The sequence below is a fragment of the Corynebacterium sp. KPL2830 genome (assembly GCF_040225635.1).
Classification (GTDB): Bacteria; Actinomycetota; Actinomycetes; order Mycobacteriales; family Mycobacteriaceae; genus Corynebacterium.
The window spans coordinates 1-47,728 of record NZ_JBEHFR010000020.1; the positions used below are offsets into that span (position 1 = coordinate 1).

The 47,728-nt window shown below is 62.0% G+C and carries 41 protein-coding genes, 2 tRNA genes, 1 other RNA gene and 1 pseudogene; 29 read left to right on the forward strand and 16 right to left on the reverse strand.

Features of this window, described 5'->3' with window-relative positions; translation table 11 throughout:
* Positions 1–398: 398 nt before the first annotated feature.
* Positions 399–1,328: a DUF418 domain-containing protein gene (locus ABRP87_RS07940; RefSeq protein WP_349868271.1), complete on the forward strand. Its 930-nt coding sequence runs from the start codon at positions 399–401 to the stop codon at positions 1,326–1,328.
* Between the two features lies 1 nt (position 1,329).
* Positions 1,330–2,535, forward strand: a complete 1,206-nt coding sequence (locus ABRP87_RS07945; protein ID WP_349868272.1) for a trypsin-like serine protease — start codon at positions 1,330–1,332, stop codon at positions 2,533–2,535.
* Here ABRP87_RS07945 and ABRP87_RS07950 read toward each other — a convergent pair.
* Positions 2,532–3,560 carry a prephenate dehydrogenase gene (locus ABRP87_RS07950; protein WP_349868273.1) on the reverse strand — a complete coding sequence of 343 codons (1,029 nt, stop codon included), beginning with the start codon at positions 3,558–3,560 and terminating at the stop codon, positions 2,532–2,534. The two genes, ABRP87_RS07945 and ABRP87_RS07950, sit on opposite strands and share 4 nt — an antisense overlap.
* A gap of 39 nt (positions 3,561–3,599) precedes the next feature.
* Between ABRP87_RS07950 and ABRP87_RS07955 the strand changes: the two genes are divergently transcribed.
* The 4 genes from ABRP87_RS07955 (at position 3,600) to ABRP87_RS07970 (ending at position 4,971) form a co-directional block, all read left to right on the forward strand.
* Positions 3,600–4,079 carry a tRNA adenosine deaminase-associated protein gene (locus ABRP87_RS07955; protein WP_023024959.1) on the forward strand — a complete coding sequence of 160 codons (480 nt, stop codon included), beginning with the start codon at positions 3,600–3,602 and terminating at the stop codon, positions 4,077–4,079.
* Positions 4,066–4,542, forward strand: a complete 477-nt coding sequence (locus ABRP87_RS07960; protein ID WP_349868274.1) for a nucleoside deaminase — start codon at positions 4,066–4,068, stop codon at positions 4,540–4,542. The genes ABRP87_RS07955 and ABRP87_RS07960 overlap by 14 nt, the downstream gene beginning before the upstream one ends.
* Positions 4,543–4,589: 47 nt before the next feature.
* A complete protein-coding gene (locus ABRP87_RS07965) occupies positions 4,590–4,790 on the forward strand; it encodes a CsbD family protein (protein ID WP_349853486.1) in 201 nt (66 codons plus the stop codon).
* Positions 4,791–4,883: 93 nt separating this feature from the next.
* A tRNA-Ser gene (locus tag ABRP87_RS07970) sits at positions 4,884–4,971 on the forward strand.
* Between the two features lie 39 nt (positions 4,972–5,010).
* Here ABRP87_RS07970 and ABRP87_RS07975 read toward each other — a convergent pair.
* The gene (locus ABRP87_RS07975; RefSeq protein ID WP_349868275.1) at positions 5,011–5,514 is read right to left on the reverse strand and encodes a hypothetical protein; all 504 of its coding nucleotides are present in this window, start codon (positions 5,512–5,514) and stop codon (positions 5,011–5,013) included.
* 120 nt (positions 5,515–5,634) lie between these two features.
* On the opposite strand from ABRP87_RS07975, the gene ABRP87_RS07980 reads away from it, so the two are divergent.
* The 9 genes from ABRP87_RS07980 (at position 5,635) to tgt (ending at position 17,426) form a co-directional block, all read left to right on the forward strand.
* Positions 5,635–7,530, forward strand: a complete 1,896-nt coding sequence (locus ABRP87_RS07980; protein ID WP_349868276.1) for an HtaA domain-containing protein — start codon at positions 5,635–5,637, stop codon at positions 7,528–7,530.
* A 10-nt stretch (positions 7,531–7,540) separates the two neighbouring features.
* Positions 7,541–8,587 carry a heme/hemin ABC transporter substrate-binding protein gene (locus tag ABRP87_RS07985; RefSeq protein WP_349868277.1) on the forward strand — a complete coding sequence of 349 codons (1,047 nt, stop codon included), beginning with the start codon at positions 7,541–7,543 and terminating at the stop codon, positions 8,585–8,587.
* Positions 8,580–9,617, forward strand: a complete 1,038-nt coding sequence (locus tag ABRP87_RS07990) for a FecCD family ABC transporter permease (RefSeq protein ID WP_349868278.1) — start codon at positions 8,580–8,582, stop codon at positions 9,615–9,617. The genes ABRP87_RS07985 and ABRP87_RS07990 overlap by 8 nt, the downstream gene beginning before the upstream one ends.
* Entirely contained in the window at positions 9,617–10,411 is a 795-nt protein-coding gene (locus ABRP87_RS07995) for a heme ABC transporter ATP-binding protein (RefSeq protein WP_349868279.1), read from the forward strand. Before ABRP87_RS07990 ends, ABRP87_RS07995 begins: the two co-directional genes overlap by 1 nt.
* Entirely contained in the window at positions 10,404–11,462 is a 1,059-nt protein-coding gene (locus tag ABRP87_RS08000; protein WP_349868280.1) for an HtaA domain-containing protein, read from the forward strand. Before ABRP87_RS07995 ends, ABRP87_RS08000 begins: the two co-directional genes overlap by 8 nt.
* Before the next feature lie 232 nt (positions 11,463–11,694).
* The gene (locus ABRP87_RS08005; protein WP_349868281.1) at positions 11,695–12,336 is read left to right on the forward strand and encodes a biliverdin-producing heme oxygenase; all 642 of its coding nucleotides are present in this window, start codon (positions 11,695–11,697) and stop codon (positions 12,334–12,336) included.
* 87 nt (positions 12,337–12,423) lie between these two features.
* Positions 12,424–13,284, forward strand: a complete 861-nt coding sequence (locus ABRP87_RS08010; RefSeq protein ID WP_349868282.1) for an HtaA domain-containing protein — start codon at positions 12,424–12,426, stop codon at positions 13,282–13,284.
* Positions 13,285–13,512: 228 nt separating this feature from the next.
* Entirely contained in the window at positions 13,513–16,173 is a 2,661-nt protein-coding gene (locus ABRP87_RS08015; protein WP_349868283.1) for an MMPL family transporter, read from the forward strand.
* Positions 16,170–17,426, forward strand: coding sequence for a tRNA guanosine(34) transglycosylase Tgt (gene tgt / locus ABRP87_RS08020; RefSeq protein ID WP_349868284.1), 1,257 nt, complete (start codon positions 16,170–16,172; stop codon positions 17,424–17,426). The genes ABRP87_RS08015 and tgt overlap by 4 nt, the downstream gene beginning before the upstream one ends.
* On the opposite strand, the gene ABRP87_RS08025 is transcribed toward tgt, so the two are convergent.
* Positions 17,402–18,094 (reverse strand): queuosine precursor transporter, encoded by a 693-nt coding sequence (locus tag ABRP87_RS08025; RefSeq protein WP_349868285.1) that lies wholly within the window; start codon positions 18,092–18,094, stop codon positions 17,402–17,404. The genes tgt and ABRP87_RS08025 overlap by 25 nt on opposite strands.
* Positions 18,095–18,118: 24 nt before the next feature.
* Here ABRP87_RS08025 and gluQRS point away from each other — a divergent pair, with 24 nt between their 5' ends.
* The 3 genes from gluQRS to ABRP87_RS08040 are packed head-to-tail and all read left to right on the forward strand — an operon-like array spanning position 18,119 to position 20,957.
* Entirely contained in the window at positions 18,119–19,012 is an 894-nt protein-coding gene (gene gluQRS / locus ABRP87_RS08030; protein ID WP_502879291.1) for a tRNA glutamyl-Q(34) synthetase GluQRS, read from the forward strand.
* Between the two features lie 13 nt (positions 19,013–19,025).
* On the forward strand, positions 19,026–20,618 hold the full coding sequence (locus ABRP87_RS08035; RefSeq protein WP_349868286.1) for a cation:proton antiporter: 1,593 nt from the start codon (positions 19,026–19,028) through the stop codon (positions 20,616–20,618).
* A gap of 3 nt (positions 20,619–20,621) precedes the next feature.
* Positions 20,622–20,957, forward strand: coding sequence for a hypothetical protein (locus ABRP87_RS08040; protein ID WP_005276440.1), 336 nt, complete (start codon positions 20,622–20,624; stop codon positions 20,955–20,957).
* Here ABRP87_RS08040 and ABRP87_RS08045 read toward each other — a convergent pair.
* From ABRP87_RS08045 to ABRP87_RS08055, 3 genes are all read right to left on the reverse strand, one after another.
* Positions 20,954–21,202 (reverse strand): hypothetical protein, encoded by a 249-nt coding sequence (locus ABRP87_RS08045; protein WP_005276443.1) that lies wholly within the window; start codon positions 21,200–21,202, stop codon positions 20,954–20,956. The genes ABRP87_RS08040 and ABRP87_RS08045 overlap by 4 nt on opposite strands.
* Before the next feature lie 25 nt (positions 21,203–21,227).
* Positions 21,228–22,769, reverse strand: coding sequence for a molybdopterin-dependent oxidoreductase (locus ABRP87_RS08050; protein WP_349862140.1), 1,542 nt, complete (start codon positions 22,767–22,769; stop codon positions 21,228–21,230).
* Between the two features lie 129 nt (positions 22,770–22,898).
* Positions 22,899–22,987 (reverse strand) — tRNA-Ser (locus ABRP87_RS08055).
* 209 nt (positions 22,988–23,196) lie between these two features.
* Between ABRP87_RS08055 and ffs the strand changes: the two genes are divergently transcribed.
* From ffs to ABRP87_RS08085, 6 genes are all read left to right on the forward strand, one after another.
* Positions 23,197–23,293, forward strand: an RNA gene (gene ffs, locus ABRP87_RS08060) — signal recognition particle sRNA small type.
* Between the two features lie 64 nt (positions 23,294–23,357).
* Positions 23,358–24,629 (forward strand): aspartate aminotransferase type Ic, encoded by a 1,272-nt coding sequence (locus ABRP87_RS08065; protein ID WP_349868287.1) that lies wholly within the window; start codon positions 23,358–23,360, stop codon positions 24,627–24,629.
* 22 nt (positions 24,630–24,651) lie between these two features.
* Positions 24,652–25,176, forward strand: coding sequence for a hypothetical protein (locus ABRP87_RS08070; protein WP_349868288.1), 525 nt, complete (start codon positions 24,652–24,654; stop codon positions 25,174–25,176).
* Between the two features lie 18 nt (positions 25,177–25,194).
* A complete protein-coding gene (locus tag ABRP87_RS08075; protein WP_349868289.1) occupies positions 25,195–27,780 on the forward strand; it encodes a DNA polymerase III subunit gamma and tau in 2,586 nt (861 codons plus the stop codon).
* 67 nt (positions 27,781–27,847) lie between these two features.
* Positions 27,848–28,213 (forward strand): YbaB/EbfC family nucleoid-associated protein, encoded by a 366-nt coding sequence (locus ABRP87_RS08080; RefSeq protein WP_023024999.1) that lies wholly within the window; start codon positions 27,848–27,850, stop codon positions 28,211–28,213.
* A 72-nt stretch (positions 28,214–28,285) separates the two neighbouring features.
* Positions 28,286–28,942 (forward strand): recombination mediator RecR, encoded by a 657-nt coding sequence (locus tag ABRP87_RS08085; protein WP_023029977.1) that lies wholly within the window; start codon positions 28,286–28,288, stop codon positions 28,940–28,942.
* Positions 28,943–28,985: 43 nt separating this feature from the next.
* On the opposite strand, the gene ABRP87_RS08090 is transcribed toward ABRP87_RS08085, so the two are convergent.
* The 6 genes and pseudogenes from ABRP87_RS08090 to leuA form a co-directional block, all read right to left on the reverse strand.
* Entirely contained in the window at positions 28,986–30,083 is a 1,098-nt protein-coding gene (locus ABRP87_RS08090; protein ID WP_349868290.1) for an HNH endonuclease signature motif containing protein, read from the reverse strand.
* A 124-nt stretch (positions 30,084–30,207) separates the two neighbouring features.
* The gene (locus tag ABRP87_RS08095; protein ID WP_349868291.1) at positions 30,208–30,981 is read right to left on the reverse strand and encodes a type 1 glutamine amidotransferase; all 774 of its coding nucleotides are present in this window, start codon (positions 30,979–30,981) and stop codon (positions 30,208–30,210) included.
* Complete coding sequence (locus ABRP87_RS08100) at positions 30,974–32,251, reverse strand: Mur ligase family protein (protein WP_005280819.1); 1,278 nt, start codon at positions 32,249–32,251, stop codon at positions 30,974–30,976. The genes ABRP87_RS08095 and ABRP87_RS08100 overlap by 8 nt, the downstream gene beginning before the upstream one ends.
* Before the next feature lie 27 nt (positions 32,252–32,278).
* A complete protein-coding gene (locus tag ABRP87_RS08105) occupies positions 32,279–33,379 on the reverse strand; it encodes an exonuclease domain-containing protein (protein ID WP_502879293.1) in 1,101 nt (366 codons plus the stop codon).
* Between the two features lie 423 nt (positions 33,380–33,802).
* Positions 33,803–34,585 carry a hypothetical protein gene (locus ABRP87_RS08110; protein WP_023025012.1) on the reverse strand — a complete coding sequence of 261 codons (783 nt, stop codon included), beginning with the start codon at positions 34,583–34,585 and terminating at the stop codon, positions 33,803–33,805.
* A 34-nt stretch (positions 34,586–34,619) separates the two neighbouring features.
* A pseudogene (gene leuA, locus ABRP87_RS08115) lies at positions 34,620–36,436 on the reverse strand (2-isopropylmalate synthase).
* A 234-nt stretch (positions 36,437–36,670) separates the two neighbouring features.
* Here leuA and ABRP87_RS08120 point away from each other — a divergent pair.
* A complete protein-coding gene (locus ABRP87_RS08120; protein WP_349868293.1) occupies positions 36,671–37,756 on the forward strand; it encodes a mannosyltransferase family protein in 1,086 nt (361 codons plus the stop codon).
* Here ABRP87_RS08120 and ABRP87_RS08125 read toward each other — a convergent pair.
* Positions 37,753–38,631, reverse strand: a complete 879-nt coding sequence (locus ABRP87_RS08125) for a DMT family transporter (RefSeq protein WP_349868294.1) — start codon at positions 38,629–38,631, stop codon at positions 37,753–37,755. The two genes, ABRP87_RS08120 and ABRP87_RS08125, sit on opposite strands and share 4 nt — an antisense overlap.
* A 204-nt stretch (positions 38,632–38,835) precedes the next feature.
* On the opposite strand from ABRP87_RS08125, the gene ABRP87_RS08130 reads away from it, so the two are divergent.
* Both ABRP87_RS08130 and ABRP87_RS08135 read left to right on the forward strand, forming a co-directional pair.
* Positions 38,836–40,101, forward strand: a complete 1,266-nt coding sequence (locus tag ABRP87_RS08130; RefSeq protein WP_023029986.1) for an aspartate kinase — start codon at positions 38,836–38,838, stop codon at positions 40,099–40,101.
* 25 nt (positions 40,102–40,126) lie between these two features.
* On the forward strand, positions 40,127–41,158 hold the full coding sequence (locus ABRP87_RS08135; protein ID WP_349868295.1) for an aspartate-semialdehyde dehydrogenase: 1,032 nt from the start codon (positions 40,127–40,129) through the stop codon (positions 41,156–41,158).
* Between the two features lie 127 nt (positions 41,159–41,285).
* On the opposite strand, the gene ABRP87_RS08140 is transcribed toward ABRP87_RS08135, so the two are convergent.
* Complete coding sequence (locus ABRP87_RS08140) at positions 41,286–42,644, reverse strand: YkvI family membrane protein (RefSeq protein ID WP_034653345.1); 1,359 nt, start codon at positions 42,642–42,644, stop codon at positions 41,286–41,288.
* A gap of 260 nt (positions 42,645–42,904) precedes the next feature.
* The gene (locus ABRP87_RS08145) at positions 42,905–43,447 is read right to left on the reverse strand and encodes an RNA polymerase sigma factor (protein ID WP_284783226.1); all 543 of its coding nucleotides are present in this window, start codon (positions 43,445–43,447) and stop codon (positions 42,905–42,907) included.
* Positions 43,448–43,629: 182 nt separating this feature from the next.
* Between ABRP87_RS08145 and ABRP87_RS08150 the strand changes: the two genes are divergently transcribed.
* On the forward strand, positions 43,630–45,180 hold the full coding sequence (locus ABRP87_RS08150; RefSeq protein WP_349868296.1) for a catalase: 1,551 nt from the start codon (positions 43,630–43,632) through the stop codon (positions 45,178–45,180).
* Between the two features lie 144 nt (positions 45,181–45,324).
* Here the strand turns inward: ABRP87_RS08150 and ABRP87_RS08155 are convergent, their stop codons facing one another.
* Positions 45,325–45,882, reverse strand: coding sequence for a hypothetical protein (locus ABRP87_RS08155; RefSeq protein ID WP_349868297.1), 558 nt, complete (start codon positions 45,880–45,882; stop codon positions 45,325–45,327).
* Between the two features lie 84 nt (positions 45,883–45,966).
* Here ABRP87_RS08155 and ABRP87_RS08160 point away from each other — a divergent pair, with 84 nt between their 5' ends.
* A complete protein-coding gene (locus ABRP87_RS08160; RefSeq protein ID WP_349868298.1) occupies positions 45,967–47,430 on the forward strand; it encodes a hypothetical protein in 1,464 nt (487 codons plus the stop codon).
* Positions 47,431–47,728 lie beyond the last annotated feature (298 nt).

Genomic DNA, 47,728 nt, shown 5'->3' on the forward strand with positions numbered 1-47,728 from the left:
AACATAGCCCGCCCACTCGGGTGGACAGGCTATGAATCTTCGGTGCCCTGGGGTGGAACTGCTAACAACGTAATGGGTAATCGTTTATCTATAGCAAAATGCCAGTTAAATGCGGGTTTATAGGATGAATTAATTGCGCGTAGTTGGCAGTGATGTGCGCTGCGGTAGACCCTCCGGGGTGTGTTGCGTCTGGGAAGTTGGGTGAAATTGTGTGTGGCTGGCGGGAAAGTGGGGCTGCAGGATTGGCTAGTCCTATGACGGCATTTATAAGGTACAGGACATGTAAAGTGTTGATACAGCAACCTCCCAGACTCGCGTTGTAGAAAAAGAGAGTCGTTAAAAACATGGGCCGTGGTGGAGACCGCTGCGTCCCATCACATCGTGAAGGAGAGTGCTAGGTGAGTACATCATCGCGCATCGTTGGGCTGGATTTGGCTCGTTCGCTTGCCATTATTGGCATGATTATTTTGCACATGGCCTCGTTGGTATGGAGCACCAAGGTCATATTGTCGGGCCTTCCGGCCGCCCTATTTGCCATTGTCGCCGGCGTGACGATGATGCTCATTGGCAAGAACTACTCCGTACAGACGCTGCTGCGCCTGATTTCCCGTGGCGCCATCATTACGCTTATCGGACTGGCACTGCTTCCGGTCGGCGGGCAGATTCAGGTCGTGCTCGTTGCCATGGGTATCACCATGATGGTGGTCTCCTGGGTACCGCCGCTGAACGTGTGGTGGAAGCTGGCCCTGTTCTTCGTCGCCGCCATCGCCTCAACCGTGCACTACGCGCCGTTTACCCTGCCGCAGGTCTATCCGCTGCTGGCATGGATCGCGTATTTCATCGCCGGCATGCTGCTCTTTGAGGTCTACATCCGCCCAGGTAGCTTCCGCACGGCGTTGCAATGGATTGTTACTGCGGTCAGCGCGGTGATTGCCGCGGTTGGCACCTACTTCCGCTTCGAGCCGGATATTCCCAGCTGGCTGCGCTTTACCGGCCACACCGGTGTCGCGGGCGAAATCCTGCTCTCCGTTGCAGTGGCTGCCGTGGTGCTGCACCTGTGCCTGCTCATCGGCAGCGCGGTACCCAAGCTCGTCTACCCCTTGGCCGCAATGGGCACGATGTCCCTGACCGTGTATGTCTTGCACGTGCTCTCCGCTTATTACTGGCAAAGCCACATCTCACTGCACAACACCGCGTGGGCGTGGGCATTTATTGGCCTGTTCCTCGTGCTTGCCACCATCTGGCGGAAATTCCTGGGCCAAGGCCCGCTTGAAAAGGCCGTCTCCACCGCCGTTAAACTCGCCGTTCCTGCTGGAAAGAAGGACTAACATGTCGCGTAAATTTGCTACCGCTTTGACCACCGCTGGCATCATCGGGATGTTGGCGGCCCCCGCCAGCGCCCTTGAGCACGGCGAACCCGCCCCCGATAACGCCGAGTCCCAGACCGTCGCCGCGCTCAAAATGGGTCGGATAGGCAACTTCGGCGACTGCACCGGCACGCTGGTGGATAAGCAGTGGGTGCTTACCGCCCGCCACTGCCTGGAGTCCGTCAATAACGAAGGCACCCAGGCCCGCCTGGGAGGCAAGGTCTATGACGCGGATTCGTGGGCGCTATCCCCGCTTTCCGATGCCGGATTGCTCCACCTCACCGAGCCCGTTACCGATATCAAGCCGGCCAAGATCTCCACCGATATTCCAGAGACCGGCGACCTTGGCACCTTATATGGCTGGAGCAGCAGCTCCTCCATGGCGCGCAAGGGCCAGCTGCCGATGGCAGAGATGAAGGTCTCCGAAATCCTGGGCGGCGGGCCAAGCGATGACTCCGCACAGAAGCCAGGCGCCGACAAGGAAGCCCCAGAAGGCTACGAGTCCGTGCCCGCTGAGGAAGCCATGCCCGGCCTCAAGATGCCAAGCGGCTCCAAGCCGGATGCAGACATGAAGGTCCCTGAAGGCTACGAATCCGTGCCCGCCGAAGAGGCCATGCCCGGCCTTAAAATGCCGGGATCTGGTTCGGGATCGGATAAGCCCAAGCTGGTCTCGCCGGGTGCCACCAAGCCGGGAGCCGAGCAGCCGCAGGTTGTCAAGCCAGACGGCAACGGTGGGGAAGTAATGCAGCCTGGCCAAGGCGGCATGCCCCCGATGATCAGCAGCCCGATCCTCGATGTCCACTCCACCGGTAATGCCGGCATGCAGGGTGGCGATTCCGGCGGACCGTTCTTTGTTAACGGAAAGCTTGCGGGCCTCGCTACCGCGGGTACCTCCAATGCGGACCCGGATCTGCCCTCCCCAAGCGCGGCTATCACCACGCTCGCAGGCACCAAGGACTGGGTAGACGGCGTGATCAGCGGCAAGGATAAGGACGCCATCTTGACCGCAGAGACCACGCCTACTCCGCAGGCAACGCCGCAAACCAGCGGTGACCGCCCGTGGATCTACTTCACGGTAGCGGCCATTGGCCTAATCGGTGCCGCAGCGGCCGCGCGCACCTTCGCTAACGGTGCTGGCAACGGTGCCGCCCGCACGTCGCGCCGCTAAAAAATCTCGATGCGCCCACCCAAGGACTCGGTTTGGCGGAGCTGCGCCACCCACTTCGGGCCGCCGGGGTGCAGGCGCAACACCGGCCGGGAGGAAATCTTGACCGGGGAGACCGATTCCTTGCGCGCACCCGACCTGGCCTCGATGCGGGTGCGGGCGCGGTAGCCGGCATCGGCAAGCTCAGCGATGGAAGGCTCGGGGGCGGCGAGCTTCTCCCGGGCATCGTGAAGCAGCTCCAGCGCCTCATCCAGGGCCTCCACCAGGGCCGGGGCATTGGTCTCGCACATCTGCCGCACGAGATCCGGGCGGGTGCTTGCCACCCGGGTCGCATCCTTGAAGGAACCGGCGGCCAGGGACTGCGCCAAAATGCCGCCATTATCGCCCACCGTGGCGAGGGTCTCCGCAAAAATATGCGGCAAGTGGGAAATGCGGGCGACCGCGGCATCGTGGTTGGCCACGCGGATGGGCACGGCCTCTGCATGCACCATCTGGGTCATGCGCACGACGTCCGTAAAAGTCTCAATCCATTTCTTAGGAATCTTTTCCCCGCGCGCCTCATACTCGGCAGCGTAATCGTAGGTAATGCCCCACGCGGCGCGGCGGAAAAGCCCCGTCTGGGAGTGATCCCACCCAGATTTCGAGGTACCCGCCATGGGGTGCCCGCCCACGTAGTGATCCTCCATGCCGCGGTCACAAACCTGCTGGCGCACGGGAGTCTTTACGGAGACCACGTCCGTGATGCCGCAGCTAGGGGCGTGTTCCTGAATGGCATCCAAGACGCTGCCCACCGCGGTCATGGGAACGGCGATCACAATGAGCGCCTCTTCAATCTCGGCGCGGTTAAGCACCGCCGGCAAGTCATCATTGACGTCAAAGCCCTGCTTGACTGCGGTGCGGGCGGCGGACGTCGAGTGGTTGTATCCAAATACGTCGTGGTTATAGCCCGCGAGATCGCGCAGCAAGGAACCACCAATGAGGCCGAGGCCGATAATGCAGATGGGGCGTTGAACATCTTGAGAACTCACGGTGACAATTGTGGCACAACACGACTAATCTCACGAGGTATGAGCAACGAAAATTACTCTTTCGCGGTTACCGTCGCCCGCAACGAGGGACAATGGGTCGTGCGCAGCTTCGATGATGACTTTGAGGATCCGCAAACCTCCATCACCGCAGTGCGCTCCCTGCGCTCCGAAGGCGCAGCTTTCGCCCTTCTCTGCGTCGAAGACGCCTACTTCATTGCCGTGCGGCCCGTGCCCGGTGGGGTGAAAATGCTAATTTCAGACGCCACCTACGGCGTTGACGATGACTTTGCCGCGGACTTCATGGAGCTCAATGACTACGAGATTCCAGACGTGGACCCGGAAGAGGCTGACCCCTACGGTGAGGGCGATTTCGATATCTTCGCTGACCTGGGCCTATCCGAGGACCAGGTGGGCTACATCATCGACGATGAGGACGATTGGCCCTCCGACATGCTCCTGCGCATCGCCGGCGACCTGGGCTTTGGGGATGAGCTAGAAGACGTCATTGATAACGCCTAAGCCCCTGCAGCGCGCGCAGGAACGGATGCGGCGCGCCCTCGCGGTGGCGCGCCAGACCCCCGCCGGGGATGTGCCGGTTGGGGCGGTGCTTTATGATGCCGCCGGCCGCGAGCTCGCCACCGGCGTCAACCGCCGCGAGCAATTGCGCGATCCCACCGCCCACGCCGAGGTCGAGGCGATCCGCCAGGCGGTGCGCATCCATGGCGATGGCTGGCGCTTGACCGGCTGCGAGCTCGTGGTTACCTTGGAGCCCTGCGCCATGTGCGCCGGCGCCCTGCAAGCCGCGCGGATAAGCTCGCTGGTATTTGGCGCCTTTGAGCCAAAGACGGGTGCGTGCGGCTCGCTTATCGATGTCCTGCGTGCCCCCACCGCACCCTTCACCCCACAGGTCCGCGGTGGCGTCCTCGAAGAAGACTGCGTGGCGTTGCTAGAAAAATTCTTCACCACATTGCGCGAAAAGTGAGTATAGTTGCTGTCACACTGTAAGCGACTCATTTAAGGAGAGAGATAATGGGCGATTTGGAAAACAAGAAGGACGACCTCGCAGGCAAGGCAAAGGAAGCTGTCGGCGAGGCAACCGGTAACGAAGACGTAGCCAACGAAGGCAAGGCCGACCAGGTCGTTTCCGACGCTAAGGACAAGCTGTCCGATGCTGCTGACAACATCAAGGACAAGGCCAACGACATCATCGGTGGCCTGAAGAAGGACTAATTTTATAGTCCCTCCATAGCGAAATCGCTGCGCTGGCTTAATGCTGACGCGGCGATTTTGTTGCATCGGGGGTCCTCCCGTAATCTGGAACGCGGTGGCGTGTCCGAGCGGCCGAAGGTGATCGCCTCGAAAGCGATTGTTGGGTAACCCCCAACCGCGGGTTCAAATCCCGCCGCCACCGCGCAAGGCCCCGACCTGTTAATGCAGGTCGGGGCCTATTTTAGTTTTTCTCCGCCAGGGAGATATGGGGTGTTGGGGTAGCTAAAGCGTCCTGCTTTGCGCGTGCAGCCCGCGCGCGGCGGCGCTGCAGGGTGGGGAGGAACCACGTTGCGATGGCCGCGATGACAGCAATAATGCCCGCGCTCCACGCGAGGTATTTCACGGGGGTAAACCACCACGCCAGGGCCGCGATTATTGCGATGACGATCCATACGGCGGGCACGAGGAGGCTGGGTTGTTCGGCCCACGGTTCCCGGGGGAATCGGCTACGGGCCTCTGCGCGGATGCGGCGTGGCGTTTTACGGGCAAGTGCCAAGGAACAGGCAACCACAGAGGCCAAGCCGATACCGGCGATGAGCAGGTTGCCGCTTACGCCGCCGAACATAAATACGCCGACGGAAAGAGCTAAGGATAAGCGTTCACCAATCGTGAGTGGGAAGTTCTGCGTGGGATCCACATCTGGATAGATGCTGGTGAAGATGTCTTTGCGGGGGTCGTTTTGCATTCTTTGCTTCTTATAGGGGTGGTTTATTGACAATCGGAAGAAGTTAGGTCAGGATACACTTACTTCACTAAGGCAAGCTTAGCCTATATGATTTTTAGGCACGAAAACAAGGTTCTTAATATGATTGGAAAACTGTGTAAGTCGGCGTTCGGCATCATCGTCGCTGCTTTTCTCGTCGCGGCATTCGCCCCACTTCTGTCATCTGCCCCAGTTGCCCACGGAGATGAATCCTGCACATGGAAATGGGGCATCAAGCAGTCATTCCGCAGCTACGTCAAAGGCAATATCGCCCACGGTGGATGGGGCGCCAACGGCATTGGATTTACAGGCGACGAACAGGGCGATGGTGCGTTCGTCTTTACCCCAGGAAAGCCCGATGCGTCTGGTGGAAACGTCACGATACCGTTCAACGGAACGCTGAACTTTACCGGCCACGATGGGGTCCTGGACATGACGATGTCGGACTTCAAGGTCAAGGCCTCTGGTAAACAGGCGCAGATTTCCGTGGACTACGTCTCCTATGAGATGAACCGCCAAGACCTCAGCCGCGGTAAAAAGATCCAAGGCAATGATGAGGTAATCGCCACCATTGATCTGGCCAACCCCGTCGAAGATGGTGCCGGGAAGGTTGATTTGTCTGGATCTACCGCTCTGACCTCCGGCGGGGCCAAGCTATTTACCGGCTTCTACCAGCCGGGCGAAGCCTTAGATCCGTCCTCTGGCAGCATTGCGCTTGATGGCTCGTGCGCCGGATCTGGTTCCGGATCTGGCTCCGGTTCCGGTTCCGGTGAGAACCGCCCATTGACGTCTATTACGGGTTCCTTCACGGGCTTTAACAAGGAAGCCATGGACATCCTGTCTGAAACCAATGACACGATGAACGGGATTACTACGTTCATGGGCAATACCCAGGCGTTCCTGGATGAGTTGGAGTCTTTCAACAATCGGGGTGGATCGAACTCGAATTCGGGTGGTTCCACTTCGGGTACGTCGAACTCCACTGGAGGAAACTCAGCTTCTACTAACTCTGCAGCGGGAAATCCATCACCGAGCAACTTTGGTTCGGGCGGAGGCGGCGGTGCCTCAGGAACTGGCAAAGCAGCGGGATCTGGTCCTGCGCACTCTGGATCTGCGAACTCCGGTGCCCCTAGCTCAGGTAGTTCGGGCGAGGAAGGATCTGGCGGGGACGATGCCGTCTGTGAGGCCACTGGTGTAACTCAAGCCACCGCTCAGTGGGGGTTAAAGAAATCCTTCCAGTCCTATATCACCGGATCCATTGCTCAGGGCCGATGGGATCTCTCTGGTGTTGGCTATGACAATGGGCGCTTCCAATTCACTGGTAACTCCGGTGCCGTAAAAGATGGCGCGGGCTCCGTGCAATATGGCGGAAGCATGCAGTTCACCGGGCACCACGGCAAGTTGGACCTCAACATCGCCAACCTGGAAATCACCTTTAACGGCAATTCTGGCGAGCTCATCGCTGACGTGCGCTCTTCCAATATGGAAGGCAAAAAGAAAGACTTTGGACGCACTGTTATTGGCACCTTGAACTTCAATTCCCTCGACGTTGGCACGGACGCAGTGTCCGGTGAAGCTGCGGTATCGCTTTCTGAAGCCGGTTCCCAGGCACTCGCTGAGTTCTATGAACCAGGCACCCAGTTGGATCCGTTGAGCTTCCACGCCACCTTGGGCGGAAGCGCTGATTGCGGCGCCGTATCCGGTGGCGGCGGCTCTAGCTCCGGTTCTGGATCCGGCGGATCCGGCGGATCTGGCGCAGGCGGAAATGGAAAGGGAACCCCTGGTTCCAAAGGCGGCGCGCATGCCGCAGCCGGGGACCCAGTGCTAGCCGGTGACTCGGGGCAGGGATACGAGGACGGATCGAACAAATTCAAGGTCAAATCCGCGACGTCTCCCGGCGGGAGCCTAGAAAACCCGACCACCTATCTACTGCTCTTCATCGTCGGATTGATCATCGCCGGTGGCTCCACCAGCCGGCTTGTCATGAACAACTCTTAGAAAGATTGCCGTGAAACTCGTTCTTCGTTTCCTCGTACCATTCCTGTGCGTCTTCAGCCTTACCGCGTGCGGTGTGCAGGGAAGCTATACCGATCAGCTGCCGGATCCCGCCGATCTCTCGGACCCCAGGTCCTTTGAAGGCGTCAGTGACGTCAAGGACTTTGACGATATCGAGCCGGTTACTGATAAGGCAGAGCCGGCGCTTCCGGTGGAGCTTACCGATGCCGATGGTAATGACGTCACCGTCACCGATGCCTCCCGCATCCTGGCTTTGGATATCTATGGCACCTATACCAAGACCCTTAGCGGCTTGGGGCTTGCGGATAATATCGTCGGCCGCACAGTTTCTTCTACCGAACCTAACCTGGCGGATCTCCCGGTGGTGACCGAAGGCGGCCACAACATCAACGTGGAGGCGGTGCTGGAGCTCCAGCCGACGCTCGTCATTGTGGATCATTCCATTGGCCCGCGCGATGCCATCGATCAAATCCGCGCGGCGGGTGTCACCACCGTGGTGATGGAACCTGAGCGCACCATCGATTCTGTGGGCGAGGACATCACCGCGCTTGGCGATGCCCTCGGCTTGCCCGACGAAGCACGCGAGCTGGCGGATCGTTCCACCAAAGAAATCGACGAGGCAAAGGAAGCCATCAAGGAACTCGTTCCCGATGATCCGATGCGGATGGCGTTCCTCTATGCGCGCGGAAACGGCGGCGTCTTCTTCATCATGGGTGACGGCACCGGTGCACAAGACCTGATTGAAGGCATCGGCGGCGTGGATCTGGCGGCAGAAAACAACCTTTCTCATGCAGAACCCGCTAACGCGGAGGCATTGGCGCGCATCAACCCGGAGGTGATCATCATGATGACCAATGGCCTGGAATCCACCGGCGGAATTGATGGCTTGCTGGAGAGGCCTGGTGTTGCTCAGACCACCGCCGGCCAGAAGAAGCGCATCGTGACCATCCCGGACGGCCAGTCGTTGGCCTTTGGCCCTATGACCGGTCAGACGCTGGTGAAGCTAGCAAAGGCTGTGTATGACCCGGACAATGAGTAGGGACACGGATACCTTCGCGCGCCGCCGCACTCAGCGCGCCTGGGTATTCGTACTGCTGGGGATCCTCACCGTTCTCGCGGCGCTCATTTCCGTCGTGCTGGGGCAATACTATGTACCCCTGTCCGATCTCTTCCCCATTTTGGCAGCCGGGCACGGCGAGGATTCCTTGACCGCAAGCGTGGTGTGGGACATCCGCCTACCGCGTTTGGTATTAGGGCTTGTGGTGGGCGCGGCCTTGGGGGTGGCCGGCACGCTGATGCAGGCGGTATTTGCCAACCCCCTTGCAGAACCTTCCATCATCGGCGTTACCTCTGGTGCGGGCGTTGGTGCGGCCGTGGTTATTGTCTTCAATATCGAGTTCTTCGGTACCTTTACTGTTCCCGCGGCAGCCTTCCTGACCGCGTTGCTGGTTACCTTCATCATTTATCAGCTGGCGCGCTACAACGGGCGCGTGGCCGTGGTACACCTGATTCTCACCGGCATCGCCATCAATGCGGTATGCAACGCCATCATCTCCTTCATGGTGTACCTGGCGCCGACGGCCAACCGCGAAGCGATCGTCTTCTGGCAGATGGGCTCCCTCAACGGCTCGCAGTGGAAACACGTGTGGGCGGTACTTCCCATCGTGGTGGTAGGCCTCGCAGTGGCCCTGCGCCTGGGCAAGCAGCTAGACGTCCTCGCGCTCGGCGAGCGCGCCGCCGCGCATACCGGCGTGAACGTGCCGCGTCTGCGCATCGTGGCGATCGTGGCATCGGCAGTGCTGACCGCAGCGGCCGTTTCCTTCGCCGGCCTCATTGGCTTTGTGGGGCTCATCGTTCCCCACCTGCTGCGCAGCATCATCGGGCCAGAAAACCGCATCCTACTGCCCGCCTCCGCCCTGGGCGGCGCTGTGCTTATTGGTTTCGCCGACGTGGCAGCGCGCACGATGATTCCTTTTGCGGATCTTCCCATCGGCATTTTCACCGCTCTGGTGGGAGGTCCAACGTTCTTCATCTTGCTGCGCCGCATGATGCGCAAAGGAGTGCACTGATGATAAACGTCAAAGACTTAACCGTTCGGGTGGGGGAGCATACCCTTGTGGATCAAATGTCCTTTGCTGCCCAAGCGGGCGAAGTTACCGGGCTTATCGGTCCGAACGGTGCCGGTAAATCCACAGTACTTGCCGCCGTGGCTGGAGACATTGATTATTCCGGCGAGATCACCGTGGGTGGGCTATCGCCCAAGGCGCCAGCGCGAGAGCTCGCGCGCACGCGTGCGGTGATGCTCCAGGATGTCTCGGTGTCCTTTGAATTCCTCGTCCGGGATGTCGTGGCGATGGGGCGCCGCCCATGGGAAGGAACTGCCTATGCAGACCTTGACGATGACTTTATTGACGCCGCCCTCGATGCCGCCGGCGTTGCGCACCTAGCTGGCCGAGACATCAGCACGTTGTCTGGCGGTGAGCGCGCCCGCGCGGCCTTCGCACGCGTGCTTGCCCAAAATACCCCGGTTATCTTGCTCGATGAGCCAACGGCCGCGCTCGATATTCGGCACCAAGAACAACTGCTGGGTTCAGTCAAAGCCCTCGCCCGCGAGGCCGGTGTTGCCGTCCTCGTGGTGCTCCATGACCTCAACGCTGCAGCTGCATATTGCGATCGCGTCGTATGCCTGTCGTGCGGGGGATTAGCAGCCCAAGGGCGCGTAGATGAGGTCTTTACCAGTCCCACATTGTCTCAAGTGTATGGCTGGCCAATATCCGTCGATGGACTGCGGGTACATCCACAGCGTGCCACGCCCACCATCAACCCACTCTTTTCACATAAATTGGAGGATTTCCATGTTTAAGAAAGTAGTGGTCACCGCTCTCGCGGCGACCGCCCTTACCGTGCCACACGCTTCTGCGGAAGAAACCTGCACCATCGAATCCGGTTCCTTGAATTGGGGCATTAAGCACTCGTGGCGTTCCTACCTCAAATCCGGTTTCGCTGCTGGTGATTGGTCCACTAGTGGTCCAGTGACGCAAACCGGTGATCCTAAGGGGGAGGATTTCTCTTTCGGCTTCGACGTCGATCCTGCAACCTCTACGGTAACGGTAGATGAGGACGGCAATGTGGTGTCGTCCAACATCGAGAGCAAAGACTCTTCGATCACGTTCACCGGTCACCACGGCGCTCTACATTCCACGGTAGTGGCACCTTTCATCAAGACCTCCGGAAATCAAGCCCAGCTCGGTTCCGGCTACGAGGTCTATCACGTAGAGGGCAAGAATATGTTTCAATACACCGAGGACGACCGCATCGACGCCAATAAGCGCACCGGGGACGGGATCTTTGGCCACGGCACGGCGCAATGGACCAAGGAGGGCGATACACTCACCCTTTCCGCCAGCGATGTGCGGTACAAGGAGCAGCAGGGAACAAAAGATGGAAAAATCGAGGGCGTAGACCAACTTTTCATGGGCATGTATAGCTCAGAGAGCAAGCCTGAGCTTGATGATGCCCACTTAATCCTCAAGGTTTCCCCAGGCTGTGGCCAGAAGAAGGAAGAAACTCCGCAGAACGAACCTGCTCCGCAGCCGCCGGTAGCTTCGCCGGAAAAGGAAGAGAAGCCACAGAGTCAGCCACCGAAGGGTAATCCAGCGCCGCAATCACCAGCTACCTCGCAGATCCCGGCACCGCCGAAGAAGCCGGAGACCCCAAAGAGCCCCGAGACTTCGGAGTCTAAGAAGCCGGGAACCCAGAAACCAGAGGAGGACGCTCCCTCCGGTTCTAGCTTTGCCAAGGTGTGGAACTACATCTTGGGCGTGGTAACCATTGGCAGCATGTTTGCCATCCTTGGGCAGGCGTTTATAAAGTCGGGCGCCCTTGATAGCGTGCGTGCCCTTCTCCACCGATAAAAGCACCGCTGATCCAGGAATAGGGGGTCAGCTAAGCACGTTGTGCCGGCAGCCATCTCAACGCCACGCGCAAAACCCTTTTAAGGACGGTGCCGCGCCGTGCGCACCGCAGGCGGTGGGGTAGGGAGTTAGTCCTTTTGGTTGATTTCTCCCCACATGTCTTGTAAATAAGGGTTGCCTAACCTTAAATTTATATTTAGAAGTTAGGTAAGCGTTACTTTGGAGGAAGTCAGTGACTGTGACACTCAAGAAACCATTATCCGTCGCATTGCGCGAGGAGACCGCTCACGCCCACGAGAACGCGGAGGGCTCGGCGTTTATGCAGCGACTTATGTCAGGTCGGCTGAGTGCCGAGGCCGCTGCCGATCTGAGCGGCCAATTGTGGTTTGTCTATGAGTCTTTGGAGCGCGCCGTCCGCGGCGTGGCGCAAACTCCAATCGCCGGTGCGGTGGCCGATCCACGCTTGGAGCGGCGCTTCGCTCTAGAGGCGGATTTGGCGGCGCTCGTCGGCAGCGACTGGCGCGAAAAGATCCGGATCCTGCCGGCCACAGCATCCTACGTTGCCCGCCTAGAAGAAGTATCCGGCAGTGCGGTAGAAGTGGTGGCCCATCACTATGTCCGGTATCTCGGTGATGTCTCCGGCGGCCAGGTGATTGCCGCGCGCCTCGGCGCCCTCTATGACATCGAACCGGATGCGCTGAACTTTTATGACTTCAGCGCCATTGGCAAGATTCCGCCGTACCGCAAGGGTTACCGCGAACGCCTTGACGGCCTCATGCTAACCGCGGAACAGCGCGAGGCTTTGCTCTCGGAGGCGCAGCGCGCATTCGCCTTCAACTCGGGGATATTCGCCGAGCTTGATAAGCGCCACTGATTTACTTTTTCCAGTTTATTAATTAAGGTAAGGCTTGCCTAAAACCCTAAGGCAAAGCTTTACCACTGCTCTCAAGAGGAGAAATTCATGAAAACAACATCCGTCATCGCCGTTGGAGCGGTTGCACTCGGCGCCGTCACCGCACCGGTAGCCACTGCCGATGAGGCTCCAGCCGATGTCCCCGCCGTGGAATCCGGCCAACTGAACTGGCCCATCAAGGAATCCTTCATTCACCACGTGGACACCAACCCGCTTGCCAAAGGCATAATCAATACCACCGAAGGCGCGGAGAAGGTAGGAAAGGACTTCACCTTCCCCGTTGATGCGGCCCACACCACGCTGGATGCTGAGGGAAACGGCACTATTGGCACTCAGGGATCCGTGCAGATTCAAGGCTATCCAGGCCTCGGCCCTAATGGTTCCTACGGCGTCGATCTCACGTTCTCGGATATCAAGGTAGAAGTAGCAGGCCAAAACGCCACCATTACTGCGGATTATAAACTTACGGGCGCCTCCGGCCCGCTTAAGAACAAACCGGTTGAATTGTCTGGCGATGACGCCGCAATCTCTACCTTCACGCTTACTGAGCCCTTGGTGCCGGAAACCGGCAAGTCCTACGCCACAACTGATGCCCCCACCTCGCTGACCCAGACGGGCTCCGACATTTTCTTGGGCAAGTACCCGGTGGGGCAGCCGCTTGACGATGCCAACTCGGATCTCACCGTGGCCTTCGACGGTGCCTCCGAAAATGCTAAACCATCTGACCAGGTAACCCCAGGAAAGAAGCCTTCGGGCGACAACGCTGCAGCCGATGGCTCTTCTTTCCACGGTTCTTCCTTCGGCACACTAGGCGAGACCGTCGCTGCTGTTATCGAGCGGGTAAAGAAAATTAGCGCCTTCTTCTCTGACCTCGTTCTTCCTGGCCTGAGCTTGTCAAAGTACGTTTAAACAGCGAGCGCTCTCTCGCGGCCGTATTGCCTACGCCGCTCCGCCGTGGCCACCCGATCTAGTCCTTGACTGCATCGAATGGCCACGGTTCTTTTGGGCCCGCCGCCTTGGCATCGTCTGTGAATAAGGGCCGCACGGTGGCTAGGTAATAGGGAATAAGGGGCACGGCAACTACACTAGGGCGAAGTTAAATCCGTCCGACTACGCGAATGCGAAGGTACATTTTCCGTGGCTAAACTCCTCTACCGGCTCGGGCGCTGGTCTTTCCTCAATAAATGGAAGGTCATCGTCACCTGGGTGGTCCTGCTTGCCGCCGCCGGCGGCGCTACCGCCTTGTTGATGAAACCGATGACGAGCGAGTTCGCTATCAAAGGCACCCCGTCCATCGATGCCACCTACAAGACGATGGACCTCTTCCCAGAAGGCGGCAATCCCGCTAACTCACCGTCAGTGAACCTGGTGTTCCAGGCCCCGGAAGGCCAAAAGCTCTCGGATCCCGCCAATGAAAAGGCCATCGGTGAGGTCATCGCCCATCTCGAGGACAACCTGGAGATGGGCGATACCATGCGCTTTGGCAATCCCCTCGAGGTCTCGCCGCGGCTACAAGATCAGGTCATCCACCAGTTCACGGAGATAGGACTGCCGGAATCGTCCGCGCGTGCCGATGCCGATAACCTCGCGATGGTCAATGAGGATGAGACCATTGCCTATACCACCTTCAACTTCGATGCCGAATCGCCCTATAGCGTGGACCAGGCCGATAAGGACATCGTGACGGAAGCGATGGACATCGGCAGGCAGCAGGGGCTTACCGTTGAGGCCGGCGGCGCCGGGTTTGGCGATGAGATTCGGGTCAATTCCACCTCCGAGATCATCGGTCTTGGCGTGGCCTTCCTCGTGCTCATCTTTACCTTCGGCTCCCTGGTCGCTTCTGGAATGCCGCTGATTTCGGCCGTCATCGGGGTCGGCCTGGGCGCTTGCGGCATGCTGATTACCACGCACTGGATAGAGCTCAACAACATGACGCCGGTGCTGGCCATCATGATTGGCCTGGCGGTGGGCATCGACTATGCGCTGTTTATCCTGTCCCGCTACCGCGCCGAGCGCGCCCGCATGTCTGCCCCAGAAGCCGCCGGTATGGCGGCAGGAACGGCGGGCTCGTCCGTGGTCTTTGCCGGCACCACCGTCTTTACCGCGCTGTTTGCCCTGCTCATTGCGCGCATCGAATTCCTTACCGCCATGGGGCTTTCCGCCGCCGCAACCGTGGCCATCGCCGTCCTCGTCTCCCTCACGCTCATCCCCGCGATGCTCGGGTTTTTGGGGGATAAGGCGTTTAGCGGCCGCATCCCCGGCGTGGCCGGCAACCCTTCCCGCAAGGGAAAGGTGCGCCGCGGCCAGACCATGGGCAATCGCTGGGTACGGCTGGTACACAAGGTGCCTGGCTTGGCGATGGCCCTCGTCGTCCTCTCCCTCGGCGCCATGACCGCCCCCGTGCTCCACATGGAGTTGGCGCTGCCTGCCGATACCACCTCGAATCCCGATACCACTCAGCGCAAGGCCGCCGACCTGATGGCCGAGGGCTTCGGCCCCGGCGTCAACGGGCCATTCCTCGCGGTTGTCGATGCCCACACCATCAACGCCAATTCCGCCGCGCTCGCCCCATTGGTGGCGGCCCAGGGCGGAGATGGCGGACCCGAAGAAGGCGCCGGCGAGCCGCCCGCCGATAACCCGGAGGATCATGCGCCTGACAACGCGCCTGAGCCCGCGCCCAACGAGGCGCCCGACCAGCCGGCGGACCAGCCAGCCGACCAGCCCGGCGAACACCCCGCCGAGCCGCCAGCAGAACAACCGGCAGAACAGCCCGGCGAGCAACCTGCTGAGCCGGATATCGCCCCCGTCGCAGAGGTCGAGGACAAGGAAGAGGCCGCTGCGCCGAAGAGCGCCGAGGACAAGGCGGCACTGGCGTCCTTCCTCTACACCGCGGACCAACTGAAGACGCTCGGCGGAGTAAAGCACGCGCAAATTGTTTCGGTCAGCGAAGACCAGCGCGCGGCACAAATTATGGTGACCCCGGAAACCTCGCCAACGGAAGCCGCAACCATTAATGCCGCGCACGCCCTGCGCTCTGCCACAAAGCAGATCGAAGGCACCACCGGCACCGAGATCGGCCTGACGGGCCTGACCGCCGTGCAGCTGGACATCACCGAGCGCCTCCGCGATGCCATGGCACCGTACCTCAGCATCGTTGTGGGGCTGGCGATCGTGCTGCTGCTCGTTGTATTCCGGTCCCTCCTGGTGCCGCTGGTGGCGGGCTTGGGCTTCCTGCTTTCGGTTGGCGGCGCCTTCGGACTGACGGTACTGGTATGGCAAGACGGCCTGTGGGGCCTCGTCCCGGGCCCCGGCCCGCTGCTGTCGTTCATGCCGATCTTCCTCATCGGCGTGACCTTTGGCCTGGCCATGGACTACCAGGTCTTCCTGGTCACCCGCATGCGCGAGCACATCGCGCGGCACCCGCAGGGCACGTCGGGGCCCTATAATGCCGTCGACGAGGCCACCATCACCGGCTTTACCCAGGGCGCGCGCGTGGTGACGGCCGCGGCCATCATCATGATTTCGGTCTTCGTGGCCTTTATCAACCAGCCGCTGCCGTTCATCCAGATCTTCGGCTTTGCCTTGGCGGCGGGCGTGCTTTTCGATGCCTTCTTTGTCCGCATGACCCTCGTCCCCGCCTCCATGTTCCTCATGGGCCGCGCTACGTGGTGGATGCCCAAGTGGCTGGATAAGATCCTGCCCACCGTAGACATCGAAGGCACCGCGCTTGAGGAAGAATGGGAAGCACAACACGCGGATGACAGCCAGAAGACCAGGGAAGAGGAAGATAAGGAATGAAGGACTTAAGTTTCGACATCGATAAGCGCCTGCCCGAAGGCCCCGGCAAGCATGGCCGCAGCGGTGCTATCCACACCCCGCACGGCGATATCGCCACCCCGGCCTTTATCCCAGTGGCGACCAAGGCCACGGTGAAGACGCTGACGCCGGAGCAGATTCGCGCCACCGGAACGCAGGCGATTTTGTCCAATGCCTATCACCTCTACCTGCAGCCGGGCCACGACATCGTGGACGAGGCCGGCGGCGTGGCGAAATTCGAGAACTGGCACGGGCCGACCTATACCGATTCCGGCGGATTCCAGGTGATGTCTTTGGGCGTGGGCTTTAAAAAGGTCATCGCCATGGACTTGGCGGATCTCACCGAAAAGGATATTCGGGCCGCGAAAAGGGAGCGCATGGCCAAGGTGGATGAGGAAGGCGTGGACTTCCGCTCGATTATCGATGGCTCCAAGCACCGCTTTACGCCCGAAAAGTCCATGCAGATTCAGCACGGGCTGGGCGCGGATATCATGTTCGCCTTCGACGAGCTGACCACGCTCATTGATTCGCGCACCTACCAGGAAGAATCCGTCGCCCGCACGCACCGGTGGGCGCAGCGGTGCCTGGAAGAACACGACCGCCTTACCCGCGAGCGCTACCACCGCCCGAAGCAATCGCTGTGGGGCGTGGTGCAGGGCGCGCAATACGAGGACCTGCGCCGCCAAGCCACCCGCGGCCTCTTGGACCTGGACCGCGCCGCGCGGGAGAAGGGCCAGCGCGGTTTCGGCGGCTTCGGCATCGGCGGCGCGCTGGAAAAGCAGAACCTCGGCACCATCGTGGGCTGGGTCTGCGATGAACTGCCGGACGATAAACCGCGCCACTTGCTCGGCATCTCCGAGCCCGATGACATCTTCACCGCGGTCGAAGCCGGCGCCGATACCTTCGATTGCGTCGCGCCAACCCGCCTAGCCCGCCGCGGCGGCGTCTACACACTCGATGGCCGCCTCAACCTCACCAATGCGCGGTTCAAGCGGGACTTTTCGGGCATTGACGAGGAGTTCGGCGGCTACGTCACGGAGAACTACTCGCGCGCCTACTTGCACCACCTGCTCAAGGCGAAGGAATTTTTGGCCGGCACGCTGTGCACTATCCACAACGTGGAATTCATGGTGCGGTTAGTGGACAATATCCGCGCAGCGATCAACGGCGGCTACTACGAGGACTACCGCGATGAATTCCTGGGCCGCTACTACGCGGCGTCGAAGGCGCGGTAATCCTCGCGCTTTTTCACCAGCTTGATAACCGTGGAGGTAATGGGCAAGAGGACGACCTCAATCAGCGTCTTCCACACAAAGCCCACCACCACGTAGTTGATGAACCCGCTCGTGGTGTCGATGCCGATGACGGGCGCGGCGATGGCGCAAAACAGCAAGGTATCGCCAAACTCGCCCACCACGGTGGAGGCGATCAGCCGGGAGAAAAGGCCCTTTTCGCCGCTGCGCTTCTTCATCGCAGTCAGCGTCCACGCGTTGAGCAGCTGGCCCACCAGGTAGCCGGCCAGGGAGGCCAAAACGATGCGCGGCACCAAGCCCAGCGTGGCGGCGAAGGCCTCCTGGCCCTCATAGAAATCCGCTGCGGGCAGCCAGATGGCGATGTAGAAACACACGACGGTGAGCAGGGCCATCGCAAAGCCGATGTAGATGGCGCGCCGGGTGGATTTGAAGCCGTAGCACTCGGATAAAACGTCGCCCACGATATAGGCCAGCGGAAAGAGGAAGAAGGCGCCGTCGGTCACGAGCGGGCCGAGCTGGACGCCCTTGGTGGCGTTGATATTAGAAATCAAAAACGTCACGACGAAAATGGTGACGAGCCAGGGATAAAGAGTGGAATGAACGGGGATAAAGCGCACTTGAGAGGAGGGGGATTTTTCCATGCCCACCATTGTGCCAAACCGTATGCTGGGAATATGAATTCCGCGACCACCGGGGCGGGCCGCTACGCCCCGAGCCCTTCTGGCGATCTGCACTTTGGCAACCTCCGCACGGCGCTTCTCGCGTGGCTCTACGCGCGCTCGACGGGGCGCAGGTTTGTGGTGCGGGTGGAGGACATCGACAAGCAGCGCTCCTCCCGCGCGGCGGCCGAGCGCCAGCTCGCGGACCTTGCGGCCCTGGGGCTGGACTGGGATGGCGAGGTCATCTACCAGCAGGATCGCGAGGCCGCCTATGCCGCGGCGCTCCAGAAGCTGCCGGTCTACGAGTGCTACTGCTCGCGCAAGGATATCCGCGAGGCCTCCCGCGCCCCGCATGCCATCCCCGGCCAGTACCCGGGCACCTGCCGTGCGCTTTCCGATGCCCAACGTGCCACCAAACGCGCCCAGCTCGCCGCCGACAACCGCCAGCCGGCGCTGCGCCTGCGCGCCGATGTCTCCAGCTTCACCATCCACGACGCCCTGCACGGCGATTACACCGGCGACGTCGATGATTTCATTCTGCGCCGCGGCGGGCAGGACGGCGGCTGGGCCTATAACCTCGCGGTAGTTGTGGATGATGCCTACCAGGGCATCGACCAGGTAGTCCGCGGCGACGATCTCTTATCCTCCGCCCCGCGCCAGGCCTACCTGGCCTCGCTATTGGGGATTACACCGCCGAGCTACGTGCACGTGCCGCTGGTCCTGAATTCCGCGGGCAAACGCCTGGCCAAGCGCGATGGCGCGGTGACGATGCGGGATATGGGGGAGCAGAGGGGCATCGTCAAGCAGCTGGCGCAGTCTTTGGGCTATGAGGCGGAGACCGCCGCCGAGCTCCTGGCGCAATTCCGGCCGGAGGAATTGAGCCGCGAGCCGTATATTTGGCGCGCGTAATACTATCGAGCCCATGGAAGTTTTACTGGTTCTCATCGGGCTCATGCTGCTGACCGTCTTCGTCGTTGCGATCGGCGAGAGGGTCGGGCTGCCGTGGCCCGCGCTGCTGACGATTATTACCGCCTGCGCCGTTTTCGTACCGGGGCTGCCGCAATTCGACATCCCCACCGAGCTCATCCTTCCCATCTTCTTGCCGCCGCTGCTGTGGGCTCTGGCGCGGCGCACGTCCTGGGGCGTGATTCGCGGGCAATGGGTGACCATCCTGAGTCTGTCCGTGCTGCTTGTCGTCGCCACCACCCTCGCCGTGGGCGCGACCGCCTACGCATTCCTGCCGGGAATTAGCATCGCCGCCGCCATCCTCATCGGCGCGGCCATCGCCCCGCCGGACCCCGTGGCCGTGGATGCGGTGGCCGAGCCCGCCGGCATCCCGCGCCGCATCATCACCACCTTGCAAACGGAGGGGCTATTTAACGATGCCGCCTCCATCGTCGCCTTCCACCTCGCGCTCGCCGCCGTGACCCAGGGCGACGATATTTCCTTTGGTAGCGGCGTGCTGAGCTTCCTCTATTCGTCCGTCGTCGCGCTTGCCATTGGCTGGCTCATCGGGCGGCTGACGGCGCTGTTTATTACCCACGTCCACGATGTGGTCGCGCGCAACGCTTTGACCTGGGTGGTTCCTTTCGCCACCTTCCTCGTGGCCGAGGAATTGAAAGCCTCCGGGGTTATCGCCGTGGTCATCGCCGCCGTCGAGCTCAACTCGCGCGCCGATATCCAGGCCGAGGACCGGCTTTCCGGCCAGTCATTCTGGGAGACCATGGAGCTGCTGTTTACCGGCGTCGCGTTCGGCCTTATCGGGCTGACGGTTAATACGGCCATCGCGGAGGTCGGCTCGGATTTGTGGCACTCGGTTATGGTCGGCGTAATCCTCTCGCTGGTGGCCTTCGTGGTGCGTTTTGTGTGGATGTTCTTCTACTACCGCCTCAACGTCTCGCGCGGGCGCCCGCACGTTGCCCCGCTGCGGATGCAGGAGGTGCTGCTGATGACCTGGTCCGGCATGCGCGGCCTGGTGACCTTGGCGCTGGTTTTGTCCATTCCCACCGGCGTCTTCGCCTTCCACCACGAGCTGGCCGTTATCGCCCTGACCGTCCTGCTGGTCACCATGGTGCTGCCCGGCCTGCTGCTGCCGTGGTTGATGCGGCAGCTCGATCTCACCGAGGCCTCGCAGGCCGCCAACGATAAGATGCGCGCCGCGGTGGTTTCGCGGGCGCGCGCCGCCAGCATCGATGCGCTATCGCAATTCCGCCCGGAAGACGATGCCACCGGCGAGGCCGAAACGGTCGATCCGGAGATTTCCGCCAACGTCATTCAGTGGTTCGAGGACCGCCTGGGCGATGGCGAAAACCCCGCCGAGAATAACGATATGCGCAAGCAGCGCGCCGAGGAGGCCCGCCGCGTCGCCCTGGAGGCCCGCCGCACCGCGCTGAACGCCGCGCAGAGCGAGCTCTTAGTCCTGCGCAAGGATCGGGCCTTCAATCCGGCCATCGTGGATGAGATACTGGAAGAGATCGACCGCATGGTCATCGGCACTAATCACCGGGAGATCTAGCCCATGGATCCACAACACTATGCCGAGCTCGAGGACGCGATGGACTACCTCTACGATTTCCTCGATGAGGACTTGGCGGACCGCGTGCGCGCCGAGCGCGAGTTCGTTCCGGCGGGCTTAGAAAGCTTGCTTGCCGATGACTCCCTCGACGACTACGTCTGGCTCTGGATCAAGGATTCCGGGCCGAATGGCTTCCGGCAGTACCTGCGCGATGGCGGTTATTCCGAGGCCGAGGTGCGCCAGACCTTTGCCTGGGCGCGCAGCGAGTGGGGCATGAATACCCCGCCGCATATCGCGTGGCTTAAAGAGGACGGCTACGAGCCACCGCGCATCGACTAGGCGAGGCGGTACGGCCCCGCCTTGCGCACCGCCGCATCGATGACCTCTGGGTCCACCGTGACGGACTCGGAGTGCTTGATGACGACATCCGCGGTGGCCTCCCCGGTCATCTCGAAGGTGGCTTGGCCCATTCCCGTATCGGCAAAGATGCCGTAGAGCTTTTGCAGGCACTTGCGCACGTCATTGTCGTTGCGGACGCCTTCGATGGCGATGCGGGTTTCGGTGACGGAAGATTTATCAGTCATAGAAACAGATTCTAATCCTTCGGTGTTAGATGCGGCCGTTGAAGGCCTGGAGCGCGGAATCCTCGCGGGTGCCGCCGCGGCCATCGCCGTAGTCGGCGTAATCACCAATCCAGGCAATGCGCGATACCCACTTCACGGCCTTATACCCGTGGTTCGACTCCACGCGGGCGCGCACTGGGGCGCCCAAGTGCAGATCGATGTCCTGGTCATTGCGCGAGATTGCCAAAATGGACTGATCTTCCATGGCGGTCTCGATATCGAAGGCCGCGTAGAAAGGCTCGCGCGGGCGGTTATCGTACATCTTTTGCGCCAAGCCATAGGACTCGATGAGCACGTAGTTGGCGCCTTCGGGGCGGGGGCAGAGTAGCTCGAGGACATCGGCAAGCTTGGGCCCTCCCCACTTGGAGGTCGCCGACCACCCCTGCATGCAGGTATGCGTGGCGATATAAGACGTCTGCGGCAGCTCCCGCAACTGCTCAAGGGTGACGGTCTTTTCGGTGCCGTTGATATCATCAGCCACGGTAATGGCGTAATCCTGCCAGCCATTGCGCTTGTACTCGGTCCACTCAGGGGACTCCTTCTCCGTCGGCGGCAGGCCGTTGGTCCAGTGGAAGGAGGAAATGGGCATCGGCGAGTCCTTGGTCTCCTTGGGCTTGCGCGGGTGGAAGTGATTCAGCGAAAGCTTGCGGCCGATTTCGGTGAACGAGACTAAGAAATTATGCGCCCGGGCGCGGTCTGCCAAGGTCCAGTAGGACAGGGCAATCCAGAAGATGATGACCGCCACGATGGTGATGACGACGGTGGTAAAGGCCTGCACATAGCGCTCGGTGGAGACGTCGCCGAAGACGATGTGGACCATGTTGTGCTCGCGGTGCACGAAGAAGACCAGCACCACGTGGACCAGGATGAACGCGGACATCAAGACCATGCCGATAAAGTGCAGTGAGCGAGCGCCCTGGTGCCCGCCCAACATCTTCACGAACCACGGGAAACGCACGCGGATGGCCGGCGACATGCCCAGACCGGTCACCATCATGAAGGGCGCGACGATGAAGATGACGAAGGCGTAGGCAAGCTGCTGGAGGGCATCGTAGGGCGTGAAGTGCTCGATGCCGGGCGCGCTGAGGCTGATATAGACCTTGAAGGTATCCCAAGCCTCCGGGATGATGTCCCAGGACGTGGGGATGAGGCGCTGCCACAGGCCAGTGGCAAAGAGCAGCACGACATATACCAAGCCATTGAGGACCCACAGCATGACCGATAGGCCGTGCCAGTGGCGGCCGAGGCCCACGTTTTCGCGGCCCGGCAGGGTCACCAGCGGCGACCACGAAAGCTCGTCCATCAAAGAGGTATATACGCCCTCTTCCTTGGGCAGCTTGCGCTTGGTAAATCGCAGCCATTCGGTGCCAGGGGCGCAGTCATTGCGCCACCACAGGCGCGGCATGGAAGAAAGCATTTCCAGCCCGGAGCGCAAGAGCATGCCGATGAGTACAAAGTTGATGAGGTGCGTCGCGCGAAGCCACAAAGGAAAATCGGGGTTTTCGCCGAGAGCCAAGACATAGTCCATGGGGGAGAGCGTCCTAGTGAGATAGTTTATGGGGAAAGGAACTATCTCTATTTTGACGGGTTTTCACGGATTAAACAAGCAGGCTGTAGATATGCGGAAATCCCGACCCTTTCGAGCCGGGATTTCCAGTGGCGGAGGATGTGGGATTTGAACCCACGAGGGGCGTGAACCCCGCACGCGTTCCAGGCGTGTGACATAGGCCGCTAGTCGAATCCTCCGAGAAGAAACATTAGCAGCCGTGGCAATTAGAATGCCAATCGCCTGGTCAGTGTCGATTTTTGGGCAATTATTGGGTTTCGGTAGGGCAGGACCCGGCGCTCACCGAACTGCTGCCGCTTGCCGATGCCCCCACAGCCTTCCGCCTCGCCCCAAGCGATGTCGGGCGGCGGTGTATTTGGCTTATGCGGGCCGTGGGCGTTAAAGTAAGGGCAGGATTCCGCGTGGCGTCCATCCTCTGAACTCCCCCAGGGCAGGAATGCAGCAAGGGTCAGGAGGCTCTGACGGGTGCGCGGGGTCCCTTTTTTGTGCAGGGTGCGTTAGTATTGGTGGCTAAACGTCGCACCACACTATGGAAGGTAAGACATACTAATGTCGCTTCTCACTCTGGAATCGTCCGCCTTGGCAGAACTTGCCGCGAAAGTCCGCGAAGAATATGCGGGACTGAAGGCAAAGGGCCTCAAGCTGGATTTGACCCGTGGCAAGCCTTCGAAGGCGCAGCTCGATCTCTCCAATGCGCTGTTATCGCTGCCGGGTGAGGGAAACTACACCGATGCTGAAGGTGCTGACCTGCGCAACTACGGCAACCTGAAGGGCGTTAAGAAGCTGCGCGAGCTGTGGGGCGAGCTTACCAATATTGACCCAGAGCTCTTGCTGGCCGGCGATAGCTCCTCGCTCAACATCATGTTCGACCTGATTTCTTGGTCCTATACCTTTGGCACCAATGATTCGCCGCGCCCGTGGAGCGAGGAAGAAACCGTCAAGTGGATCTGCCCCGTGCCCGGCTATGACCGTCACTTCGCCATCACGGAGCTCTTCGGCTTCGAGATGGTGACGGTGCCGATGGAAGACGACGGCCCGGATGTCGAGGCCATCGCTAAGCTCGCCCAGGACCCGCAGGTCAAGGGCATGTGGATCATCCCCATGTTTTCCAACCCCACCGGCGTACTCATCTCGGAGGAAAAGACCCGCCGCCTGGCGGAAATGGACACCGCGGCGCCCGATTTCCGCATCGTGTGGGATAACGCTTATGCAGTACACACGCTGACAGACGAGTTTCCGGAAGTCTTGCCGGCGCTGGACATCGCCAAGCAGTGCGGGCACCCCAACCGCTTCTGGGCCATGTCCTCGAGCTCCAAGGTCACCTTCGCGGGCTCCGGCGTGAGCTTTTTCGGCTCCTCGGCGGAGAACCTCGACTGGTACCTGGAGCACGCGGGCATCCGCGGCATCGGGCCCAACAAGATCAACCAGTTCGCCCACGCTGAGTTCCTCGGCTCCGCGGACGGCGTGCGCGAGCTGATGCGCCGCCACGCCGAGCTGCTAGCGCCGAAGTTTGCCGCCGCGCGCCGCATCTTGGACGAGCGCCTGAGCGAGTACGGCGTCGCGGAATGGACCGACCCAAAGGGCGGTTACTTCATCTCCATGGACGTCGTCGACGGCACCGCCACCCGCGTGTGGGAGCTGGCCAAGGACGCCGGCATCGTGCTCACCAAGGCGGGCGCGGCCTACCCGCACGGCCGCGATGAGAATGACCGCAATATCCGCCTTGCGGTGTCGCTACCGCCGCAGGAGGAAATCGAGGAAGCCATCGACGGCGTTGCCACCTGCGTGCTCCTGGCGGCCATCGAAAAGGCGGAGGGCTAAAATCAACGCCGATGAATCCGCCGTGTGGCTCAGCGAGGTCATCCCGGCCCCGCTGGAGTTCCGGTACGTCGACGGGCGCAGGCTGGGTTTAGCCACGCTTGCCGATGCCCAATCCCTCGCCCTCACCACCACCTTCAACGCCGTCGATACCGGCCTGCGCAGCGATGCCGAAGGCTTGGATGTGCGCTGCGAATTGGTCACGGTGGCGCGCGTGGGCCAGCCCGAAGTCGCCGCCGCCGTGGGAGCCGCGGCCGCGAAGCTGGAGAAGGCGGGCGGCCTCTTGCCCGCGCAGTCCGGCGTCTTGCTGCCGTCGCTTCTTGATCTGCCCGGCGGGCAGACCGTGCACCACGGGCTGCTTATCGCCCCGTACCTCTGGGGCGGGCAGACCCCGCAATACCGCGAGGGTGACCGCCTGACGCTCGTGCTGCAGTTGGTCATGCTGACGGATGCGGAATATGCGTTTGGGGTGGAAGAGGGCGTCGGCAAGCTGCAGGAGGCCGTGGCCGAGCAGGGCATTGACCTGCTGGACTGGTCGCGCGAGGGTTAGCCGGTAAACTGGCTAACCGTGGCTTTATACCGGAAATACCGTCCAGCAACGTTTGCCGAGGTCGTGGGGCAAGAGCAGGTCACCACGCCGCTATCTGCCGCCCTCGACGCGGGGCGCATCAACCACGCCTACCTCTTTTCCGGCCCGCGCGGCTGCGGTAAGACGTCTTCGGCGCGGATTATGGCCCGGTCGCTCAACTGCGAGCACGGGCCCACCTCGACGCCGTGCGGCAAGTGCGATTCGTGCGTGTCGCTCGCGCCCGGCGGCCCGGGCAACCTGGATGTGACGGAGCTTGACGCCGCCTCGCACAATGGTGTGGAGGACATGCGCGAGCTGCGCGACCGCGCCTACTATGCGCCGGCGGAATCGCGCTATCGCATTTTCATCATCGACGAGGCGCACATGATTTCCCCGTCCGGCGCCAATGCGTTGCTCAAGGTGGTTGAGGAGCCGCCGGAGCACGTGATTTTCATCTTTGCGACGACGGAGCCGGAAAAAATCATCGGCACCATTCGCTCCCGTACGCACCACTATCCCTTCCGCTTGCTTACCCCACCCGCGATGAAGGGGCTGCTGCAAAAGACCGTGGCCGCCGAGGGCGTGCAGGTCGAAGACGCCGTCTATCCCATGGTCATCGAGGCCGGCGGCGGTTCCCCGCGCGATACCCTGTCGCTGCTGGACCAGCTTTTGGCCGGCGCGGGTCCCGATGGTCTGACCTATGACCTCGCGCGCCCGCTGCTCGGCGTTACGGACGTCACGCTTCTCGATGACACCATCGCCACCCTCGCCGAAAACGACAAGGCCGGTCTTTTTGCGCAGATAGACAACGTCATCGAGGCCGGCCACGATCCGCGCCGGTTCGCAGTGGATCTGCTCGACCGTTTGCGGGACCTGATGATCCTGCAGGCCGTGCCGGGGGCCATCGATGCCGGCCTAGTTTCCGCGCCCACCGACCGCGCCGAGGTGCTCACCTCCCAAGCACAGCGTTTTTCCGGCCCGCAGCTGACCTATCTTGCCTCCACCGTCAACGACCGCATCAGCGATCTGACCGGGGCCACCTCGCCGCGCCTACTGCTCGAAATCATGTGCGCGCACCTGCTCATTGGTACCTCGTCCGGCGCGGCACCGAGTGCGGCATCCGCAGCCCAGCCTGCCCAACCCAGCGGTTCCCCGCAATCCGCGCAGACGGAACAGCCCAACCATGCTGGCCAAGGGGCACAGTCTGCACAGTCACCGCAGGCAGGACAGCCGGGCCAGTCAGCACCCTCTGCGGGAAACGGGCCAGCCTTTTCGGGCGCCCAGGATCCGCAGTCGGCAGCGGCAGCCATCATCGCGCGGCGCCGTGCAAAGTCCCAGGCTCAGCAAAACCAGGCCGCTACTGGCTCCACTGCTTCAGAGGCACCTAGACAACAACGGAATCAAGCGGCCGCGGGCACCGGGGCACCGGAGCCGGCCCCGGAATCGACATCACCGTCAGCATTGTCATCGCCGTCTCAACCTGAGCAAACACACGAGCGGCGGGAGGCAACGGCGCAGCAATCGCGGGCCGGGCATGAGGACGCAGCGCAGCCGGCAGGAGCTGAGAACGAGGAACGATCCGCGTCGCAGCCTGCGCAACCGAGCGCGGAATATGCGCAGCCGGGGCAGCAGCAACAGGCTGGGCGGCCTGACCAGGTAGAGAAGCCAGAAAGAGCTGATTGGTCTGGGCAGCCTGAGCAGCAGTCCACGGATTCGCAGTCTAGCGATGTGCCTGCGGAGGACGCTTCGGCTACCGCGGCAGGCGGCAACGTAGAAACTGACGGTAGCGCGGATCCATGGGGCCAGGAGCGCCAGGTTCCGCAGAATGCGCCAGCCCGCGGAAACGACCAGGCGGAACCGCTGGAGAAGCCGGTGCCGGCGGCGCCAGCGCAGCCGGAGAGGCAGGACCAGTCGAAGGGGGCATCGGCAAGCGGCGATGACGGTGATTTCGTGGAGGCAGTGAAGCGGAAATGGGTGGAGCTGAGGGGGAGCGTCGGCAAGCGAAATAAGGTTGCCGAAATCATGCTTGCCGAAGCCCGCGTGCTCGGGTTCCGCGATAATACGCTGACGCTGGGGCATACCACCGGTGCGCTGGCAGAACGCATCAATGCGCCGGCGAATAATTCCGTCATTGTGGACGTGCTGCGGGAGGAATTCCAGCGCGATATTCAGGTCAACTGCGTGGTAGGCACGGACCCGAAGACCGCCGGGTTCGATGCGCCGCGGGCGCCGCAAAACAAACCCGAATGGAACCCCAACGCGCCCGAACGCGAGCCGAGCGACGACAAGGAGGCAGAGAGTAAGCCCGGGTGGCGCTCGCGCATCGCCAAGGCAACCGAGGTGGCAAAGCAGCGCGATGACGAATTCGCGCGCACGCCGCAATTTAGCAACGGGGTGCCGCTGCCGCCCGAGCCAGAAAGCCCCGCGGACGAGCCGCCGCCGGAAGAACCGCCGGCCTATACGCGCGATGACGAAGAACGCGACATGGTCGAAGCCGCGCAGTCCGCAGGCGAAATGGACCACCGCAGCGCCACTGAGATAGCGATAGAACTCGTGGAAAAGGAACTAGGCGCACGCCGTGTCTAGGACTGTGGCACGGTAGACTCGGGCGGTAGCAAAGCTACAGTGGATTTATTTAGAAAGGACGAAAGCTATGGCTGAACAAGATTCCACCCCACAACCCAACGACATGAACGACCTCATCGCGCAGGCGGCGCAGGTGCAGGCCGAGCTGCAGAAGGCGCAGGAAGAAATCCTGGCCACCAACGTTGAGGGCAGCGCGGGCAATGGCCTGGTTAAGGTGACCATGACCGGTGGCGCCGAGCTAGTAGACCTGCAGATTGATAAGTCCGTGGTTGACCCGGAGGACATCGATACGCTGCAGGACCTAGTGATGGGCGCGTTTAAGGATGCCCACGCCGCAGCGGGCAAGTTGGCACAGGAAAAGATTGGTCCCCTGTCGCAGGGCATGGGCGGCCAGGGTGGACCGTCGATGGATGACATGTTCGGCGGCTTCTAACCGCGCGATATTCTTAAAAGGCCGTTGCCCCGGTGATGGGGCCGCGGCCTTGACGTAATTTTGGGAGTTGTGGTGTTTGAAGGACCTCTGCAGGACCTCATTGATGAGTTTTCGCGCCTGCCGGGCATCGGCCCGAAGTCGGCGCAGCGTATCGCGTTTCATGTGTTGCACATGGAACCGGAGGATATCGAGCGCCTGCAAAATGCCTTAGGCGGGGTGCGCGACGGCGTAACTTTCTGCCGCATTTGTTGCAATATTTCGCGCGAGGACGTCTGCCGGATTTGCATCAATTCGCAGCGCGACGCCTCCACCATTTGCGTCGTAGAGGAGCCGAAGGACATCCAGGTAATCGAGCGCACGGGTGAATACGAGGGCCGCTACCACGTCCTCGGCGGTGCGCTGGACCCGCTGGCCAATGTTGGGCCGAAGGATTTGAATATTTCCACGCTCCTCCAGCGCCTGGGCGGGGTGCTGCCGGATAGGGAGTTGGCGGATTCCACGCCAGAGGCCCCGCTTTACGACGACACCCCCACCATCCGCGAAGTCATCCTCGCCACCGACCCGAATACGGAGGGTGAAGCCACCGCGGCGTACCTGGTGCGGTTATTGCGGGACTTTCCCGATTTAAAGATCACCAGATTGGCCTCCGGCATGCCGCTCGGAGGCGATTTGGAGTTCGTGGACGAGCTCACCTTGTCCCGTGCGCTTTCGGGGCGCTTGACCATTTAGGGGCCCGCAGCACCGACCGCGGCACCGCTCGGTTTCTTGGGGTTTAGGGCACGGCGGCGGTCGGCCCGCGTGGCGCGCGGCCAGTAAAGACTGGGGGAGGCGCATTCGGCTCCGGTGGCGACGCCGAGTCTGGCGGTGGCGCCGAACGTGACGGTGCAGCGGAGCCCGGCGGGGCGGGGCGGTCCGTGTGGCGCGGATGCGGCGGCAGCCAGGCGATGCGCCCGTTGATGCGCGCCATCTGCCCGCGCCCCGGAAGGCCGTTGATGGAATTGTGGTACGGGCACAAAAGGCACATATTCGCCGGGTGGGTGTGGCCACCACGGGCGTATTCGAAGATGTGGTGGGCTTGGCATTCAGTGGCGGGGCGTCTGCAAGCGGGCCAGGCGCAGCGCGCGCCTTCGGCCTCGAGCATGCGGCGCTGCTTGGCGGAGGCGTGGCGGGCACGGTAGAGGTTGACGGGGCCTTCCTCGGGGTGGATGAGGGTAAAAAGCCCGGCGCCGGCGAGCGTGCGACGGAGGAGATCAGCGCCGGTGATGGTGGCGCCGTTGGTCATGGCGAGGCGGACTTCTGAGCCCTCGCCGCGCAGAATTTTCAGGTAATCCGGCAGCTCGATGATGACATTGGTGGTCACGCTGGCCGGCGCGACGGCGCGGGAACCGGTGAGCCAAGCGAGGGGATTATCCTTCGCAGCGGCCCAAATATCGGCCATTTCGGTGGCGGGGCCGGTAAAGCTCAGCGTGGTTTTCTCGCCGTGCAGGATGCGGCGCCCGCCGTCTTCGCGTTCGGGCGGCGGGGCGATTTCGCGCAGCAGGCGCGTGGCGGCGCGGGACACTTCGGCGGTGGTCCCAGCGGTAGCGCACAGGGTTTCGCGGAAGCGCCAGCGCTCGGTGGCATTCTTCACGCGCCGGGAACGGCGGGCGATGAGCGCGAGCGTGGCTAGGCTGTGCTGGTTGCGGCGCGCGGCGGCTAGGGCGCGGCGTTGATAGCGCGAGTGGCTGGTAGGTGCGAGGAAAGCCTCGGCGGTGCGGCGCAGATCGCGCGCGTGGTCCGCAGGCAGGGGCAGGTCAGCGGCGGCGTAGGCCTCTTCAATCAGGTCTACGCCGCGCTTGGCGATGTCCCCCAGCTGCTCCAATAATGTCATGCCCCGCAGCCTAGGGTTGGGGCCTGGGAGCTACAAGGCGGCCGAGCCCAGCCTGTGGATAACTTGGCTCAAATCGGCCCGTTTGGGTCGTGAGGGCCGAGAATTGGCGAAGTTATCCACAGGTTTAGCGCTGGGAGCGCGGTGGCTCGGCGGCGTTGAAGCGCTCGGTGCGCAGGCGGTCGACGGCGGGGATATCCAGCGGATCGAGATCGGCGAGCGGGATGCCCATGGCTTGGGCGAGGAGCAGATCCGCGAGCTGCGGGTTGCGGGCCAGGGCGGGGCCGTGCATATAGGTGGCGATGACGCTGCCCTGCACGGCGCCTTCGTAGGTGCGTTGGGTGGAGCCGTCGGCGAGGTCTGCGGTGGCGGCCTGGTCGGCATTGCCATTGCCGCGGGTGAGGGTTCCCAGCGGTTGGGCGGACGGGCCGAGGATGGTCGCGCCCAAGTGGTTTTCGAAGCCGGTGAGCGGCTCGGTGAGATCTGCGGTCACGTCGGCGCCGGTAGGGGTGGAGGATACCTCGCCGATGGCGCGGTCTTGCATGCCGGCGGTGGTGGCATCGATAAGCCCGACGCCATCGATAACCCGGCCGGAAGCGCGGAAGGACTCGCCCAGGACCTGCAAGCCGGCGCAAATGGCCAAGATGGGGCGGCCGGAATTGGCGGCGCGGGTTAGCCCGCCATCGGCAATGAGGTGTTCTGCGGCAAGGATCTGCGCGGTGTCTTCGCCGCCGCCAATGGTATAAATATCCAGCGTCTCGGGCACGGGTTCGCCCAGCCGGATGGGGTGAATCTCGGCGTCGAGGCCGCGCATGCGGGCGCGCTGGCGCAGCACGAGGGCGTTGCCGTCATCGCCGTAGGTGCCGAGGACATCGGGAAGCACTAGGCCGATATTAAGCATTATTAGCCTCCTTGGACAGGGCCTTTTTCAGATCGCGGAAGGCGGTGTAATTAGCAAGGACCTCGATGCGGCCCTCGGGGCAGGCGGCGAGCGCATCCATGGGGTCCGGGATGAGCTCGTGGGTGATATCCGCGTAGACGAGGCGGACGGCAAGGTCGGTGCCGCGCTCGCCGGCGGCCTTGACGCTGAGCCCGTTAAAGCCCTCGAATTTCACGTCCCAGAGCCAGGACATGTCGATGCCATCGGCCACCTGCCCGTTCGTGGCGATGACCAGCCCATCGGCGCTGCGGTCCACCATGGACAGGGCCTCTTGCCAGCCGGCGGGGTTCTTGGCCAGCAGCAGGCGAATCTCGCGGCCCTTCCAGTGGATGGTGGAATACCGGCCGGCGACGTCATCGATGCTTTCCGCCGCGGCAATAGCGCGATCCAAGTCCACGCCAAAGCCCTCGACTGCCGCAGCGATGGCCTGCGCCGCGTTGCCGCGATTGGCGCGGCCCGGCAGCGCCAGGTTGAGCGGGCGCTTTGCGGTGGGGGTGATGACGCCATGCTTATCGATGCCCCACGTCGGCTGCGGGCGGCGGAACTCGCGGCCATCGGCAAGCGGCTTTACTGCGTACCAGTCATCCTCGGTGCGCACGACGTGGCCGCCGGTGCGCGGGCAGGTGACGGAATCGCCGAGCCAGCCGGCGCCGGCAGAAACCCAGATGACGTTCTTGGCGTCGTAGGCCACCGAGGTCATGAGCACGTCATCGCAATTGGCGATGACCAGCATGTCCGGGTGGGCCTCCACGGCGCCGCGGAGGGCGCGCTCGATCTTGTTGATCTCGCCGACGCGGTCGAGCTGATCGCGGGTGAGGTTGAGCAGCACAAGCGCCTGCGGGTTGAGGTTATCGGCGACGTGCGGCACGTGCAGCTCGTCGACCTCGAGGACCAGGTGCGAGGCGTCCTTGCCCGCCATGAGCGCGGAGATGATGCCGGCGTCCATGTTATCGCCGCCGTCATTGGTGGCGACCTGGTGCTCGGCGCGGACCGCGGCGGCGAGCATGCGGGTGGTGGTGGACTTGCCGTTGGTGCCGGTGACCAGCACGGCCGGGCGCCCGCCGCCCAGGTTGGTCATGATGGAGGGATCAATGGCATTGGCGATAAGGCCGCCGATCATTCCGCCGGCGCCCCGGCCGGTGGCGCGGGAAGCGGTGGTGGCCAGCTTCGCGGCGGATGTCGCGGCGGTGGTGCGCAACTTCTTCAAGGCACCCGGGACTGAAAAACTCATGCCCCCTAGGGTAGTCGGGGAAGCGGCCTAGGCGTTGTTCTTGGGCGCCGAGCCGCCAGAATTTCGCCGCCCCCGGCCGCGCCCGCCGCGCCTGCGCCGCCGCTTCTGACTCTTGCTCTGGTTATTTCCACCGCTCTTCTGCGGGGGCTGGCGCCGCGCAGTGGTGGGGTCTTCGATGCGGGTGAGGGCATCGAGAAACGCGGCATCGGACATCAGCGGGATGCCCTTGCGCTGGGCGTGCATGGCCTTGCCCACGAGATCCGTGGTGACATTGCACACGACAAGCGATGCCTCGCGGGTGAGCTTTTCCGAATAGTTCAGCTCCTCTCGCATGAGGGCGGAAATAATCGTATCCGGGTCCTCCAGAATTTCGGGGGCCACGACGATTTCCATGCCGCGGCGCAGCTCCTTGCCGGGCTCGTACTTGCCGGGGTTGTGGTGCTGCACGGGGGCTTCGGCGGCATCGACGCGCACGTGCGAGCGCTGCAGGCCAAAGCGGTCGGCGCGGACATCGTCTGGGGCATAGCTGCGCACCGGGCCGTGTTGTTGGTGCTGGTAGAGCTGGATGAGCAGCTCCGTCTCCTCGCGCGAGGTCTCCTGCTCTGGACGCCGGGCGCGTTCCACCGTCGCCTTAGGATCAGCATCCAAGCCATTCTGCTTAGCGACGCCCCTCAGCCGCACATCATTCGACCGCACCCCCTGCGCATACGAGGTGGCCAAGGTATCGATGATGCGCACGGGGGCGGGCATGTGGCCCACCTTTTGGCGGCGGCGCTTGCCCTTATTGCGACCGCGGTTGCGCGCGCGGTTTTGGCGGGCGGCGGTCATCATGGCGCGGCGGGCCTCGGCGACGATAAAACCCCAGGTATAGGGGATATCGTGGACGACGAGGGTGCGGCCATCGATAAGCTTATCCAGCGATTTGAGGATCCTGCTGAAGGCAGGTGCTTGCTCGATATCCGCGACGGTGAGCCCGTGGAGGTGGTGCGGGCCGGCGTCGATATCCGGCTTGAGCACGGCGTGGAAGCGCTGGCCAATATCGCCGGCATTATCAAAGGCCACCGCATCGATGGTGACGATGCGGCCGGTCGAGGGGTGGATGCCCGTGGTCTGCAGGGTGAGGGCCACGTAGGGGTGCTTGGTGACGGTCTCGGCTTTTTCCGGCTGCTTTTGCGCGGCGCTGTCCGCGGTGGATGCGGAGGCCTCGGATGCTGTGGGGCTTGGAGCGGCCGAAGCGGCTGTATCGGCCGGGGTTTTCGGCTTCGCCGGCCCGCCGGAGGGGCGGACGGCGCGGCGCGGCCGAGACCGGCGCGGGCCCGGCTGCGCGGGGTCGGCGTCAGGATTGGCGGAGTCGGCTGCGGAGTGAGGGGACGCCTGGGCGTGGGTCCTAGCCGCATGCTGGGACGCCATAGTCGCCGGCGAGGGAGCCTGCGGCGACCGTGGGGAGGGGCCAGGTGTGTTATTCATCAGCCTTAGTCTAGTATCCCGGAATTCCTGTGGCGGGACAGGGCGCGCCGGGCTTTTTCGTTGCCTAATCCGGTTTAGTGGAAACTAAACCGCGACGATGAATACGGTCAGCAGGGCGACGACGGCGACCACGGCTATGGCCGTGACCCACCACCCAGTGTGGCGCGTAGGTTCCGGGGCAGCCGTTACTGCGCGAAAGCTGCTGGTTTCGAAAGTCTCGGTCGCTGCCTGCGTGGTGGGGGTGGCAACTGCCACGGAATCCTCGTTGGAAGCGGGTAGCGGGTCGCCGGCGTAGATGCTCAGCACACGGTCGTTGCCGCGCGGGGCGTGGTAGGCGTGGGCGAGGATGGGGGCATCGGCAAGCGGGGGCAGCGAGGGACCCGGGGATAGGGTGGTGAGGAATGTGGGGCCGAAGAAGACATCGACGGCGTCGGTAGAAGGCACCAGGTTGACCAGCACGTGCATCCGGGCTTGGGCGGGGATATCGAGATCCGCGGGGAGATCGGTGATATCGATGGGCGGGGCGTAGCCCAGCATCGTATAGGGCCCGCCGGGCGGATTATTCGCCGGCAGGCAGAGCCCGGGGCGGGGAAGCAGGAGGGTGACGTGGCCATCGGCATGCGGCTGGGCCGTGGCGGCCGGGGTGAGACCGGCGCGGAAAAGCAGGTCGATCTCAGGGTATTCCGCGCGGTCCGCGGCGCTGATGGTGCCGATCTGGCCCTGTGCTTCCACGCTTAAACCGCCCTCCTGGCTGGGAGCCAGGGTGACGGTAAATTCCTCCGTGCCCTTCACCGATGCGCCGTGAATGGGCAAGGCCTGCACCGCGCCGAGGCCGCGGTGGGGGATGAGGTAGGTAGAAGAAGGCATAGTCGATCTTCTACCATGCCCGGCTGCGTCCGCGTTAGGCCAACGCGCGGTTTACTGCGGAGGTGATCGCGTTGATGGAGGCGCGGGTCGTGGAACCAGCGATGCCCGCGCCCCAAACCTTGTTCTGGTTGACGTCAGCGGCAATGTAGCAGGCGGCCTCGGCATCATCGCCGGCCGAGCGCGATTGCTGGGAGTAATCGATGACTTCGAAGTCGATGTCCAAGGACTCCAGCGCATTAGCGTAGGCGGCGATGGGGCCGTTACCGGTGCCGGTGACCTCGGATTCCTTGCCGTTGTAGGTCACGGTGGCGGTGACGGTGGCATCGGTAGCATCGGCGGAAATATTGTCGATCTCAAACGATTCCAAGTGCAACGGGGTGGTGCGATCCAAGAATTCGGTGGCGAAGATGTCCCACATATTCTTGGAATTGACCTCGCCGCCTTCGGTATCGGTGATTTCCTGCACGACGGTGGAGAATTCTGCCTGCATGGCGCGGGGCATGTTGATGCCGTGGTCGGTCTTCATGATGTAGGCAACGCCGCCCTTGCCGGACTGGGAATTGACGCGGATAACGGCCTGGTAATCGCGGCCCACGTCCTTCGGGTCGATGGGCAGGTAGGGCACCTCCCAGATGGCATCGCGCAGCTCTTCCCAGCTGACGTCGGTGGAATTGGCCTCCGGGCGCACCGTTGCGGCCAGCGCATCCAGGCCCTTATTGATGGCGTCCTGGTGCGAGCCGGAGAACGCGGTAAAGACCAGTTCGCCGCCGTAGGGGTGGCGCTCCGGAACGCGCAGCTGGTTGCAGTACTCCACGGTTTCGCGGATCTTGGGCAGATCGGTGAAGTCGATCTGGGGGTCAACGCCCTGGGTGAGCATGTTCAGACCCAAGGTCACTAGGTCCACGTTGCCGGTGCGCTCGCCATTGCCAAACAGGCAGCCCTCGATGCGGTCGGCGCCGGCCATATAGCCCAGCTCGGCTGCGGCAACGCCCTCGCCGCGGTCATTGTGGGGGTGCAGCGAAATCAAGATGGAATCGCGCCGGGCCAGGTTGCGGTCCATCCACTCGATGGAATCGGCGTAGACATTCGGCGAAATCATCTCCACCGTGGACGGCAGGTTGATGATCATCGGGTTCTCGGGGCTGGGATCCATGATGGCGACCACGTCATCGCAGACCTCGCGGGCGAAATCCAGCTCGGTGCCGGTGAAGGACTCGGGGGAGTATTCCCAGCGCCAGTTGGTATCGGGGTAGTCGGCGGCAATGGATTTGATGAGCTCGGCGGCATCGGTAGCCAGCTTCTTGATGGCCGGTTTGTCCTTGCGGAAGACCACGCGGCGCTGCAGCTTCGAGGTGGAGTTATAAAAGTGCACGATGACGTTTTTGCGCCGGCGCAGGCCTCGAAGGTGCGGCGGATCAGGTGCTCGCGGGCCTGGACGAGGACCTGGATGGTGACGTCTTCTGGAATCTTATCACCCTCGATGATTTCGCGGACGAAGTTGAAGTCCGTCTGGGAGGCGGAAGGGAAGCCCACCTCGATTTCCTTGTAGCCCATCTGCACCAGCAGGTCGAACATGCGGTGCTTGCGCTCGGGGCTCATGGGGTCGATCAGCGCCTGGTTGCCATCGCGCAGGTCTACGGCGCACCACTGCGGGGCGTGGGTGATCTTCTTGCCCGGCCAGGTGCGGTCCGGCAGGTCGATGTCCTCGACCTCTACTGCGAAGGGCTGGTAGCGGTCGAAGGGCATGGAGGAGCCGCGCTGTTTATTCCAAGCGGGCTGTCCCTCGCGGGGAGGGCCTGCAGGGGTGGTGATTTCGCGGGGTGCGCTAATGAAGGAATCGTTGGGAGACATGGGGTGCGGTGTCCTTAATATGTTTGGTGTCGGGAAGTGCGACGGCCAGCTGGGCTAAGGATTGCCAGACTCCGCGACGGGGCGCTGGCCGTAGGTTTAGGCCGAAATCCCGCCGCGGCAGATAAGGAGTAGGTTGTTCCGCAATGTCATACCGGTCACACTACAGAGGATCTCACGGTGTGGCAACATATTTCATTCAGCGGGACACCCGGGCGCGTGGCGTACCATGCTGGTGTGCCTATCGCTCCTACCACTCGCCGCCCTGCAGCGACGTCCACGCTGCGCTGCTGGTTTTATGCTGCGCTCGTGGCGGTTGTAGGCACGGCGATTCGCCTCAGCGTGCTCGCGGCGATGGCCGCGGCGCAGGGCGATTCCCTCTGGGGGCTGCTGAATAAATGGGACGCCCACTACTATGTCGACATCGCCCGCGCGGGCTATGGCGGGGAAACCGCCCTCGCGTTCTTTCCCGGCTTCCCACTGGCGGTGCGGGCGGTCAGTAACCTGCTGGGCACGGATATTGCGGGCACGGCGATGGTCCTCAACCTCTTTTTCACCATCGCCTTGGCGGCGGGCGTTATGGCGCTGGCCCGGCAGATGGGGCTGGACACGCGCGGCCAGGTGCTCGGCGCGACGGTGGTTACCAGCGCGCCCATGAGCATCGTTTTTGCCATGCCCTATACGGAGGCGCTCTTCGGCGCGCTCGCGATCTGGGCCGTGGTGATGCTGCATGACCAGCGCTGGATTGCGGCCGGGGCGCTGATTTTTCTTGCGTCCTTCGTCCGCCTGACCGCGGTGGATCTCATCGTGGTCTTCGCGCTCATGATGCTCTTCAAGGCGCGGCGCACTTGGTGGGCTTGGCTGAGCGTGGCGGTATCGGCGCTGCCCTTAGCCGGCTATATCTGGTGGGCGAATCACCATTTATCCGGCGCCGGCGGGTACTTTGGCCTGCAGGAAAAGCACTGGAATTCCGGTTTCGACGGCGGCCGGGCGACGGTGACCTGGGTGGCGGAGACGCTATCTAGCGCCACGAACGGCGGGTATCTGCTCAGTGCCGCGGTGATCATCGCCGCCCCCATCTGCCTGCTGCTGGCGTGGGGGCGCCTGCCGCTTCCTGCCTGGCTGTTTGCCGCGGTGCTGATGGCAAATGTGCTGCTTTCCGATGGCATTATGCACTCCCGCCCCCGCCTCTTACTGCCCGCAGCGGTGGTCTTGCTGCCGTGGGTGGGCAAGAAGGGGGCATCGGCAAGCGTGGGCGCCTGGGTGCTCTTCGGGGCCTGGTTTTCGGCCTATATGCTGGCCGTATTCGAGTGGGCCATCTAGCTGCGCTGGCTGACAGGATTGCGGGACAAAATGATGGTCGCGGCAATCATGACGCCGAGCGCGGCTATCATGACCAGCCAGCCAGCGGTGGAATCGATGAGGAATTTCTCGCCCAAGACCATGTAGCCCAAGCCGAAGGCGACGATGGGCTCGAAGATGGTCATGGCCGGCAGCGACTGCGCCAGCGGGCCGGCGTTGAAGGAGTACTGCTGCACCACGGTGCCGGTCAGGGCGAGGCCGATGAGGCCGTAGAACTGCCAGCTGCCCACCAGGACGCTCAGGCCCTCGTGGGTGAAGATATCCACTACGGCCTTCGATAGCAGCGCGACGAAGCCGTAGATGACGCCGCAGGCGGTGCCCAGGGCGAGCGGGCGCTGCTCGCGGAATTTATGGCCGGCAACGCCCAACGCGACCAGGGTGGCCAGGCCCAATAGCAGGGCGGGCCACCACTGGCTCCACTCGGGCCGGGGATTACCGGCAGCGGGGCGGCCGTAGACCACCATCACGCCGACCGCAATCGTGAGCGCAATGGACCAGAACGTCTCGTGCACGGGCATGGGGCGCTTGGCATACCAGGCCGAAAGCGGCAGGGTAAACATGAGCGAGAGCACCAAAATGGGCTGGACCACCAGCAAAGTACCAAAGCCCAGGGCAACGACCTGGAGGCCATAGGCAAGGATGGCCGCGCCGGTGCCGACCCACCACAGTGGATTGGTCATAGCGGAGCGCATGACTGAATCATCTGCTTCAAGGGCGATGCGGTGGCGAACGACCGTGCCCCAAGCAACCGTAAGCGCGGAGGCGAGCGCGAAGAATACGGCCAGGAAGTTGCTTAACACCCGCTCAACGCTAGTAAAAAAGTCCCGGAGATGCATTTTGCTTATCGATGCCGCCCCCGCCCCGCCGCCTCGCGCACGCACGGGGGTAGGTGTGAATAAAATAAAAGTATTGTTTCGGAATTATGATGAGGTGTAGCGCTTTGCGGGGTAGCATAGGAATTTGACTAGTGTCCGACAGGTATTTCTGCGGCGCGCCTGCGCCCAGGAGTGCCTTTTAAAACGAAAGGTGGCAACCACACCGTGGCCCTGATCGTTCAAAAATACGGCGGCTCCTCCCTCGAATCCGCAGATCGCATCCGCGCGGTAGCGGAGCGGATTGTGGCCACTAAAAAGCAGGGCAATGATGTCGTCGTGGTGTGCTCCGCTATGGGGGATACCACCGATGAGCTTCTCGACCTTGCAGCGCAAGTCAATCCCGTTCCCCCGCAGCGCGAAATGGATATGCTCCTTACCGCGGGCGAGCGCATCTCCAATGCGCTCGTGGCCATGGCGGTGGAGTCCCTGGGTGCGAAGGCCCAGTCCTTTACCGGCTCCCAGGCGGGCGTGCTGACGACCGAGCGCCACGGCAATGCGCGCATCGTTGACGTCACCCCCGGCCGCCTGACCGAGGCCCTAGAGGAGGGACAGATCTGCATCGTCGCCGGATTCCAGGGTGTGAATAAGGACTCGCGCGATGTGACCACCCTGGGCCGCGGCGGGTCCGATACCACTGCGGTCGCCCTGGCCGCGGCGCTGAAGGCGGATGTGTGCGAAATCTACTCCGATGTCGATGGCGTCTATACCGCCGATCCGCGCATTGTTCCGGATGCGCAAAAGCTAGAAAAGCTCTCTTTTGAAGAGATGCTGGAAATGGCCGCCGTAGGATCCAAGATTCTGGTCCTGCGCAGCGTGGAATACGCCCGCGCTTTCAATGTTCCGTTGCGAGTTCGCTCGTCTTATTCAAATGACCCCGGCACGTTGGTGACCGGCTCGATGGAGGATATCCCCGTGGAAGAAGCAGTACTTACTGGTGTAGCAACTGATAAATCCGAGGCGAAGGTAACCGTGCTGGGCATCCCAGATCGCCCGGGCGAGGCCGCGAAGCTTTTCCGCGTCATCGCCGATGCGGAGATCAATATCGACATGGTGCTGCAAAACGTCTCCTCCTTGGAGGACGGCACCACCGACATCACCTTCACCTGCCCGCGCGCCGATGGCCCCCGCGCGATGGAGCTATTGAGCAAGCTGCAGTCCGAGGGCGGCTGGTCCAATGTGCTTTACGATGACCAGGTGGGCAAGGTCTCCCTCGTTGGCGCCGGCATGAAGTCCCACCCCGGCGTGACGGCGGACTTTACCGAGGCCCTGCGCGATGTGGGAGTGAACATGGAGCTTATCTCCACCTCCGAAATCCGCATCTCCATGCTGACGCGCGAGGCGGACCTAGAGAAGGCGGCGCGCGCCCTGCACGATAAATTCCAGCTCGGCGGCGAGGAAGAAGCCACCGTCTATGCTGGAACCGGACGCTAAACCAGAACAAATAAAGAGGAAGACAATGACTACCGTTGCAGTCGTCGGCGCTACCGGCCAGGTCGGCCGCGTGATGCGCTCCATTTTGGAAGAACGCAATTTCCCGGCGGATAAGGTGCGCTTTTTCGCCTCCGCCCGCTCGGCCGGCACCGAGCTGGAATTCCGCGGCGAGCAGATCGAAGTGGAGGACTTGGCCGAGGTCACCGAAGAGTCCGTGGCCGATGTCGATATCGCGGTATTTTCCGCGGGCGGTTCCACCTCTGAGAAGTGGGCCCCAGTCTTTGCCGCCGCGGGCGCTACCGTGGTGGATAATTCTTCGGCCTACCGCAAGGACCCGGAGGTCCCGCTCGTGGTATCGGAGGTAAACCCCGAGGAGGCGAAGAACCCGCCGAAGGGCATTATCGCCAACCCGAACTGCACCACCATGGCCGCCATGCCGGTGCTGAAGGTCTTGCACGATGCCGCCGGCCTCAATAAGCTGCACGTATCGTCCTACCAGGCGGTATCCGGCTCCGGCTTGGCGGGCGTGCAGACGCTGGCTGCACAGGTCTATAGCGTGGGCGATCACAACGTGAACCTGGTCCACGATGGTTCCGGCCTCGATGATGAGGACCTGGGGCCTTTCGTTGCGCCCATCGCTTATAACGCCCTGCCCTTTGCCGGCAGCCTCGTCGATGACGGCAGCAACGAGACCAACGAAGAGCAGAAGCTGCGCAACGAATCCCGCAAGATTCTCGGCCTGCCGGACCTCAAGGTCGCCGGCACCTGTGTGCGCATCCCCGTCTTCACCGGCCACACCCTGACCATTCACGCGGAGTTCGACAAGCCCATCACCCCGGGGCAAGCAACCGAGCTTCTAAGCGATGCCCCAGGCGTGACGCTTGCCGATGTCCCCACCCCCCTCGCCGCCGCCGGCAAGGACGATTCCTTGGTCGGGCGCATCCGCCAGGATCAGACGGTAGATGACAATAAGGGCCTCGTGCTCGTCGTCTCCGGCGATAACCTGCGCAAGGGCGCTGCGCTTAATACCATTCAGATCGCAGAACTGTTGGTATAGCCGCAAGGTACCACCGCGCCGGGCAGAGCTGCGAAGCCTTGCCCGGCGCTTTGCAATATGAAAATTCGGCTCCTCGCTTCCCACCGCGGGAAGGAGGAGCCGAATTGTATTTAGTGGCGCTTAAACCTTAGTCTTCGTCTTTCTTGCCAAAGTCCAAGTCGCTGTCGACGGAAGGTACTTCCGGCTTCGTGTGCTGGACGTAGGTGACGGAAGGTGCGGGCTCTGAACGGTCGTAGTCGAGTTCATCGTCCTCTTCGAGCTCCTCGTGGATATCCTCGGCGAGGTGATCGATAAATTCCTGCGTCCCCATATTGGATGCTGCGGCTAGCATGCGCAGCTCGCGCTCATTCTTCTTGGTAAAGCGCTCGCGAGGGTCGAGCTTGCGGGCGACGAGATCGTGGGCACGCATGCGGCGATCGGATTCATCGGCAAGCATGCCGCGGTTTTTAATGCGGTTATAAACCATCACGAAAATCATCAGTAGGCCGAGGTAACCCAGGATGGGGTAGACGTTGCTGACCAGGGACTGGAAGCCGATGAAGGACAGGATGAAGCCGATGATGCAGGATGCGGCGTATACGGGGTAGAAGCGCTGTGGGTTATTGCGGGTCAGGCGCTTGCCCAGCGCGTAGAACATACCGATGGCAGTGTTAAAGACCATGCCGTAGATAACGAAGGTCATCAAGATGCCGAGAACTGGGTGGATGCCCGTAATCAGCTTCAGCACCGGCATGTCCTCGCCGTTGACGTCCTTGGCCTCGAAGAAGAGGGCGAAGACGAGCAGGGCCAGCAAGATGAGGTAAAGGAAACCACCGATGAGGCCGCCGATGCCCACGGCGCGGTTATCCAGGAAGTTACCGCCGATGACGATGGACATGGATACGGCCGTCATGACGTTCAGGCCGGTGTAGTTCAGGGCAGAAAGCCACCAGTTAGGCAGCGAGGTATTGACATTATCGATGGCCCAGGTGTTTAGGGATGCAAAGTCCACATCAGCCGTAAGGATGGTGTAGCCGGTGGCCAGTACCACGAAGACGATGATGAACGGGGTGATGGTACCGATGACGCGGGTGACGCGGTCCACATCCATAAGGCCCACCAGCAGCACGAGGATCAGCATGACGGTGCCGCCGACCCACACGGGGATGCTGGGGAATTGCTGGTTGATATTGGAGCCACCACCGGCGAACATGACGAAACCGATGGAAAACAGCGTAATCAGCGTGGACCAGTCCAAGATCTTGGCGGTGACTGGTGAAGCGATCTTGTTATAGACGGCAGTGTGTTCCACCGCTTGGAAATAGGAGCCCAGCTGCAGGATGGACACGCCGGTGACCATCATGAGGGCGGCGGCGAGGGCGATGCCCCACAGGCCCCATTCACCGAAAGCTACGAAGTACTGCATGGCTTCTTGGCCCGAGGCAAAGCCTGCGCCCACCACGACGCCAATAAACGCCATGGAAATTCCGATTGCGCGTTTAATCATGAGGGGAGAAACTCTCTTACTCACACTTGCCGGGCCCGGCTTTGGGAACGCGCGGGCCCGGATCGACGGTCGATTTATCACGTGTGTGTATCTAATAGAATCACATTTCACCCGTGACTTCACAGCTGAAATCGTGTCACTTTAGTATTTTTCTACCCCGACCTCAGGCTGCATGCGCCCGCTGCGCTGCCCTAAGTACCTGCACTTTGATAAGTATTGCGGCGAAAGTATGCGTCTAGGCGCTCGAACATTCGGGGGTATTAATTTGCGCCTTCGATGAGGTCCTTTCGGGCGCGCGCCACGCGGGAGCGGATGGTGCCAACGCGCACCCCGGCAATCTTGGCCGCTTCCTCATAGGTATAGCCCAGTACCTGGGTGAGGATGAGGGCTTCGCGGCGGTCGGCAGGGAGGGCATCGATAAGCGCCCGGGCATCGATCCAATCGCTCCAGGAACCGGAGTTTTCCGCGGCGGAGCTCATTGCGTCCTCGTATTGCGTGGCGGACTTGCGGGGCCTGGCCATATCGTGGCGGATATTATCCACCCAGACGCGCCGGGCCAGCGAAAGCAACCAGGTGCGCGCGGAAGAGCGAGCGGCAAAGCGCGGCAAGGCGCTGATGACGCGCAGGTAGGTCTCCTGCGTGAGATCGTCGGCGATTTCGGGGCCGCCCAGGTGGGCGAGGAGGCGCCAGACATCATCCTGGGTGGCCTTGATGAACTCCGTAAGCGCTGCTCGGTCGCCGCGCCCAGCCCGGAGGGCGAGCTCGGTGACGCGGGCGTCGTCTGCTGCGGAGTGGTGTGTCACCTGAATGAATCTACCAGTAGCTCCTGCATTTCTTATCCAAGGTTGCGGTGACTGGGGCATCGGCAAGCGGCAAATGTGCGGAAAGGTAGCGCAGTGCCGTTATACGTAGTAAGCTATGGGTTGTCCGTGATTGATAATTGACCCCAAATTATCAACTGATTGCCAGGAGGCAAAGACTTACCATGACTGATTCCACCGCTGATGACATCCTGAACAAGGGACAACGTCCCGCAGGTAAGGGCAATACTACCCGCCCGTCCGGCCAGCCCGTGCCTTCCGAGAACACGTCCGTGACCGCCGGTCCCCAGGGTCCGGTCGCGCTCAACGATATTCATCTCATTGAAAAGCTCGCCCACTTCAACCGTGAGCGCGTGCCCGAGCGTACCCCGCACGCCAAGGGTCACGGTGCTTACGGTGAGCTGCACATCACCGAAGACGTGTCCGCCTACACCAAGGCCAAGGTCTTCCAGAAGGGCACCGTCACCCCGATGATGGGCCGTTTTTCCACCGTCGCCGGCGAGCAGGGCTCCCCGGATACCTGGCGCGACGTGCACGGCTTTGCCCTCCGCTTCTACACCGAAGACGGCAACTTCGACATAGTGGGCAATAACACCCCGGTATTCTTCCTGCGCGATGGCATGAAGTTCCCGGACTTCATCCACTCTCAAAAGCGCCTGGGCTCCAATGGCCTGCGCGATGCCGATATGCAGTGGGATTTCTGGACCCGCAACCCAGAATCCGCCCACCAGGTGACCTACCTGATGGGTGACCGCGGCACCCCGAAGACCACCCGCCACCAAAATGGCTACGGTTCCCACACCTTCCAGTGGGTCAACGAAGACGGCGAGGCATTTTGGGTGAAGTACCACTTCATCTCCCGCCAGGGCGTAGAGAACTTCACCGATGAAGAGGCAACCGTGGAAGCTGGCCAGAACCCGGATAGCCACCGCGCGGATCTTTATAACGCCATCGAAGAGGGCAACTACCCCATCTGGGATGTCAAGGTACAGATCATGCCGCTTGCGGAGGCTGAAGATTACCGCTTCAACCCCTTCGATCTGACCAAGGTCTGGTCCAAGAAGGACTACCCGCTGCACGATGTGGGCTACTTTGAGCTCAACCGCAACCCGCGCAACTTCTTTGCCCAGATCGAGCAGGTTGCGCTGGATCCCTCCAATATCGTGCCGGGCGTTGGCCTGTCCCCGGACAAGATGCTCCAGGCCCGCGTCTTTGCCTACGCGGATCAGCAGCGCTACCGCATCGGGCCGAACTACAAGCACTTGCCGGTCAACCAGCCGCGCAATGCGGAGAAGGTCAATACCTACGAGCACGAGGGGCCGATGCAGTATTTCTACAATGCTCCAGAGGATCCGGTGTACTCGCCCAACCGCCATGTGAAGGGTACGGGCGTGCTTGACGATGCCGCAGTGAACAACCGCGAGGATCTAGAGACCACCACCGCGGCGGACCTCTACGTGAACCCGGACCCCCACGGCCAGGACTTGGTCCGCGCGCCGTACGTGCGCCACGCGGAAGACGATGACTTCGTCCAAGCGCGCGACCTGTACGAAAACGTCTACGACGACGCCGCCAAGGAGCGCTTGGTTACCAATATCACCAACGCGATGGCCGGCGTGTCCGAAGAAACCGAAGAGCGCGTGTACCAGTACTGGACCAACGTTCACCCGGACTTGGGCCAGCGCGTGCGCGAGGTCTTCGCTGAAAAGAAGTAGCACGCCACTGCGGTTGTACTGCTTCTTAGGGGCATAAATACAAGGCCGCCTTCGACCATCCCCGCGTCCTCACCCCACAGCGATCTGCTGTGAGATGGGTGCGGTGGGGTAATTGGTCGAAGGCGGCTTGTGCGTTAGGCGAGATTAATCGCAGCGGCGCATATTGTCTGCAACAAAGCTAGGCGCGCCCTGATCGATCCATTTGTCCACGTCATAGCACGGTGCGGTCAAACCACTATTTGCTACACCGATGGGCTCAATAGTTGTCCATGCGCCATCGTTAAAGCGCGCCCAGGCGGTCCAATCTGTACTGTCTTTGCCAAAATGAGCCCATTCCCCGTCGCAATCCGACACCAAAATATTGCCCATATCGGGCTCTAGAGAAGAGAAGGCGCTTGGGGAGCAATCACCTTTGGCTTGCGTGGTAGTGGTAGTGACTGTTGTCTCCTGCGGTGCAGGTGGTTGTGCAGTAGTCTCTGCCGGGGAGGTTGTGGGCGAGTCGGTCGTAGTCGCCGTTTGCTCCGTGGAACTTGTAGGGCTGGAGCTAGAGCTGGATTGTGCCACGGCGTCAGAAAACTGGGGCTCACTGGAATCGACAGAGTTATCGGCGTCATCGGCGCAGGACACCAATGCCATGCACAGCGGAAACGCGGCCGCGCACGCTAGCGTGCGGGAGAACGGGGATTTCAGGGGGATAGGCATGTCTTAATAGTAGATTCTCTTTGTTATGCGTGGGGATCGGCGCGCCTGCGGAAAGGGAATGACCTGCAGCGATAGGTTACTAGCATGATCAAACGCCTTGCCTCGACCGCGCCCACCGCGTCCGCGAGTTCCTCGCGGTGGCGCACACTCTTACTGCTCGTATTGCTCGCCGTACCGCTTATCGTTGGTACCGCAGTGGCGGCCTGGTCGCAGTGGGAACCGGCGCATGCGTGGTCGAGCGCCGCGCAGCCTTATGGCGCGCCGCAGGCGAATTCGACCTCGCCAGAGCTTAAGGAAGCCGCCGAGGCCGCCAGCCACGCCCAAGCGCAGGCTAGCATCCTGAAATCTGGCGCGGATCGGTTAAACAAGGGCACCAGTGAGCTGGATAAGGGTGCTGGGGAATTAGGCGAGGGCGTCGAAAAGCTCGCCGGTGGTTCGCAAGAGCTGGTGTCGGGGCTTAACCAGTTGCAGTCAGGGACCAATACCCTCGGCGGAGGGGCGACGGAACTGGCCAATACCGTCGGCGGGGCCGTCGACCAGGTCGTGGGACTGGGAGCCGTCCAAGGCCAAATCCTGGAAGCCATCGACGGTACGGTGCGCGACCTGGAGGGAAATAATTCCAAGGAAGCGAAACAAGTTCGTTCTCAGCTGGGGGATTTGCGCAAGCAGGTGGAAAACTTCCGCCTCGATGAATCCCTGACCGGGGAGCTGAAGAAGCTGAAGGACGGCTCGCGCGATCTCTCCAACCAGCTGGCGGTAAGCGGCTATGCTTATCACGATGGCATCAACCAGGCCGTGGCAGGCGCGCAGCAGCTCAACCAGTCCATCGCGGAGCTTAATAGCCGCGTGGATGAGGCGCTCGATGGGGTGGGCCAGCTTGACGATGGCGCCGGCAAGCTCACCGGCATGGCGGAACAAAACCAATCGAACCTGGGCGAGGTGCAGCGCTCGTTGCCGCCCGCACACGTGGGGCCGGAGGAGGATGTGAGCCAGCTGAGCCCGGTCATCGCCATGCTCATTTCCGCGCTCGTCCTGCTGGCTGGCTCCGCGGCCGGGGTGGCGTGGAAATTGGGATTCCGCCCGTGGCTGATGGTCCTGGGCGGATCGCTGGCCGCGGTGGCCATCGGGGAGATCCTGCTCTTCGTCTTGTCCATTGGCCTTACCCCTATCGCCGCCGTGGCCGCCGGCGGGGCGCTGTTCTTGGGTGCCCTGTCCTCCGCGCTTATCGTGCGGGGCCTGCTCGAACTGTGTGGCATGACCGTGGGGTCCATCCTCGCCGCAATCTTTGGCATTGGGCAGACCGCGTTGGTGGGGTGGCTGTGGAAATCCGCGGCCATCGCCGGGGTGGATAAGGTATGGCAGGTAGTAGCTAACCTTTTGCCGCTCAACTGGACAACGGCCGCCGTCACCGTGGCGGGCAACGATGGTGAGGCAGTGGTGCTGTGGACCGGTATTGCCGTCTTGGGCGCTATCACTCTTGTAGGTCTGAGTGCAGTGAAATGGTTCGTGCCTGCCAGGAAGGACTCAAAAACAGGCGCTAAAGTCTGAAATTTTATACTTAAATAGCCAAAAGCTTGTATAAAGCTGGCAATATTTGCCATCGCTATGGTTGGAATGCGAGGAGTGTTATTCTTACTAGTGCTCACGCCGCCTACTTAGGGGGTAGGCGAACGGCTTGCGCCGTTGTGAGTGATAGGGAATAGGGACGACGCGGTGCTGTAGGGGCGCCGCGTCGTTTCCCGTTTTACCCAGGGTTAAACGACAAAACGGGGTTAAACGACAAAACGTGTTGTTTTTCGGCGTGTCGAGTTAAACGACATTTTGTGTTGGTGGGGGTAGGGGTTTA

Excerpts from the sequence above, each read along its gene's own strand:
- ABRP87_RS07965 (WP_349853486.1), top strand. The coding sequence starts at position 4,590 with ATGGGCGATTTGGAAAACAAGAAGGACGACCTCGCAGGCAAGGCAAAG.
- ABRP87_RS08080 (WP_023024999.1), top strand. The coding sequence starts at position 27,848 with ATGGCTGAACAAGATTCCACCCCACAACCCAACGACATGAACGACCTC.
- ABRP87_RS07995 (WP_349868279.1), top strand. The coding sequence starts at position 9,617 with ATGATAAACGTCAAAGACTTAACCGTTCGGGTGGGGGAGCATACCCTT.
- ABRP87_RS07980 (WP_349868276.1), top strand. The coding sequence starts at position 5,635 with ATGATTGGAAAACTGTGTAAGTCGGCGTTCGGCATCATCGTCGCTGCT.
- ABRP87_RS08025 (WP_349868285.1), bottom strand. The coding sequence starts at position 18,094 with ATGGTGGGCATGGAAAAATCCCCCTCCTCTCAAGTGCGCTTTATCCCC.
- ABRP87_RS08000 (WP_349868280.1), top strand. The coding sequence starts at position 10,404 with ATGTTTAAGAAAGTAGTGGTCACCGCTCTCGCGGCGACCGCCCTTACC.
- ABRP87_RS08065 (WP_349868287.1), top strand. The coding sequence starts at position 23,358 with ATGTCGCTTCTCACTCTGGAATCGTCCGCCTTGGCAGAACTTGCCGCG.
- ABRP87_RS08040 (WP_005276440.1), top strand. The coding sequence starts at position 20,622 with ATGGATCCACAACACTATGCCGAGCTCGAGGACGCGATGGACTACCTC.
- ABRP87_RS08155 (WP_349868297.1), bottom strand. The coding sequence starts at position 45,882 with ATGCCTATCCCCCTGAAATCCCCGTTCTCCCGCACGCTAGCGTGCGCG.
- ABRP87_RS08100 (WP_005280819.1), bottom strand. The coding sequence starts at position 32,251 with ATGAGTTTTTCAGTCCCGGGTGCCTTGAAGAAGTTGCGCACCACCGCC.
- ABRP87_RS08050 (WP_349862140.1), bottom strand. The coding sequence starts at position 22,769 with ATGGACTATGTCTTGGCTCTCGGCGAAAACCCCGATTTTCCTTTGTGG.
- ABRP87_RS08140 (WP_034653345.1), bottom strand. The coding sequence starts at position 42,644 with ATGATTAAACGCGCAATCGGAATTTCCATGGCGTTTATTGGCGTCGTG.
- ABRP87_RS08135 (WP_349868295.1), top strand. The coding sequence starts at position 40,127 with ATGACTACCGTTGCAGTCGTCGGCGCTACCGGCCAGGTCGGCCGCGTG.
- ABRP87_RS08125 (WP_349868294.1), bottom strand. The coding sequence starts at position 38,631 with ATGCATCTCCGGGACTTTTTTACTAGCGTTGAGCGGGTGTTAAGCAAC.
- ABRP87_RS08110 (WP_023025012.1), bottom strand. The coding sequence starts at position 34,585 with ATGCCTTCTTCTACCTACCTCATCCCCCACCGCGGCCTCGGCGCGGTG.
- ABRP87_RS07990 (WP_349868278.1), top strand. The coding sequence starts at position 8,580 with ATGAGTAGGGACACGGATACCTTCGCGCGCCGCCGCACTCAGCGCGCC.
- ABRP87_RS08090 (WP_349868290.1), bottom strand. The coding sequence starts at position 30,083 with ATGACATTATTGGAGCAGCTGGGGGACATCGCCAAGCGCGGCGTAGAC.
- ABRP87_RS07975 (WP_349868275.1), bottom strand. The coding sequence starts at position 5,514 with ATGCAAAACGACCCCCGCAAAGACATCTTCACCAGCATCTATCCAGAT.
- ABRP87_RS08150 (WP_349868296.1), top strand. The coding sequence starts at position 43,630 with ATGACTGATTCCACCGCTGATGACATCCTGAACAAGGGACAACGTCCC.
- ABRP87_RS07955 (WP_023024959.1), top strand. The coding sequence starts at position 3,600 with ATGAGCAACGAAAATTACTCTTTCGCGGTTACCGTCGCCCGCAACGAG.
- ABRP87_RS08160 (WP_349868298.1), top strand. The coding sequence starts at position 45,967 with ATGATCAAACGCCTTGCCTCGACCGCGCCCACCGCGTCCGCGAGTTCC.
- ABRP87_RS07945 (WP_349868272.1), top strand. The coding sequence starts at position 1,330 with ATGTCGCGTAAATTTGCTACCGCTTTGACCACCGCTGGCATCATCGGG.
- tgt (WP_349868284.1), top strand. The coding sequence starts at position 16,170 with ATGAAGGACTTAAGTTTCGACATCGATAAGCGCCTGCCCGAAGGCCCC.
- ABRP87_RS08095 (WP_349868291.1), bottom strand. The coding sequence starts at position 30,981 with ATGCTTAATATCGGCCTAGTGCTTCCCGATGTCCTCGGCACCTACGGC.
- ABRP87_RS08045 (WP_005276443.1), bottom strand. The coding sequence starts at position 21,202 with ATGACTGATAAATCTTCCGTCACCGAAACCCGCATCGCCATCGAAGGC.
- ABRP87_RS08035 (WP_349868286.1), top strand. The coding sequence starts at position 19,026 with ATGGAAGTTTTACTGGTTCTCATCGGGCTCATGCTGCTGACCGTCTTC.
- ABRP87_RS08010 (WP_349868282.1), top strand. The coding sequence starts at position 12,424 with ATGAAAACAACATCCGTCATCGCCGTTGGAGCGGTTGCACTCGGCGCC.
- gluQRS (WP_502879291.1), top strand. The coding sequence starts at position 18,119 with ATGAATTCCGCGACCACCGGGGCGGGCCGCTACGCCCCGAGCCCTTCT.